The organism is Aestuariivirga sp. (assembly GCF_041738905.1).
Lineage (GTDB): Bacteria > Pseudomonadota > Alphaproteobacteria > Rhizobiales > Aestuariivirgaceae > Aestuariivirga.
The window spans coordinates 1-46,672 of record NZ_JBGSOZ010000059.1; the positions used below are offsets into that span (position 1 = coordinate 1).

A 46,672-nucleotide genomic window follows, 5' to 3' on the forward strand; every position below is an offset into this window, starting at 1 on the left:
CGTCGATGCGTTCGATGCCAAGGCCGATGCGCTGGCGGTGCTGGACGCGGCGGGCGCACCCGTCGCGAACGTGCAGGTCGTTGCCGGTGCGCCGTCGTGGTATCATCCGGGCCGTTCCGGCACGATCCAGATGGGACCGCAGAACAAGCTCGCCCACTTCGGCGAAATCCATCCGCGCGTGCTGGCGGCGATGGATGTGAAGGGCCCGCTTGTAGCCTTCGAGGTGATCCTCAACGCCGTTCCGGGCTCCAAGGCCAAGAGCGCCACGCGTGCTGCCCTCGTCACGTCCGACCTGCTGCCGCTGTCGCGCGACTTTGCCTTCGTCGTCGATGACAAGGTCGAGGCCGACAAGCTGGTGAAGGCCGCGAAAGGTGCCGACAAGGCGCTGATCAGCGATGTTACCGTGTTCGACCTCTACAAGCTCGAAGGCGGCAAGACATCGCTGGCGCTTGAAGTGACGCTTGCGCCGCGCGAAAAGACACTGACCGAGGCCGAGATCGAAGCGGTTTCCGCCAAGGTCGTGGCGGCGGTCACGAAGGCGACGGGCGGCACACTCAGAAGCTAGGGGCGGCACATGGCAAAAGCTGGCGACACACGGAAAGCCTTCGCAGATATCAAGGCGCACCTGAAGAAGGGCGCGCCCGCCGATATGCGGAAGGCCTTCGAGCGCGATGCGAAACGGTTCACGACGCTCTCCGCGAAAGCCGGCGACCTGCTGCTCGACTATTCGAAATGCGCCGTCAATGCGCGGACGATGAAGCTCCTGGCGTCTCTCGCCAAGGCAGCGGATGTCGAGTCCAAGCGCGATGCGATGTTCGCGGGCGACATTATCAACACCACGGAGGGCCGCGCGGTTCTGCACACGGCGTTGCGCAACCGCGCCAATGTGCCGGTGATGGTGGCGGGCCGCGACGTGATGCCGGACGTGAACGGCGTGCTGGCGGCGATGGTGGCCTTTGCCAACGACGTTCGCCGCTCGAAGATCACGGACGTGGTCAACATCGGCATCGGCGGCTCGGACCTTGGGCCCGCCATGACGACGCTGGCGCTTGCGCCTTATCACGATGGGCCGCGCCTTCACTATGTGTCGAACGTCGATGGCGCACACATCGCCGACACGTTGAAGCTGCTTCAGCCCGAGACGACATTGTTCCTGATCGCCTCGAAAACTTTCACGACGATCGAGACCATGACCAATGCGCGCACCGCGCGGAAGTGGATCGCCGAAAAGCTGGGCGAGAAAGCCGTGGCCGATCATTTCGCCGCGATTTCTACCGCCATCGACAAGGTGAAGGCCTTCGGTATTTCGGAAGACCGCATCTTCGGCTTCTGGGACTGGGTGGGCGGACGCTATTCGATCTGGTCGGCCATCGGACTGCCGCTGATGATCGCCATCGGGCCGGAGAACTTCACGAAATTCCTCGAAGGCGCGCATGCCATGGACCGGCATTTCCGCGAGTCTCCCGTTCTCGAAAACCTTCCCATGCTGATGGGCCTCCTCGGCGTGTGGCACAGGAACGTTGCGGGCCATCCCTCGCGCGCCATCATTCCCTATGACCAGCGCCTATCGCGGTTTCCGGCCTACTTGCAGCAGCTCGACATGGAATCGAACGGCAAACGCGTGACGACGGCAGGTGCTGCGGTAAAAGGGCCGACCGGCCCCATCGTGTGGGGCGAGCCCGGCACCAACGGGCAGCACGCCTTCTTCCAGTTGCTTCATCAGGGTACGGACGTTATCCCGGTCGAGTTCCTGATCGCCGCCGCGCCGCATGAAACCGGCATGGCCGAACATCACGCCCTGCTCGTCGCCAATTGCCTCGCGCAGAGCCAGGCCCTGATGAAGGGCCGCACCCTGAAGGAGGCCGAGGCGCAGCTTCTGGTCATGGGAAAGTCCAAGGCCGAGACAAAGGCGCTGGCGCCGCACCGGGTATTCACCGGCAACCGTCCGTCGCTGACGCTCGCCTACAAAAAGCTCGACCCCTTCACATTGGGCCGGCTGATCGCGCTCTACGAGCATCGCGTGTTCGTTGAAGCGGCGATCTGGGGCATCAATGCCTTCGACCAGTGGGGCGTTGAACTGGGCAAGGAACTCGCGACCGGCCTCCAGCCTGTAGTGGAAGGCAAGAAGGGCACCGAGGGCCTCGATGCCTCGACGGCGGGGCTTTCCGACTACCTGCGATCGCTAAGCTAGAACATCGCCTCGTCGAGCTCCATCACGGGTGACGCGCCCGCGGTGATCGCCGCGTGGAGCGAGGCTGCTTGCGGCAGGATGCGCTGCATGTAGAAGCGGGCCGTTGCGAGCTTGGCGCGATAGAAATCATCATTGCTCTTCGGCAGCGAAACTTCCGCCGCGCGCGCCCAGAGATAGGCCAGCGAGGTCAATGCAAAGAGACGCATGTAGTCGGCGGCTGCGGCACCGATTTCATCCGGATGCGATGCGGCGTTCTGGCGGATGGTCTGTGTCGCATCCTCAAGAAGATCATGGGCGGCGGAGAGCGGGTTGACGAATTCGCTCAGAGGGCCTTCGCCCGCAGCAGCAATATAGTCGGCGACGGGCTTCGAGAAGGCTTCGAGCAGATTGAGGTGCAGCACCTTGCGGCCGAGGAGATCCATCGACTGGATGCCATTGGTGCCTTCGTAGATCTGGGTGATGCGCACATCGCGGACGTGCTGCTCCTGGCCGTTGGAACGGATAAAGCCATGGCCGCCCAGAACCTGAACACCAAGATTGGCGACGTCGCTTCCTGCGTCGGTCAGGAACGCCTTCACCACCGGCGTCATCAACGCCACGACGTCATCGGCGGCTTTGCGCGCCTGCGGGTCGGCATGGTGTTCCGATACGTCGAGCGCCTGTGCGGTGAAGAGCGCCAGCATGCGGCAGCCTTCGACCAGCGCGCGCTGGGTCATCAGCATGCGGCGCACATCGGGGTGGACGATGATCGGGTCGGCGGGCTTGGCGGGATTCTTCGGGCCCGAGGGTGCTCGGCCCTGCAGGCGTTCGCGGGCATAGGTGACGGCGTTCTGGTAAGAGGCCTCGGCGATTGCAAGGCCATGAATGCCGACCGCGATGCGCTCCGTGTTCATCATCGAGAACATGGCCTTGAGGCCCTGGTGCGGTTCGCCCACGAGCCAGCCAGTTGCGCCATCGAAATTGATGACGCAGGTGGGGCAGCCATGAATGCCCATCTTGTGCTCGATGGCGCCACATGACACAGCGTTGCGCGCGCCCAGCGTGCCATCATCGTTCACCATGACCTTCGGCACCAGGAACAGGCTGATGCCCCTCGAGCCCATCGGCGCATCGGGGAGGCGCGCCAGCACGAGGTAGATGATGTTGGGCGCCAGATCGTGCTCTCCGGCGGAAATGAAGATCTTGGTGCCGGTCAGCGCGAAGCTTTGATCGGCCTGCGGGATGGCTTGCGTCTTCAGCAGTCCGAGATCGGTGCCGCAATGGGCCTCCGTCAGGCACATGGAGCCCGACCATTCGCCACTGGCAAGACGCGGCGCGTAGATTGCTTTCTGTGCATCGTTGCCGTGCTGCGCCACGGCGACATAGGCGCCGCGCGTCAATCCGGGGAAAAGACCGAAGGAGAGGCAGGCGCCATTCAGCATTTCCTCGAAGAGGATGTTGACCATGTGCGGCATGCCCTGCCCGCCATGATCCGGCGAGGCCGTCAAAGCAGGCCACCCGCCTTCGACCAGCGCAGCATAGGCCTCCTTGAATCCTTGCGGCGTGGTGACTGTGCCCTGATCGAAGCGCGCGCCTTCTTCATCGGCGCTGCGGTTCAGCGGATGAACCACTTCGGAGGCAAATCGATTTGCCTGTTCGAGAACAGCCTCGATGATATCGCGGGAGAAGCCCTCGAAACCGGGGAGCTCTGTGTGGGCCTCGAAGCCCAGCACGTCATAGAGGCAGAAGAGGTGATCGCGGAGCGGTGCTGAATATGATGGCATAAAGCGAGTTCAGCACTCCACGACGTTCACGGCAAGCCCGCCGGTCGAGGTTTCCTTATACCTTTCGTTCATGTCGAGGCCCGTCTGGCGCATGGTTTCGACGCAGGTATCGAGTGGAACGAAGTGCGTGCCGTCTCCCCGCAGCGCAAGCGACGCGGCGGTGACGGCCTTGACGGCGCCAAAGGCGTTGCGCTCGATGCAGGGCACTTGTACCAGCCCGCCGACCGGATCGCAGGTCATGCCGAGGTGATGCTCGAGCGCGATTTCGGCGGCATTCTCAACCTGCTCGTTACTGCCGCCCAGGGCCGCGCACAAACCTGCAGCGGCCATGGCGGACGCGGAGCCGACTTCGCCCTGGCAGCCGACTTCAGCACCCGAGATCGAGGCATTGTGCTTGATGAGACCGCCAATGGCTGCCGCCGCGAGCAGGAAAATGCGGATGCCGTTGATGTCGGCGCCGAGGCAATGGTCGAGATAGTAGCGGATGGTGGCGGGAATGACGCCCGCCGCACCATTGGTGGGGGCCGTCACCACGCGGCTGCCTGCCGCATTTTCCTCGTTCACCGCCATGGCATAGACCGAGAGCCAGTCCATCAGCCTGTGCGGCTGGATCGCGTTGTTGCCTTGCTCGTCCTTCAGCTTCTGGTGGATCTCCGCGGCGCGGCGCTTGATCTTGAGGCCACCGGGCAGCGTGCCGCTGATCGCGAGGCCACGGTTCATGCAGTCGCGCATGGCACCCCAGATGCGGTCGAGATTTGCATCGAGCTGTTCGGCTGATTGCGACACGGTCTCGTTGGCGCGCTTCATGTCCGCAATGGTCAGGCCGGAGATGCGGCCCATGTCGAGCATTTCGGCGGCGGTGCGGAAGGGATAGGGTACGTCGGGGGCCGGCCGTTCGGTCTTGTCGGCGGAAACGGCGGCCATGCGCTCGGCCTCCGTCTGGACGAAGCCGCCGCCGATCGAGAAATAGGTTTCTGCCAGCAGCGTGTTGTTGTCATCGTCGAGGATGCGGAAGACCATGCCGTTGGAATGGCCCTTCAGCGCCGGGCCGAAGTCGAAGATCACGTCACGCGCCGGATTGAAGCTGACCGGATGGCCATCGGGGAGTGTGATGGCTCCACGCGAGGACATCGCGCGGAGCACGTCTTCGACGCGATCGGGGTCCATCGCATCGGGCTTCTCGCCCGCAAGCCCCAGGATGACTGCGCGGTCGGTGCCGTGACCCTTGCCGGTAAACGCCAGGGAGCCGTGAAGAGTGACGGTCAGGCGGCCCGTATGGGGCAGCGACGTGGCAGCAGCCTTCTCGAGAAAGCGCGCGGCGGCGACCATGGGGCCTACCGTGTGCGAGCTCGACGGGCCGATGCCGATCTTGAAGATGTCGAAGACGGAGAGGAACATGGTCGCTTTCCAAACATGGCTTGAAACAGCAAGCATATCCCAGTCTGCCGCCTTTTCGACTGGAAACGTCAGGGCGCCCCATGGCGGCATGAGGCTTTTGCAGTTCCGGCGGTGCAGCGGCCATGCTCATATGCGGGCAACGATGGCAGATAGCCGCGACATGGGGCCAAGGACTTGGGGACAATCTGAACGATGCTTGCCGTATTCCTGGGTATCTTCGCGGCACTGTGCTGGTCGGTCCACGACCTGATGGCGAGGACCATGGCCGCGCGGATCGGGGCTTTCCGCATGGCAGCGCTGGTGATGGTCTCAGGCGGCATCCTGTTGTCGTTCCATGTTCTCTACCAGGGCCGCATCTGGCAGGCCTCGTGGCCGGCACTCTGGTCGGGTTTCCTGCTGGGATTGGCCTATGGTTTTGGCGTAGGCGGGCTGTTCAAGGCCTTCAGCCTCGGGCCTGTCTCGCTGGTAGGCCCGATCACCGCTGGCTATCCCGTGCTGGCGGTGCTGTGGGGTGTGGTCAACGGACTTGAACCCACGGCGCTGCAATGGACGGCGGTGGGAGCGACGCTCCTCGGTGCCATCATCGTGGCGCGATCCGGCACGGAGGATGGCGGCATCAATGCAGTGGAGCCCGGAAAGATGCCGACGCTGCTGCTCTTCGCCGTCATGGCTGTTCTGGGCTATTCCTCTTCCATAGTGCTCGGCCAGAAGGCCGCTGTTTCTGTGGGCGAGATCGAGGCGACATGGCTGTCGCGGGCGACCGCCCTCGTCACCATCCTGCCCTTCATGCTGAGCGAGGCGAAACCGCTGCCGCTCACTCGGCGGCACTGGACCGGCATCTTCATCATGGGCGGGCTGGACGTGCTGGGCGTCACCGCAGTCAATGCCTCCGGGCATTTGCCGGGGAAGGAATTCGCAGGCGTCGGCATTTCGGCCTATGGCGCCGTGTCCGTCGTGCTGGCGATGTTTTTTCTCAAGGAGAAGGTTTCGCCTGGGCAGTGGTTCGGCCTTGCGCTCATCGTCGGTGGCGTTGCGACCATGTCGGTGATACAGGCCTGAAAAGCTTCCACGCAGATTTTCAGGTGCGTACCTCATATTCTGCTTGAATAAATCACGAGAGTTGATTTATTATTCCTCTCACATTGCATGTAGCCCGCCGCTTCACCTATAAGCGGTGCCCTTGCAGTTGGGGACGGAAGGTAGCGACAGATGAACAAGCCAGCGCCGCGCGGGACCGATGCCGAGACGATCCGCGCCGAAATTCTCGAGAAGCTTGCCTATTCCATCGGCAAGGACCCGGCCGTGGCCAAGCGCCACGACTGGCTGAACGCGACCGTTCTGGCACTGCGCGACCGCATCATCGACCGCTGGATGGAATCGACCAGACGCGCCTATCAGACGAAGTCGAAGCGCGTTTACTACCTTTCGCTCGAATTCCTCATCGGCCGGCTGATGCGCGATGCCTTGCGGAACCTGCAACTCAACGACGCCTTCACCAAGGCCCTGCAAGCGTTGAATGTCGACATCGACCTTATCGAAGCGCTGGAGCCGGATGCAGCGCTCGGCAACGGTGGATTGGGCCGTCTCGCGGCCTGCTTCATGGAGAGCATGGCGAGCCTCGACATTCCTGCCTACGGCTATGGCATCCGCTACAACCACGGGCTGTTTCGCCAGAAGATCATCGACGGCTGGCAGATCGAACTGCCCGAGAACTGGCTCGAACACGGCAACCGGTGGGAATTCCCGCGGCGCGAGGCGGCCTACGAGATCGGCTTCGGGGGCCAGGTGGTTCCGGGACTCGAAACCGGAAACAAGCAGCAGCGGCGCTGGAAGCCGGGCGAAAAGCTTCTGGCATCCGCCTGCGACACGCCGATGGTCGGCTGGCGCGGCAAGCGCGTGAATACGCTGCGGCTGTGGACAGCGCGCGCCGTGGACCCGATCCGCCTCGATGCCTTCAACAGCGGCGACTATGGCGCGGCACTGGCCGAGAGCAACAAGGCCGAGATCATCACCCGCGTGCTCTATCCCGCCGACTCGACGCCTGCCGGACAGGAGCTGCGGCTGCGGCAGGAATATTTCTTCACGTCCGCTTCGCTGCAGGACCTTATCCGCCGCCACGTGCAGCAATATGACGAAGTGCGCTCGCTTGCCGACAAGGTGGCGATCCAGCTCAACGATACGCATCCCGCGATTGCCGTCGCCGAACTCATGCGCATTCTCGTCGACAACCACGCGCTCGACTGGGACGAAGCATGGTCCATCACCAAGGACTGCATCGGCTATACCAATCATACGCTGCTGCCGGAGGCGCTCGAGAGCTGGCCCGTCCACCTGTTCGAGCACGTGCTGCCGCGCCACATGCAGATCGTCTACCAGATCAACGCCAAGCTCATCGCCGAAGCGCAGAAGCGGCCCGGCTGCACCTCTGAGTTCCTGGCCTCGGTCTCGCTCATCGACGAGCACAACGGGCGGCGCGTACGCATGGGCCAGCTTGCCTTTGCAGGCTCGCACTCGATCAACGGCGTCTCGGCGCTCCACACGTCGCTGATGAAGCAGAGCGTGTTCCGTGATCTCAATGCGCTCTATCCCGGCCGCATCAACAACAAGACCAATGGCATCACGCCAAGGCGCTGGCTGTTGGGCGTCAACCCGCAGCTTGCGACATTGCTTACGGACTCGATCGGTCCCGCCGTGCTGGATGATGCCGCGAATCTTGTGAAGGCCACGAGTTTCGCCAAGGATGCAGGCTTCAAGGCCCGGTTCTCCACCATCAAGCGGCACAACAAGGCCGAGCTTTCGAACCTGATCGCAGCGCGCATGGGGCTGAAGGTCGATCCTTCGGCGATGTTCGATGTGCAGGTGAAGCGCATCCATGAATACAAGCGGCAGCTTCTCAACATTCTCGAGACGATCGCGCTTTATAATTCGATGCGGGCACATCCCGACCGGCCATGGGTGCCGCGCGTCAAGATCTTCGCGGGCAAGGCGGCGGCGAGCTATGCGCAGGCGAAACTCATCATCAAACTCGCCAACGATGTCGGCGCGGTCGTGAACAACGATCCCGACATCCGCGACCTGTTGAAGGTCGTGTTCATTCCCAACTACAACGTAAGCCTCGCCGAAGTCATCGTTCCGGCGGCCGACCTCTCGGAGCAGATCTCGACTGCGGGCATGGAGGCCTCTGGCACGGGCAACATGAAGTTCGCGCTGAACGGCGCCATGACCATTGGTACGCTCGACGGCGCCAACATCGAGATCATGGAGCATGTGGGCCGCGACAACATCGTGATCTTCGGCATGACCACAGAAGAAGTCGAGCAGAAGCGCCGCGAGGGGCATGACCCCCGCGCGGTGATCGAAGCTTCGGTCGATCTCAAAGGCGTGCTCGATGCGCTGGCGTCGGGCGTGTTCTCTCCGGACGATGCCAACCGCTATCGGCCCATCATCGATTCCCTTTACAACGGGGACTGGTTCATGGTCGCCGCCGACTTCGATGCCTATGCGAAAGCCCAGCGCGAAGTGGACGCCATCTGGCGCCAGACAGGAGACTGGACTGAAAAGACAATCCTCAATACGGTGAACATGGGCTGGTTCTCCTCGGACCGCACGATCCGTGAATATGCCCGCGACATCTGGAATGTCCCTGTTGCCTAGGAGTTGACGCGCTATGGCCGATCCGGAATGGAAGACGAGCGGCGCCGACATCGAGGCCATCATCAACGGCCGGCATGGCGATCCGTTCAAACTGCTCGGCCTGCACCAATCCGGAAAGTCGTGGATCGTGCGTGCCTTCGTGCCGGGTGCCCAGTCTCTCGAAGTGCTGGACGAGGCAGGGAAAAGCCTCGGCCAGATCGCCAAGGGCCATGACGCGGGTTTCTTCGAAGGACCGGTGAAGCTGAAAGCCCGCCAGCCCTTGACATATCTCGCCGCCAACAGCGGCGGGACGGGGACCGTGGCCGATGCCTATCTCCTCGGGCCGGTGCTGGGGCCGCTTGACGACTATTACATCGGTGAGGGTAACCATCTCCGCCTCTATGACAGGCTCGGCGCGCACCCGATGCGGCACGAGGGGCACGAGGGCGTGCATTTTGCCGTGTGGGCGCCGAACGCGTCGCGCGCGTCCGTGGTAGGTGACTTCAACGGCTGGGATGGCCGGCGCCATGTGATGCGGAAGCGCCTCGACACCGGTATCTGGGAAATCTTCATTCCGGGTGCGACGGAAGGTCAAGGCTACAAGTACGAGCTGCTCGACGCGCAAGGAAACCTGCTGCCGCTCAAGAGCGACCCCTTCGGCTTTGCCTCCGAGATGCGGCCGAAGACAGCCTCCAAAGTGGCGCGAACTGACCGCTTCACATGGAAAGACTCCGGCTACATGGCGGAGCGCGCAGGCCGCGATGACCGCCGTATTCCCATGTCGATCTACGAAGTCCATCTCGGCTCATGGCGGCGCAAGGATGGCGATGGCTTTCTCAGCTATGACGAGCTTGCCGGAACACTGATCCCCTATGTGGTCGACATGGGGTTCACGCATATCGAGTTGCTTCCCATCACCGAACATCCCTTCGACCCGTCGTGGGGATACCAGCCCACGGGCCTCTTTGCACCCACGGCACGCTTTGGCGACCCCGCAGGCTTTGCGCATTTCGTCGATGCCGCGCATGCGGCAGGCATCGGCATCATCCTCGACTGGGTGCCTGCGCACTTCCCCACCGACGAACACGGACTTGCCCGCTTCGATGGAACGGCCCTCTATGAGCACGAGGACCCGCGCCAGGGCTATCACCCCGATTGGAACACGGCGATCTACAATTTCGGGCGGCGCGAGGTGGCGAGCTTTCTCCTCAACAATGCGCTGTTCTGGCTGGAGCGCTATCACCTCGACGGGCTTCGCGTCGATGCAGTAGCCTCGATGCTCTACCTCGACTACTCACGAAAAGAGGGCGAGTGGATTCCCAACCAGTATGGCGGACGCGAAAATCTCGAGGCCATATCCTTCCTGCAGCGCGTGAACCACGAGGCCTATGGGCAAAATCCCGGAGCCGTCACCATCGCGGAAGAATCGACTGCGTTTCCGGGTGTGTCCAAACCCACATCCACCGGCGGCCTCGGCTTCGGCTTCAAGTGGAACATGGGCTTCATGCATGACACGCTTGAATACCTGAAGCGCGAGCCGGTCTACCGCAAGCATCATCACAACGAACTGACCTTCGGGTTGCTCTATGCCTTCTCGGAGAACTTCGTGCTGCCGCTGTCTCACGACGAAGTGGTGCATGGCAAGGGCTCGCTGCTGATGAAGATGGCGGGTGACGACTGGCAGAAGTTTGCCGGCTTGCGCGCCTACTATGGCTTCATGTGGGGCTACCCCGGCAAGAAGCTCCTGTTCATGGGCCAGGAGATGGCGCCGTGGACAGAGTGGTCGGAAGCCCGCAGCCTCGACTGGCACCTGCTCGACCATGCGCCGCACAAGGGCATGCAATTGCTGGTGAAGGATTTGAACCGCAGCTATCGCAGCATTCCAGCATTGCACGCTCGCGACTGCGAGCCCGACGGCTTTGAATGGCTGGTGGCGGATGACCACGAGAACTCGGTCTTCGCTTGGGCGCGGCATTCGGGCGAAGGCGGGCCCATTGTGGCGGTGGTCACCAACTTCACGCCGGTGCCGCGCGAGGGCTACGTTCTGCCCTTGCCAGCCGCAGGGCAATGGCGTGAAGTCATCAACACCGACGCCGGCATCTATGGCGGAAGCGGCATGGGCAACATGGGGGGCGTTACGGCGAGCCCTACGCCCTCACATGGCAAGCCTGCGCAGGCTTCCGTGACCCTGCCGCCGCTGGCGACGCTCTATTTCGTGCTTGAAACATAAGAAACTGACTGGCGTTCAAGGGGAGAAAGTGGATGGCCGAGTACCGGAAGATTGCGCCGCTGGCGCGTGACGCGATGGCCTATGTGCTGGCCGGCGGCCGTGGCAGCCGCCTGATGGAAATGACCGACCGGCGCGCCAAGCCCGCGGTTCCCTTCGGCTGCAAGTCCCGCATCATCGACTTTGCGCTCTCCAATGCGCTCAACTCCGGTATCCGCCGCATTGGCGTCGCCACCCAGTACAAGGCGCACAGCCTGATCCGCCACATGCAGCGCGGCTGGAACTTCTTCCGCCCCGAGCGTAACGAGAGCTTCGACATTCTCCCCGCTTCGCAGCGCGTGTCGGAAGACCAGTGGTATGCCGGAACCGCTGACGCCGTGTACCAGAACCTCGACATCATCCTGAGCTATGGCCCGAAGTACATGGTGATCCTCGCGGGTGATCACATCTACAAGATGGACTATGAGCTGATGCTGCAGCAGCACGTCGACTCCGGTGCCGATGTCACCATCGGCTGCCTCGAGGTGCCGCGCATGGAGGCGACGGGCTTCGGCGTGATGGCGGTTGACGGCACGGACAACATCACGGCCTTCGTGGAAAAGCCCAAGGACCCGCCCGGCATTCCCGGCCAGCCCGACATGGCTCTGGCATCAATGGGCATCTATGTCTTCGAGACGGCAGCACTCGCCGAGCACTTGCGCCGCGACGCCACAGAGAAAGATTCCACCCGCGATTTCGGCAAGGACATCATTCCCTATATCGTGAAGCACGGAAAGGCCGTGGCGCATCGCTTCACCGCGAGCTGCGTCCGCTCCGCGCACGAGACCGAAGCCTACTGGCGTGACGTCGGGACCGTCGACGCCTACTGGGAAGCCAACATCGACCTGACCGAGACGCTTCCCGCACTCGACCTCTACGACCAGAACTGGCCGATCTGGACCTACTCGGAAGTGACGCCACCCGCCAAGTTCGTCCATGACCTCGAAGGCCGCCGCGGCAGTGCGGTACAGTCCCTCGTTTCGGGCGGCTGCATCGTTTCGGGCGCCTCGATCAAGAGAACCATGCTGTCGACCAATGTGCGGGTCAATTCTTTCTCGAGCCTCGAGGAAGCCGTCGTGCTGCCCTCGGTGTGGATCAATCGAAATGTGCGGCTGAAGAAAGTCGTCATCGACACCAGCGTGGTCATCCCCGAGGGCCTCGTCGTGGGCGAAGATCCCGAGCTTGATGCCAAGCGCTTCCGCCGCACGGCGAGCGGCATCTGCCTCATCACGCAACCGATGATCGACCGCCTGAGCGCATGAAAGTCCTTTCGGCATCATCCGAACTCTATCCGCTGGTGAAGACCGGTGGATTAGCCGACGTGACGGGAGCACTCCCCGCGGCACTGTCACCGCACAAGGTGGACATGCTGTCGATCGTGCCTGGTTATCCGGCCGTGATGGCGGCGCTCGAAGGTGGAAACCAAGTCCACCGCTATGACGATCTCTTCGGCGGCGAGGCGCGGCTGCTGCGCGGCAAGGCCAAGGGCATCGACGTCATCGTGGTCGATGCGCCGCATCTCTATAACCGGCCGGGCAACCCCTATCTCGGTCCCGATGGCAAGGACTGGAACGACAACGCGCAGCGCTTCGCCGCTCTTTCGCGCGCGGCGGCTGATGCCGCCACCGGGGCCATCACGGATTACGCGCCCGACATCCTGCATTGCCATGACTGGCAGGCCGCGCTTGCGCCCGTCTACGTGAAATTCCGCGGCGGCCCGAGGACCGTGATGACGGTTCACAACATCGCCTTCCAGGGACAATTCCCGGCCTCCTTCTTCGGCACGCTGGGTCTTCCGCCGCAGGCCTTTTCCATCGACGGCGTCGAGTACTACGGCAATGTGTGCTTCCTGAAGGGCGGGCTGGCGACTGCGGACGCGATCACCACGGTGAGCCCTACCTATGCGCAGGAGATCTGCACGCCGGAATACGGCATGGGCCTCGACGGTCTGCTGCGGGCGAGGCGGGGCGTTGTCAGCGGAATCGTCAACGGTATCGACGCGGATGTGTGGAACCCCGCGAGCGACAGCCTTATCGCACAGACCTATACGCCCCAGACGCTGGACAAGCGCGTTGCCAACAAGCGTGCGGTGGAGAAGCGGTTCAGCCTCGAACAGGGTGACGGGTTGCTCCACGGCGTGGTCAGCCGGCTAACGTGGCAGAAGGGCATGGACATCTTTGCCGCCGCTCTCGATGCGATGGTCGCGACGGGCGCGCGGCTGGCCTTGATCGGCACCGGCGAAAAGGCGATCGAAGCGGCCATCATGGCGGCGGCCGAGCGCCATCCGGGGCGGATCGGCATTGTCCTTGGATACGATGAGGGGCTCTCCCACCTCATGCAGGCAGGCTGCGACACCATTCTCGTGCCATCGCGTTTCGAGCCCTGTGGCCTCACACAACTCTATGGCCTCCGCTATGGCTGCGTTCCCGTGGTGGCGCGCACCGGCGGCCTGAACGACACCGTGATCGACGCCAACGCCGCGGCGCTGAATGCGGCTGTCGCGACCGGATTCCAGTTCTCCCCCGTTGACGAGCCCTCACTGGAGAATGCCTTGAGCAGAGCCGCACATAGTTATGCCGATCCAAAAGTCTGGAGGTCGATCCAGAAGCGCGGCATGGAATCCGATGTGTCGTGGGAGCGCAGCGCGTCACTCTATGCCGAACTCTACCGCAACCTCCTGAGCCTTTAAGAGCCAGCCGATGATCCTCACAGTCCAGACCACGCCATTCGACGGGCAGAAGCCCGGAACCTCGGGCCTGCGCAAGAAGGTGCCGGTGTTCCAGCAGAAGCACTATGCCGAGAACTTCATCCAGTCGATCTTCGACTCGCTCGAAGGCTTTGCAGGGCAGACGCTCGTGATCGGCGGCGATGGCCGCTTCTACAATCCGCAGGTCGTGCAGACCGCGATCCGCATGGCGGCCGCCAACGGCTTCGGCCGCGTGATGGTGGGCCAAGGCGCGTTTCTGTCAACGCCAGCCGCATCGCACATCATCCGCAAGTACCGCGCCTTCGGCGGCATCGTGCTTTCGGCGAGCCATAATCCCGGCGGTCCCGATGGCGACTTCGGCATCAAGTACAACGCGTCGAACGGCGGGCCGGCGCCCGAGAAGATCACTGACGCGATCTTCGCAAAGACGAAGACCATCTCGTCCTACAAGATCACCGACACGCCGGACGTGGACCTGAGCCGTGTGGGGACATCGAGCGTCGGCAACATGACTGTCGACGTTATCGATCCCGTCGCGGACTATGCGGTGCTGATGCAGACGCTGTTCGACTTCGACGCGATCCGCGAGCTGATCAGAACCGGCTTCGGCATGAAGTTCGACGCGATGGGCGCCATCACTGGTCCCTATGGCCATGCAATCCTCGAAGACATCCTCGGCTTTCCGAAGGGCACCGTGATGAACGGGACACCGCTTCCCGATTTTGGCGGCCACCACCCTGACCCCAATCTCGTTCATGCGAAGGAACTCGTGGACCTCGTGATGCCAGCGGGCGGGCCCGACTTCGGCGCGGCCTCCGATGGAGACGGTGACCGCAACCTCATCATCGGGCGCGGCATGTATGTGACGCCATCCGACTCGCTTGCCATTCTCGCCGCCAATGCCACGCTGACGCCCGGTTATGCCGGCGGTCTTGCCGGCATCGCGCGGTCGATGCCGACGAGCGCGGCGGCTGACCGCGTTGCAGAGAAACTCGGCATTCCCTGTTTCGAGACACCCACCGGCTGGAAATTCTTTGGCAACCTGCTCGACGCCGGCATGGCGACGATCTGCGGCGAGGAAAGCTTCGGCACCGGCTCCAATCATGTGCGCGAGAAGGACGGTTTGTGGGCCGTGCTGATGTGGCTCAACGTGCTGGCAAAGCGGCGGCAGAGCGTGGCCGAGATCGTCACGGCGCACTGGCGCGAATATGGCCGCAATTATTATTCGCGGCATGACTATGAGGAAGTGGATTCGGATGCCGCCAACGGGCTGATGAAGGCGCTGCGTGACCAGCTGTGCACGTTGCCCGGCCAGCACGGGATCATGACGGCGGATGATTTTGCCTATGATGACCCGGTGGACAAGTCCCGCACCATGGGACAGGGAATCCGGCTGATGTTCGAGGACGGCTCGCGCATCGTCTATCGCCTTTCCGGCACCGGAACCGCAGGCGCCACGCTCCGCGTCTATATCGAGCGCTACGAGCCCGATGCGAGCCGGCACGGTATCGAGACGCAGGATGCACTTGCCGATCTCATCGCATTGTCGCGCTCCATTCCGGAGATCGAACGGCGCACCGGGCGTGATGCCCCCACGGTGATTACCTGATCGCGACTGTCTCATCGTCCGGCGCATCGCCATTGCCGCTCGGCGTCACCCTCACGCCGGAGGGCGTGAATGTTGCTGTCGTGTCGCGGCATGCCACACGGATCTTTTTCTGCGTGTTCGAGGACGACGTGGAAGTGGCACGCCTCGCGCTGCCCGAGCGGCTGGGCGATGTGCACTACGGTGCCATTCATGGCATCCGCGAAGGCACACGCTATGGGTTCCGCGCGGAGGGGCCCTGGCAGCCCGAGGCCGGTCACCGCTTCGATGTATCGAAGCTGCTGCTCGACCCCTACGCACTGGAAATCGATGGCGCGTTTCATCATCAGGCTGAACTCACCACACGCGGGGTGGACACCGCGGCACTGGTACCGAAGGCCATCGTGCGGGCGATTGCGGCTGACGCCGAGCCGCTTCCGCCGAAGCGGCCGGACTTCATCTACGAAGTGCCTGTGCGTGCGTTTACAAAGCTCCATCCGGGCGTGCCGACCGAGAAACGCGGCACGGTGGCTGCGCTAGCCGAACCTGCCGTTCTCGATCACCTGAAGCGGCTGGGCGTGGATACCGTGGAACTCATGCCGGTGGCGGCCTGGGTCGACGAGAGGCACCTGGCGCCGCTGAAGCTTTCCAATGCCTGGGGATACAATCCTGTTGGCTTCCTGGTACCCGACCCCAGGCTAGCACCGGGCGGGCTCGCGGAAATCCGGCAAACGGTGGAGGCGCTTCACGAGGCTGGTCTGCGTGTCATTCTCGATGTCGTCTTCAATCACACTGGCGAAAGCGATGAGCACGGCGCAACGCTGTCGCTCCGTGGTCTCGACAATGCGCTCTACTACCGCCACGCCGATGGCAGGCTGGTGAACGATACGGGCTGCGGCAACACGCTGGCGCTCGATGAGGCGCCCGTGGTGCAGCTCGCCATGGATGCCATGCGAAGCTGGGTGACGCGCACCGGCATCGACGGGTTCCGCTTCGACCTCGCACCCGTCATGGGGCGCCGGGCCACGGGATTCGACGCGAACGCGCCGTTGCTGGCAGCAATCGAGCAGGACCCTCTGTTGAGCCGCCTCATCATGATCGCCGAACCGTGGGACATCGGGCCGGGCGGTTACCGGCTGGGCCAGTTCCCGGCGCGCTGGCAGGAATGGAACGACCGCTATCGCGACGATGTGCGGCGCTTCTGGAACGGCGATGCGCATGCCTCGGGCGCCTTCGCGACGAGGATTGCGGGCTCGTCCGATATTTTCGCGCCGCATCGCAGGCCATCGGCCAGCATCAACTTCGTGGCGGCGCATGATGGCTTCACGCTGCGCGATTCCGTTACCTTTGCGGCGAAAGACAATTTCGCCAATGGCGAGCAAAATCGCGACGGCAATTCGCATGAGCCGACATGGCCCGGCGGCGATGCCCGCGCCCTGCTGGCAACGCTTTTCCTCTCACGCGGCACGCCGATGCTGACCGCGGGTGACGAGTTTGGCCGCACGCAGAAGGGCAACAACAACGCCTATGCACAGGAAAATGCCATCACCTGGCTCGACTGGAGCGCGGCAGACACCGGATTGCTGGATTATACGTCGGACCTGGTGAAGCTGCGGCGCTCGCTCGGGCCATTCCTGGCCGACAGATTCCTCGACGGCGCGCCACGGCAAGGGTCGCTGCCCGATGCCGAATGGATCGGGGCCGATGGACTGGCCATGGACTGGCACGATCCGCAAGCTGCAGTTCTGGGCCTTGTGCTGGGAGAGGGCCGGAAGCGGCTGGCGATCCTGTTCAACCGTGGCCCGGGCATGGAGAAGGCCCGACTGCCGCACCGTGATGGGTATCGGTGGTCCCGCATCTTCTCAACCGCCACGGGAGAAGAGGTTCCTGCCGCGTCGATCACAGTATTTCGTGAAGAAAAGATCAGTGGAGCTGGCGTTACCGACGTCCAATTGCGAGAACTTGCTGGGGCGGCTGGCATCGAACGCGAATGGTGGGAAGTCGACGGCACGTATCACAGTGTCGGCCCCGATACACTGAGGGCTCTGTTGAAAGCATTGCAGCTTCCACATGGCACCGGAGAAGACCTGCGGCACTTCTTCGAAACATTAAAGCAACCGGGGCCGATTATCGGTGATACGAGTTATCCGGTCACACTGGCTAAGCCGTCGGCGTATCGGCGGCGGTTCTTCATCACCGGTAATGGCGAAACACGGTTGCTGGAGGTATCGCCAGCGTCGCCGGCGGAACTCCATCTGCCGCCAGGCGCCTATGACGCATGGTCCGATGGACACGAAGACGAGCGGAGGAAACTCATTGTCAGCCCCGGGCAATGCTACCTGCCGGAGGAATTGCGGAACGGAGGCCGGGTCTTTGGGCTTGCGTCGCATCTTTATGCACTGCGCCACCATGGCGGCAGCGGCATCGGCGACTTCGAGACACTGAAGCGGTTCGCCTCGCTCACCGCCGGAACTGGCGGGCGATATGCCGGAATCAACCCGCTGCATCATCTGTTTCCCACCGACCGCAGCAGGGCGAGCCCCTATCAACCGTCCGACCGGAATTTTGTCGATCCGATCTATATCGACATCGGCCAATTGTTCGCACGGTTTCCGATGCCGAAGACAGCGCGGCTCGCAGAACAACTGCGCGCGGCCTTCGAGTCACTCGAGGCGTTGGCACATGTCGACTATGCAGCCGTGTGGACGGCAAAACAGAAGCTGCTCGAATCTGCCTTCACGGAGTTCGGCGGCGATGCAGCATTCGACAGCTTTGTGAAGAGCGGCGGCGGCAGGCTGATTGATCATGGAGTATTCGAAGCGCGGCGGGCAAGAGAGAGTGTGACACCATCGCGCTTAGCCTACCGGGCCTTCCTGCAATGGATCGCCGACATGCAATTGGGCGAGGCTGCGCGCCACGGAAACCTCTATTGCGATCTGGCACTTGGCTGCGCCTTCGATGGCGGGGAGATTTCGTCCGAGCCCGATCTCTTTGCAGGCGGCGTTTCGATCGGCGCGCCGCCCGATCCGTTCTCGCGCGCAGGCCAGGTGTGGAACCTGCCGCCGTTTTCGCCCCTCGCGCTGGCCCGCGACAATCTCGAACCGATGCGGCGTATTCTTTCAGCCAACATGCGGCATGCGGCGGCGCTCCGCATCGACCATGTGCTGGGTTTTGCCCGGCAGTTCTGGGTGCCAAAGGGTGCTGAAGGCCGCAATGGCGCCTATGTCCGCTTTCCGCTCGACGGTCTCATTGCGGTCACGGCCCTCGAAAGCCGGCGCAATCGCTGCCTCGTCGTCGGAGAAGACCTCGGCACAGTGCCGGATGGACTCCGCGATGCGCTCTCGGCTGCCGACATATTGTCCTATCGCGTGTTGTGGTTCGAGCGCGAGGGAGCGGGCTTCAGGAAGCCTCAGGACTATCCGGCGAAAGCCCTTACCTGCCTCGCCTCTCATGACCTGCCCACGTTCTTCGGCTGGCGGGCGGGCCGCGACATCGACATTTCCCTGATGCTGAAGCAGATCGACCCGGCGCAGGCAGCGGCTCTCAAGGCTGGACGGCAGGACGAGGTTCAACTTCTGGAAGCTGCCGCGCATGTGACGGACGAGGACGGGAACAAGGCGAGTGCGGCTGTCCATGGCATGGTCGCCTCAACGCCCTCGAAGATCATGCTGATACAGGCTGACGACCTTGCGGGCGAGAGAGACCCGTTGAATGTGCCGGGCACCGACCGCGAATGGCCGAACTGGCGGCGCCGCGTGTCGGTGAACGTGGACCAATTGGCGGACTCACGGCTGGCGCAGTCGATCATCGCGCGTGTGAAAGAGGAACGGCCCGCATGAGTGCCCGCGTGAAGATCGAGAAGGTAGAGCCGCTATCGCACCGGTGGGCAAGGCTCGATCGCTACACCATCAACTATACGCGGCAGGACGGCCAGACCGAGACGCTGCTGCGCGAGGTGCATGACCATGGCCACGGCGCCACTGTGTTGCCCTACGACGCAAGGCGCGGCACTGTGCTGCTGGTGAGGCAGTTCAGGCTTCCGGCATTCCTTCATGGCGAGGACGGTTTTTTGATCGAGGCCTGTGCCGGCCTGCTCGACGGTGACGACCCGGCAGTCTGCGCCAAGCGGGAAGCGGAAGAAGAACTGGGCTTCCGCCTGTCGAACCTCCGGCAGATGGCGAGCACCTTCATGACGCCCGGTGCCGTGACCGAGCGGCTCACCCTTTTTCTCGCCGACTACGACCACGAGGCGCGGGTGAGCGCGGGCGGCGGCCATGCACATGAGGGCGAGGACATCGAAGTGCTGGAGATGGCCTTCGACAGCCTTCGCCAGATGTTGAAGGACGGAAGCCTCATCGATGCCAAGACGGTGATGCTCGTCATGTTTCTGGAACGTGAACTTGGCCTTCCGCCGTTGTGACACCATCGCCGCGGATGATCTTCACTGTTGAGGATGTATGGTCCTCGCAGGCCACGCCGAATGTGCCCCCGCCAAACAGCGGGGCGAGGCAGCGATAGTCGAAGCGGCGCGGCACGGCGCCGCGCTTCAGGGACACAAGATTCAACATGAGAGCCGCCTGCAGGGGCCCGTGAACCAGCAGGCCCGGATAGCCCTCTTTCGCCGCATAGGCCGTATCGTAATGGATGCGGTGTCCGTTGAAGGTGAAGGCAGAGAAGCGGAACAGCAAGAGAGGCGATGCCTCGACAGTCCAGTCCACGCCTGAGGCAGACTGTGGAACATCCGATGCCGGAGGGAGGCTTGCAGATGCCTCGCGGAAGACGAGATCCTGCCGCTCTCGCAGCAGCAGGCCCTCCGTGCCGGAAAATTCATGCGAGATCGAAACGATGAACAGATTGCCGGTGCTACCGTGGCGTTCCTTCACGCTGGCAACCTGCGATGTCTTCCGGATCGTTTGGCCGACGCGAATTGGCCCGAAGGTCTCGATCGATCCGCCTGCCCACATGCGGCGCGGCAGAGGTATGGGTGGCAGAAACAGGCCCTTGCGTTCCGCGCCATCCGGGCCTGTGTCATGTGTCTCCGGCGTTGCGGGCGCGATGCCCCAGTGAAATCCGGGCGGACATGCACCGGCCTCGTGCGATTCAAACAGATGAGGCGACATGGTCGCGCGATACTCGGCCAGAAGGCGCGGCGTTGCGATGTCTTCACGCGTCACGCTGCGGCCAATGAAACTGTTGAAGTCCGCTTCCATGTCAGTGTTGACCAAGGAGGCCACGGGCATGTCCCGCAACCGTGGAGAGGGTACCAGAGCCGTGCCGGATGCTGCCACTTTCGAACCCGCAGGGCGCCGGATCGGTTTCGGACTGCGTTCTTGCGAAATGGCGGTTCATGAACTCCCCCTTGCGTTTAGGTTCCGCTTTACCGAGGATTATGCCCGGAGGTTTTGCGGGCCAAGATCTTTGTTATAGTGACGGCGAACAAGGGAGGAAGCGGAAGACCATGTCCGGGAACAGCTATGTCAATCTATTGCCTGGTGATACCGCTCCGTGGTTCGCGCAACGCTCCACCAGCAATCCCCGTTTCGTCTTCGACACCGCGGCAGGACGCTATCTTGTATTGTGTTTCCTGGCCAGCGGAAGCGACGCCCATGCCAAGGCGGCGGTCGCCGCTGCCAGGAGCAGGCCAAGGTTCTTCGACGATGTGAACGCGTCGTTCTTCATGGTGTCGTCAGACCCGGCCGACGAGGCGCAACACAGGCTGAGTGAGTTTCTGCCAGGGCACCGCGTGTTCTGGGATTTCGACGGCACGATCGGTTCGCGCTACGGCGCGCTGCCGCGCGATATCCAGCCTGGAAAGGCCAATGTCGCGGCACGCCGGCTCTGGGTGGTGCTCGACCCGACGCTGCGGGTGATGAATGTCATTCCCTTCACGCAGGACCAGAGCGACATCCCCGCGGTACTCTCTTACATCGACAACCTTCCTCCTCCCCGGAGCTTCGCGGGTTTCGAGTTGCAGGCGCCGATCCTTGTGCTGCCACAGGTTTTCGAGCCGGAACTTTGCCAGCGGCTGATCGGACTTTACGAGGCTCATGGCGGAACCGAATCGGGCTTCATGCGCGAGATCAACGGCAAGACTGTCGCTGTCCATGACCACGCCCATAAGCGGCGCAAGGATTTCGACATCGAAGACGAGACACTCATCAAGGAACTTCAGGGACGTTTCACGCGCCGTGTGGTGCCGCAGATCCTGAAGACGCACCAGTTCAAGGTGACGCGCATGGAGCGCTATATCGTGTCGTGCTACGCGGCAGAGGACGAAGCGCATTTCCGCGCCCACCGCGACAACACCACCAAGGGCACCGCCCACCGGCGCTTTGCCGTATCGGTGAACCTCAACGATGAATTCGATGGCGGTGAAGTGAGCTTCCCGGAATATGGGCCCAGGAGCTTCAAGGCGCCTCCGGGCGGTGCGGTCGTGTTTTCATGCTCATTGCTTCATGCGGTATCGAAAGTGACACGCGGACGGCGCTATGCCTTCCTTCCTTTCCTCTATGACGATGAAGCCGCGAAGATTCGCGAGCAGAACAATGCCTACCTCGGCGAGGGCGTGGGCGCCTACAAGTCCGCCGAGGCGGAAGCACGGGACATGAAATGAAAAAGCCGAAGAAGATCCTGAACGATCCCCGCCGCGCCACGGCGGAGATGATGGAGGGGCTCATCCTCGCCTATGACGGGCGCGTGGCGCAGGTCGAAGGTCATGGCGCGCTTTACAGGACCGATATGCCGCAAACCAAGGTAGCACTACTTGTTGGCGGCGGCAGCGGACATGAACCGATCTTCGGCGGCTTCATCGGCAAGAACCTCGCGGATGGCGCAGCCTGCGGCGAGGTGTTCACATCGCCTTCACCCCAGACGATCTGCGAGGCGGCGCGCGCCATCCATCGCGGGAAGGGCGTGGTGTTCGTCTATGGCAACTATTCCGGCGACACCATGAACTTCGACATGGCGGCCGAGATGCTGGCCGAGGAGGGAATCGATACCCGCACCATTCGCGTTCGCGATGACGTGGCCGTGGCCTCGCGCGCGCAAGTCGATGACCGTCGCGGAATCGCGGGCGACGTGTTTGTCATCAAGATTGCGGGCGGTGCCGCAGCGGAGCTCGACGACCTGAACGAGGTGGAACGCGTGACGCGGAAGGCCGAAGCCAACACCTGCTCCATGGGCGTTGCGGTGGCACCCGGGTCGCTTCCTGAATCAGGCCAGCTCACCTTCGAACTCGGTGACGACGAGATCGAGATCGGCATGGGCGCGCATGGCGAGAAAGGCGTGAAGCGCCAGAAGATGGCCCCTGCCGACGAGATCACCGACCAGATGATGGCGCCAATCCTCGCGGACCTGCCATTTTCACAAGGCGATGAAGTGGCACTGCTGATCAACAATCTCGGCGCCACCACAATGTTCGAATTGCTGATCGTGAACCGCAGGGTGCGGCAGGTTCTCGCCAGCGAGGGTATCAAGGTTCACCGCAGCTTCGTCGGCTCGTGGCTCACGTCCCAGGAGATGGCGGGCTTCTCGATTTCGCTGATGAAGCTCGATTCAGAACTCAAGCATTATCTCGACCTGCCAAGCGCCTCCTTCGGCTTCACAAGCCTTTAGCAGGTTCCGTCCAGCTTGTTGATCGCCTCGACATTCGAGGCTGACGCGCCCTTGGGATCGAACGCGGAGGCAAGCCATGAATCGACGATGGCCTTGGCGAGTTCGGGGCCGATGACGCGGGCACCCATCGTGATGATCTGGGCATTGTTGGAGGTTGCGGCCTTGCCCGCCGAATAGGTGTCATGTGTCAGGGCCGCGCGGATGCCCGGCACCTTGTTGGCCGAGATACAGACACCGATGCCGGTGCCACAGCAGAGGATGGCACGGTCGTAGGTGCCGGACTTGACCGCCTTGGCAACGCCCGCCGAGAGATCGGCATAGAAACCGCCTTCGCTCATGTTGGTGACGGCGTGCTCGCCCTTGGTCTTGAGGTGGGCCTCGATCGCGTCAACGAGGGGCTTTCCGGCGCTGTCGCCGGCGATTGCGATTTTCATGATTGTTCTCCCAGATGGGCGGTGACCGCCTCGATGATTCCGATATAACCGGAGGGATCCCAGGCGGACCTTCCGATGAAGAGGCCGTCAATATCCGGTTTGGCCGCCAACTCGCAACAGTTCCGCGGATTGACGCTGCCGCCATAGAGGATGGGCAGCGGTGCGCCTGTGAGTTCGGCGGTGAGTGCCTTCAGCTTCCGGTGCTGGTCATTGGCGAAATCCGGATCGGCGGGAACGCCGCCTTCGCCGATCGACCAGACGGGTTCATAGGCGATGATGACCTGGCCTTTCGCGGCCTTGCCCACATCGCGAAGGGCATAGCGCGTCTGCCTTGCCAGCACGTCCGCCGTGGCGCCTGCATCATACTCGCTCCGCGTATCGCCGATGCAGACCAGGGCAATCAAGCCGTGCTTCACGGCGGCAGCGGTCTTCTTCGCAACCGTCTCGTCGGTTTCGCCGAAATGCGTGCGGCGCTCGCTGTGGCCGAGTTCGACGAGGGTTGCGCCGCAGTCCCTGATCATCACGGGCGAGACTTCTCCCGTCCACGCGCCGTGGTCGGCCCAATGCATGTTCTGCGCGCCGACCTTCACCTTCGTGCCGCTGAGAATTTCGGCGACTTCCGTGATGTAGGGGAACGGCGGAATGACGAACGGTTGAGCATTGGGTGTGCTGGCGAAGGGGGATGCCTCAAGGATGGTAGCAAAGGCGCGAGCTTCGGCCCGTGTCTTGTTCATCTTCCAGCTTGTGCCGATCCACGGAATCTTGCGGGCCATCAATTGAATCCTGTTTTCGTATAGGGCGACCAATAGGCGACCGACTCCCTGATCGCCGCCACCACGCTGCGGTCCGTTGGCTCGCGCTCACGGAAGGCGAGCTCGAGGCAGAGCTCGTTATCGGTGCCACCACCCGCCTCTACGGCGGCGATCAGCTTCTCCGGCGTGATGCGGCCGTTCTCGTTGTATTGCGCGGTGAAGGGCCAGTGGCCCCCCTTGTTCATGGTCGATTGCTTGATGTGGATGATCGGCGACTGGGTTGCGAAGTCCTTCGCCCATGCAAAGGGATCGACGTCTGCGGGGTTGAGCGAGGTCACATCGCCATGGTCGATATCGACCATCGGCTTCAGCGGAATGGGGAGGCCCGACACGTCGATCCAGTCCTGCAGCGCCTGCGTGTCCTTCAATGTGTGGCCGAGTTCACGGCCGACCGACATCGGCTCCCAGAACAGCCAGGTGAGGCCGCGCGACTTGGCGTGTTCGGCAACGTCGCGCCAGCAGTCGAGCGCGACGTTCATCAGCGCCTCCCGGCGAGCGGCATCATCGTAGTCGCGATAGGTGAAGATGCCGAACTGCGTGCCGATCGAGGGCGCTCCGAGATCGGATGCGATGTCGGCCATGCCCTTGAACCAGGAGACATAGTATCGCCGCACGTCCTGGTCAGGATGGGCGAAATGATTGAGGCGACCGTAGGGACCCGTCATGATGGACGTGATCTTCGCGCGTTCTCTATCGCAGGCCTTGGCCATGCGGCCGGTCAACCGCTTCACCGTCGTCGCCTGCCACGATGGATTGATGAACTCGTGCACCAGCTGGATGTGTCCGATACCGCACTCTCCCGCGAGGGTGGCGATCAGGTCCTCCGGTTCCGCGAAGCGGTTCACGAAAGGATTGGTGTTGACGGAAAGCGTAAATCCCATGAGCGGAGCCTGCGGTTGTTGCAGTGCAATGACGAATTCTGTTGACCTCGAAGCTTATCTGAAAAATATTGCACCTCAAGAAAAAATTTTCAAACATGAAATGGGATCCGGGCGTTGACGCTGCACCAGCCATCACCGCAAGTGGACGAGGAGGCCGCGCTCGCCGCGCGCGCCGCCTGGCTGCATTTCGCTGGCGGAAAGACGCAGGGCGAAGTCGCCGAACTTCTGGGAGTCCAGAGCACCAAGGCGCACCGGCTGATCGCACGCGCCCGCAGCGAGGGGCTGATCCGCGTCTTTGTCGAGGGCCCCATCTCGGGCTGCATCGCGCTCGAAGAGCGGCTGAAGGCTCTCTACGGAATTCATCTTTGTGAAGTCGTGCCCAACATCGACGAGGGCGCGCTGCCGCTGAGGACGCTCGGCATGGCTGGCGCGCGCTATATCCGCAACCTGATCGAGGGCGGACGTCACCGGATGATTGGGATCGGCCATGGCCGCACGCTGGCTGCGGCCGTCGACCTGATGCCCAGCGTTCCGGCGCATGACACGAAGTTCGTTTCGCTTCTGGGCGGCCTCACGCGGCGATTCGCGGCAAGCCCCTTCGACGTGATCCACCGCCTGGCCGAGCGTACCAGTGCCGAAGCCTATGTGATGCCGGTGCCGTTCTTTGCCAACACCGCTAAGGACCGTCAGGTTCTGGAAGCGCAGTATGGCGTGTCCGACGTTCTCGCCATGGCAAAGCAGGCCGAGCTTTACATCGCCGGGATCGGCGAAGTCGACGCCAAGAGCTTCATCGCTACGGCGGGCATGGTCGACCAGGAAGATGTCGACGAAGTGATGAAGACCGGAGCCTGCGCTGAAATCCTCGGGCATTTCTTCAGCGAAGGCGGCGTGCATCTGCCGAACTCGGTTTCCGACCGGGCGCTGGCACCTCGCTTCCCGGATCTGAAGACTCACAAGATCGTCGCCCTTGCTGGCGGCACATCGAAAACTCGGGCCATCCGCGCCATTCTCGAGCACGGACTTCTTTTTGGCCTGATTACCGACGAGGCGACCGCCAAACGCCTCGTCTCCGCCAAACCGGGACGTGAGCCCGGCAAGAAGAACGGAAAAACCGCACCGGGCTAAGTCTAACGTGCCTACTCAACAATAACGGAGGAATGGGAACATGTACGACAAGGAAAAGGGCCTCTTCGATGCCTTCGTGGCGAAGAAGATGAGCCGCCGCGAACTTCTGCAGGCGACCGGAAAGGCGGGCCTCGGCGCCTCTGCTGCCGGCTTCCTGATGACCCAGGCGCAGACCCGCGCCATGGCTGCCGACTTCGACTGGATGAAGTACAAGGGTTCGAAGTTGAAGCTTCTGCTCAACAAGCATCCCTATGCCGATGCCATGATCGCCAACATCGAGACCTTCAAGACGATGACCGGCATGGACATCTCGTGGGACATCTTCCCCGAGGACGTCTACTTCGACAAGGTGACGGCGGCGCTGTCTTCAGGCTCCACCGAATATGATGCCTTCATGACCGGCGCCTACATGACATGGACCTATGGTCCGGCCGGCTGGATCACCGATCTCAACGAGTACATCAAGGACCCGGCCAAGACGAACCCCAACTACAATTGGGAAGACATGCTGCCGGGCCTGCGCGCATCCACCTCGTGGAACGGCGTTCCGGGCGGCGAGCTCGGCTCTGCAGATGCCAAGCAGTGGTGCCTGCCGTGGGGCTACGAGATGAACAACATCTCGTACAACAAGAAGATGTTCGACAAGGTCGGCGTGCAGCCCCCGAAGAACATGGGCGAGATGGTCGAGATCTCGGCCAAGCTCACCAAGGACTTGGGTGGACCCTATGGCATCGGCGTGCGCGGTTCGCGTTCGTGGGCCTCGATCCATCCGGGCTTCCTGTCGGGCTATGCCAACTTCGGCGAGAAGGACTTCAACGTCACGGATGGCAAGCTGAAGGCCGCCATGAACACGGCGGGCTCCAAGGCCTTCCACAGCGACTGGGTGAAGATGATCCAGGATTCGGGCCCGAAGAACTGGTCGACCTACACCTGGTATCAGGTCGGCACGGACCTGGGCGCTGGCGCTTCCGCCATGATCTACGACGCCGACATCCTCGGCTACTTCATGAACGGCGGCGACAACAAGGAAGCCGGCAACCTTGGCTATGCGCCGTTTGCCGCCAACCCCGCAGCCTCGGCTCCGACGCCGAACGTGTGGATCTGGTCGCTGGCCATGAACAATGCCGGCGTTCAGAAAGACGCCACCTGGTACTTCCTGCAGTGGGCAACCTCCGTCGAGCACGCGCTCTTCGGCGCCCGCAAGATGGACTTCGTCAACCCGGTTCGCGCCTCGGTCTGGAAGGACGAGGAATTCCGCGGCCGTATCGATGCGAAGTATCCGGGCTACCTCAACCAGCATGACGTCTCGGCTCCGGGTGCGAAGATCTACTTCACCGCCCAGCCTCTGTTCTTCGACCTCACCACGCTGTGGTCCGAGAACCTGCAGAAGATGGTCGCCAAGGAAATCCCGATCGATGAAGGTCTGGACAAGATGGCTGTCGAAATCGACGCCAAGCTGGCTGAAGCCGGTCTGGGCTAAAGCCTGAAAGACTGCGCGCAGGTGCTCCGACTCCCTGCGGATGCCCTGCGCGCTTTCTTTTCCCAACGCATCAATTGAGATAGGTTCCAGGGCTCATGACAGCCGCTTCGATCAACAAGCGACCACCGGTGAAGCAGAGCCGCTTCATGCGCCGGGCCCTGCCCTATCTGTTGAGCCTGCCTGCGCTGCTGATGTGCATCGGCATCCTGATCCCGTTCTTCACGGCGGTTTACTATTCGCTGCTGCGCTACCGCATGAACCTGCCGCAGATGAAGGGCTTCATCTGGTTCGACAACTACATCAACTTCTTCGGCGATCCGAAGTTCTGGAACACCGTCTACATCTCCCTCACCTATGCGGCTCTCACGGTTGGCCTCGAGCTTCTCCTGGGGCTGGGCATCGCGCTTCTGCTGCAGCGGCCGGGACGCTTCAACAACATGGCCTCCATCCTGCTCCTGCTTCCGCTGATGACGGCGCCCGCCTTGGCTGCCCTGATGTGGAAACTGATGACGCATCCCGACTTCGGTGTCCTCAGCTACATGCTGACGCTGATCGGCATCACCGATTTCAAGTGGGCGTCCGATCCCTCGACCGCGCTCTTTACCGTTCTGCTGGTGGACATCTGGGTCTACACGCCATTCATCATGATCCTGCTGCTGGCAGGCCTGCGCTCATTGCCCAAGGCGCCGTTTGAAGCGGCCGCACTCGACGGGGTGCCGCGCAGCTTCGTTTTCTTCCGCATCACGCTGCCAATGCTGATGCCCTACATCATCACGGCGACGCTGTTCCGCCTGCTCGACTCGATCCAGCAATTCGACATCATCTACGCGATGACGCAAGGCGGCCCCGGCGACAAGCTGCTGGTGTTCCAGGTGCAGGCCTATCTCGACTTCTTCCAGGCCACCAACGTCGGGCGCTCGGCGGCGCTGATGATCATCCTGTGGGCGATCACCTATGCTCTCTCCAACGTCTTCATCAAGCAATGGCTCAAACTGCGCGAACGCGCGCATGGTGGTGCGTGATGCGAGTGAAGAGCCTTCATCCGGCCTTCTGCCACCTTCTCCCATCCTTCAGACGGGAGAAGGCATGCATGGTTTCCGCCTTCGCCCGTGGCGCAGCCATGGGAGAAGGTCCCGACAGGGGGATGAGGGCTTCTTTCCTCGCAACGGAAGGACAGAACTGAGATGGACCATACATCCAAATTCGAAAAGCTCCTGCGCGGCGCGCTCATCACGCTGGTGCTGGTGTTCTTCCTGTTCCCGATCTTCTGGATTTTCCTCATGTCGTTCCAGACAAACGAGACGATCCTGCGCATTCCCCCGGCGCTCACCTTCACGCCGATCCTCGAGAACTATACCGCGCTGATCACGGGTGAGTTGCGGACGGCGGCGGGCAGCCTGCAACTGAACTTCATGCAGAACATGTGGAACTCGGTGCTGCTGTCAACCTGCTCGGTCGCACTCTCGCTGGTGCTCGGCGTGCCCGCGGCCTATGCCTTCGCGCGCTTCAAGTTCCGGCTGGGCGAGGACATCGCCTTCACGCTGCTGTCGTTCCGCTTCGCTCCGGCTCTTCTCGTGCTGCTGCCGTTGAGCCTCTATTTCAAGACGCTGGGCCTCACCAACACCTACATCGGCCTTATCTGGGTTTATCAGCTCATCTGCCTGCCGCTCATCCTGTGGATCGTGCGCGGCTATTTCGAGGACATCAGCCCGGACATCGAATACGCCTACCGCATCGCCGGCAACAGCTGGATCAAGACGTTCCGCAACATCGCCATTCCACTGGCCAAGCCGGGCATCGCGGCGGCGGGCCTGCTCGCCTTCATCTTCGCATGGAACAACTTCGTCTTCGCGCTGATCCTCGCGTCCGCCGACAAGCAGCCCGTCACGGTGGGCGCGCTTGCCTTCGTCACCGCGTCCGGCATCCAATACGGCCAGATCGCGGCGGCCATCATCATTTCGATCACGCCGACCCTGGCTCTTGCGCTTTATGCCCAACGCTATCTCGTCGAAGGTCTCTCCATGGGTGCGGTAAAGGGATGACGCAGCTTTCCATCAAGTCCCTGTCGAAGGCTTACGGCTCATTCAAGGTCTTCGACGGGCTCAACCTCGATGCCGATGCCGGTGAGATCGTCGTGATCTTTGGCGGGTCCGGCACGGGCAAGACTATTTTGCTGCGCCTCATCGCGGGCGTGGAAGAACCGACCGCAGGAACAATCGAAATCGAAGGACATGACGTCTCGGACATTGCGCCCGAACATCGCGGCATCGGCATGGCGTTCCAGAACTTCGCGCTGTTCCCGCACATGTCGGCCTCCGAGAATATCGCAACGCCGCTCCGTGCGGCGGGTGCGGGCGAAGACGTGGTGAAGTCGGGCGTGGCGAAGGTTGCGAAGCTTCTCAAGATCGACCATGTGCTGGGCCACGCCCCGCGCGAATTGTCCAACGGGCAAAAGCAGCGCACGGCACTCGCCCGCGCTCTGGCCGCCGAGCCCAACATTCTTCTTCTCGATGATCCCTTGCGCAACGTCGACGCCAAGCTGCGCTTCGAGATGCGCCTCGAACTGCCGCGCCTGCTGCGCCAGAGCGGTGCAGCCGTGCTCTACGTCACGCAGGACTACAAGGAAGCGATGGCGCTGGCCGACCGGATCGCGGTGCTGGCGGGAGGGCGCTTCGTGCAGACGGCAACGCCCGAGGATATCTATCTTCGTCCCGCGACACTGGGCGTGGCGCGGCTCTTCGGCGATCCGTCGATCAACACGGCAGAGACAACCGTCGAGAGCGATGGCGCCCATGTGCATGTGACGCTGGGCGGCGTGAAGCTTGCCGTCGCTCCCACTTACAAGAGCTTCGCTGGCCGTGCGGTGACATTCGGCGTGAGGCCGGAGGCCGTCGATATTTCCGCAACTTCGGGACTTGCAGCGACGGTTGTAGCGGTGACGCCCCTCAACGAGCGTACCGTACTGCTGCTGCAATCGGACAATGGCTGGGAGTTCCTCGCGTCGCTGCCCTCGTCAGCATCCGGCATACCGGAGCCTGGCACCAGGCTGCATGCGCGCTTCGGTGAGGCCGGAACCCATCTCTTCGACCGCCAGACGGGAGTGCTGCTCCATGGGTGAACTCGTTCTCAGCAAGGTCGACAAGATCTACCGGTCACGCAAGGGTGGCGTTCATGCGGTGAGGTCACTCGATCTCACGGTGATGCCTGGCGAGATCGTGGCGCTGCTGGGTTCCTCGGGCTGCGGCAAGACCTCGACGCTCCGCATGATCGCAGGCTTCGAGGATGTGTCGAACGGCACGATTTCGCTCGATGGGAAAATGATCCACACGTTGGCCCCCGCAGCGCGCGGCGTGGCCATGGCCTTCGAGGCCTATTCGCTCTATCCGCCACTGACGATCGGCGAGAACATGTCCTTCGCGCTGAAGTCATCGAAGCTGTCGCCTGCCGAGCAGCAGCAGCGCGTGAAGGCAATGGCGGAGATGCTGGAGATCAGCGATATCCTGGCCAAGTATCCCTCCTCCGTTTCGGGCGGTCAGCAGCAGCGCGCCAGCTTGGGCCGCGCGCTCGTCCGCAATGCGGGGCTCTATCTGCTCGACGAACCGATGGGACAACTCGAACCGCAGCTCCGCGCCGTGCTGCGCGGCCGCATCAAGCATTATCTCCGCGAACACAAGTGCACGACGATTCTCGTCACCCACGACCAGACGGAAGCCAACGCGTTGGCCGACAGGATCGCGGTGATGGAGGGCGGCAGCCTTCAGCAATATGCAACGCCCGCCGAGTTGAAGGCCCGTCCGGCCAACCTGTTCACCGGAACCTTCATCGGCGAGCCGCCGATGAATGTGTTCAACGCGGCGGTCTCAACGGGCGATCAAGCGGTCAGCTTCGTGATCGATGGCGGCACGACATTGTCCTATCCCGCTACGATGCTGTCACCGGGGCTGCGCGAGGTGCTGGCGAGAAAGCCGCGCATCTCGATTGGCGTCAGGCCGCACGCGCTTCATGTCGGCGAAGGACCGGTGAAGGGCAAGGTGATGGCGGTGCAATGGCTGGGCGACCAGACGCATGTGGCCGTCGACGTCGCGGGACGGATCGTGGTGTCGGTGTCGCACGAGCGTGTATCGCGGAAACCGGGCAGCGACATTTCGCTCGACGTTGCGGCGGCGGACCTGCATCTGTTCGACCCCGACACAGGACAGGCCATGGCGCATGGCGGGAGCCTCGCATGAAGGATGGCGTGCTGATCGGCATTGATGCCGGAACGTCCGTCATCAAGTCGGTGGCCTTCACGACGGCTGGTGAGCAGATCGCATCGGCTGCGATCCCCAACCGCTATCAGACATTTCCCGACGGCGGAGCCGAGCAGGACATGGCCCGCACCTGGGCCGATGCCGCAGCGACCCTGAAGCAGCTTTCGGAAAAGATCCCCGATCTTGCCAATCGCCTGATCGCCATCTCCGTCACCGGACAGGGCGATGGCATGTGGCTTATCGACAAGACGGGAGAACCGGTGGCGCCCGCCTGGCTGTGGCTCGATGCGCGTGCCTCTGCAATTGCCGAGGACTTCACCCGCCACGTCGAATATCCGGCCCACTATGCCCGCACGGGCACTGGCGTCAATGCTTGCCAGATGAGCATTCAACTGGCGTGGATGACGCGGCACCGCCCCGATGTTCTGGCGCGGGCAACGACCGGCTTCCATTGCAAGGACTGGCTTTACTTCAAGTTGACAGGTGACCGGCGCACCGACCCCTCGGAAGCAAATTTCACCTTCGGCCAATACACGACGCGAACCTATGCGCCGGCGATCCTCGACATTCTGGGAGCGGCTGACGCAAAGCGCCTGTTGCCGGAGATGGTGGAAGGCACGCAAGTGGCGGGCCGCCTGACGCCAGAGGCCGCAGCACTCACGGGACTGAAGGCCGGAACGCCGATCACGCTCGGCTATGTCGACGTTCTCTGCACCGGCCTTGGCGGCGGGCTCTACGACCCTGAAGGCAAGACCGGCTGCACCATCGTCGGCTCCACCGGGATGCACATGAAGATCGCGCCGACGGCCAAGCATGTGAAACTCAATTCCGAACTGTCGGGCTACACGATGGCCTTTCCGGTGCCCGGCATGTACGCGCAAATCCAGTCCAACATGGCCTCGACCCTCAATATCGACTGGCTGCTGGATCTGGGCCGCGATGTCCTGACATCGCAAGGCGTCGAGCGCAGCCGTGGCGATCTGCTCAAGGGCCTTGACGAGCGGGTGATGGCAGCACCGGCCGCCCGCGCGATCTATCATCCCTATATCTCGAAGGCAGGCGAGCGCGGGCCGGTGATGGAGCCAGCCGCGCGTGCCATGTTCTCGGGCCTCGAACTCGGCATGGGCTTTGCCGACCTCATGCGCGGCGTGTTCGAGGGCCTGTGCTATGCCTCGCGCGATTGCTACTCCGCGATGGGCGATGTTCCGACCGAAGTGCGAATCACTGGCGGGGCCGCGCGATCGCAGGCTTTGCGCGTGATGCTCGCCAGCGTCCTGAAGGCCCGCGTGCGCGTGGTTCAGCGCGAGGAGGCGGGCGCCGCAGGTGCCGCCATGATCGCGGCCGTGCAGCAGAAGATCTATCCCGACATGGATGCCTGTGCCGCGCAATGGGTGAACCCGCTGCTCGGGCCGGTGACCACTCCCGACGAAACGCTCACCGGCCTCTATGACGGAGGCTTTGCCATTTACAAGGAAACCCGAGAAAAAATGCGACCCCTCTGGCGCGCCATGGTGGCCAACCATGCCTCGTAAGATCTCCGTCATCGGCGATCTCTTCATGCTCTCCTCGATGTTCGAGGAGGCCTTACTTGATCGCTGCCGCCTGTTCGAACTCGATATCCGCAAGCACGACCTGCCGTGGCCCGACGAGCCGATGGAACACGGCTATGCGGTCGAAGGCATGGACGGCCTCAAGGAATACATGGGAACGGCCGACCAGGTGGTGGACCTCACGGGGGATGCCGAAATCCTGGTGACGCAACTGGCCCCGCTCTCAGCCTCGATCATGGACCGGCTGCCGGGCCTGAAGTTCGTGGCCGTGTCGCGCGGCGGGCCGGTAAACATCGACATGAAGGCAGCGCGCGCGCGCGGCATCACGGTCGTCAACACGCCGGGACGCAATGCAAGTGCCGTCGCCGAGTTCACCATCGGTGCGATCCTCGCGGAAACGCGCAACATCACGCGCGGGCACGACGCATTGCGGAGTGGGGTTTATCGTGGCGACCTCTACCGCGCCGACATTGCCGGCCAGGAACTCTCCGAGATGACGGTCGGCCTTATAGGCTATGGCGAGGTGGGCTGCCGCGTCGTGAAGTTCCTCAAGGTTTTCGGTTGCCGCATCCTCGTCAGCGATCCCTATGTGCAGCTCACCGCCGAGGATCACAACGATGGCGTCATCCAGTGTTCGCTGGATCGCGTGCTCAGTGAATCCGACGTCGTGTCCATGCATCCGCGCGTGACGCCGGAGACGACGAAGATGATCAACAAGGATACGCTGGCGCTGATGAAGAAGGGCGCCTATCTCGTGAACACCGCGCGCGGGCCGCTTGTCAACTATGACGATCTTTATGAATCGCTTGTCTCGAACCATCTGCGCGGCGCCATGCTCGAGACCTTCGACGTTGAGCCGGTGCCAGCCGATTCGCGTTTTCTCAAGCTTCCGAACGTGACGCTGACGCCGCATATCGCGGGCGCATCGGTGAAGACGGTGAGTTATGCGGCGGGCCTCGCCGCCGAGGAAGTGCGCCGCTACCTTGCGGGAGAGCCCGCGCTCAACAGGTGCTGACGGACGCTTGACATGCAGGAGTTGAAGCCGGTCGATCTGGTCGTCATCGGGGGCGGCATCAACGGCGCAGGGATCGCCCGCGATGCAGTGGGCCGCGGCCTCTCGGTGATCCTCTGCGAGAAGGACGATCTGGCGCAGGGAACATCGTCGCGCTCTGGAAAGCTCATTCACGGCGGGCTGCGCTATCTTGAGTATTACGAATTCCGCCTGGTCCGCGAGGCGCTGATCGAGCGTGAGGTGCTGCTGAGGGCGGCACCCCATATCGTGTGGCCGATGCGCTTCGTGCTGCCGCACTCGCCCGAGCAGCGGCCGGCCTGGCTCGTGAGGCTGGGTCTGTTTCTCTACGATCATCTCGGTGGCCGCAAGAAATTGCCGGGTTGCCGCAACATCGACCTGACGCGCGATCCCGAAGGAAAGCCCATTCGGCCCGAGTTCCGCCGCGCCTTCGAATATTCCGATTGCTGGGTGGACGATGCCCGCCTCGTGTCGCTGAACGCGCTAGATGCCAAGGAGCGTGGCGCCATCGTGATGACGCGGACGGCGGCCACGTCCGCGCGCCGCGTGAATGGTGGCTGGGATGTCGAATTCACCGCCGCTGATGGTACGCAGAGCAAGGTGCGCGCGCGTGCCATCGCCAACGCGGCCGGGCCCTGGGTCGAGAATGTCATCAACGGCGTTGCCGGTTCAAACTCCCCGCGGCGGGTGCGGCTCGTCAAGGGCAGCCACATCATCGTGCCGAAATTCTGGGAGGGGCCACAGGCCTACCTGTTCCAGAACCACGACAAGCGCGTGATTTTCGTCAACCCTTACGAAGGCGACATGGCACTGATCGGCACGACTGACATTCCTTATGATGGCCGTGCCGAGGACGTGACGATCGACAGCCGCGAGATCGACTATCTGCTGTCTGCCGTGAACCGCTATCTCAAGGTGGCAATCACGAAGGACCAGATCATTCACAGCTTCTCGGGCGTGCGGCCGCTCTATGACGACAATGCGGAAAACCCATCCGCCGTCACGCGCGACTATGTGTTCGATGTGACGGGAGAGCCACCGATGCTCTCGGTGTTCGGTGGAAAGATCACCACCTACCGGAAGCTCGCCGAACACGCGCTCGACAAGTTGAAGCCATTCTTTCCGGACATGAAGGCGCCGTGGACGGCGCTCGCCTCGCTTCCCGGCGGCGATATGCCGGAAGCTGATTTCGATGGCTTCCTCGTTGAGCTCCGCCGCGCGAAACCCTTCCTTCCCGATGACCTGGCCCGGCATTATGCACGGCTCTACGGTACGCGCGTTGCGGAAGTTATCGGTGCGGCGGAGGACATCGCAGGCCTCGGGCAGCATTTCGGCGGGCTGCTGTACAGTTGCGAAGTTGACTATCTCCGCAAGGCGGAATGGGCACTGACGGCAGAGGACATTCTCGACCGCCGCACCAAGCATGGCCTTCACGTTACACCCGCTCAACGCGACAGCCTCGTCCGGTACATAGGCGCTTGAGGGGCATCAGATTCCTGTCGCGGGTGGCGGGCGTTTGTGAAACTATGCTGACGACAATTGCCGGACGGCGGGATCATGAGCGACGAGGACGACGAACAAGCAGACGGCGCGACGATAACCTGGCCGTTGGAACGGCTCGCCCGCCTGATGCGCTCGCGTGAACATGATGACGGACTGAACCCTGCGCAATGGGAGGCCTTGCGCTATCTCGATCGCGCCAATCGTTTCTCCAATTCGCCGGGTGCGCTCACGCATTATCTTGGAGCCACCAAGGGAACGATCTCGCAAACGCTGATCTCGCTGGAGCGCAAGGGTTTCATTGCCAAATCGGCGCGGTTGGGGGAACGGCGCTCGGTCAGCCTCTCGCTCACGCCGAAGGGCCACGAGGTGCTGGCGCGTGACCCATGGAACGATCTTGCATCCTCAGTCGACGGGCTTGGCGGAAAGACGCGGAGGCGGCTGAACAAGGGCCTGCGCGAACTTCTGGCGGAGGAAGTGAAGCGCGGCGGCCTGTCGAGCTTCGGGTCTTGTTCATCATGCCGGTATTTTCGCGAGAAGGGCCGCGACCACGATCCGCAAGGCCCGCATCTCTGCATGCTGTTCGAGCAACCGCTCAGCCCGGAAGAGACCCGGCGCATCTGCGTCGCGCATGAGGAAGGGGGCTAGGCCCGTTCCTTCGCTATCTCCAGAGCGGCAGGCTGGTGACGACGGAGATCGCGATGAGAAGAAAGCAGAGACGCCGGAACAGTTCGGGGCTTGCAAGCCTGAACAGGCGTGCGCCCGCATAGAGGCCAAGGCCATAGAGGGGTGCCACCAGCATCGCGAGCCACACCGTCTGGAGCGTGATGATGCCAGTGAGGAGATAGGACACCGTGGTGAACAGCGTGGTGGCGCCAAAGAAAAGGATGATGTTGGCGCGAATGGCAATCGGCTCTTGCTTGCCCGACAGCCAATAGGCAACGACGGGCGGGCCGCTCAGTTGTGCAAGGCCGCCGAAGAGCCCTGACACTGCCCCCACGAGGGCCGTGACCGGCTTGCGCGGTGTGCCGTGATAGCGCCAGCCCGACATGAGCAGCATCAGCATGGCCGTTGCCAGTGCCGCGATGACCCAGCGCAGAAGCAGCGGATCGGCTTGCTGGAGAATCAGGGTTCCCAGCGGGACGCCGACAACGGCGCCGGCGGCCATCACCGCGACATCGCTTCGCCGTGCGAGGGTCCATGCCTTCGGGAGGAAACCCAGCGACAGTAGGCCATCAGCTATCAGAAGCACAGGCGCCGCGATGGCAGGCGTTACCAGCGCGCTCGCGGCGGGCATGAAGATCAAGGCGGCGCCGAAGCCAGAAAACCCATGCGCAAGGCCCGCCACGCCGGCTGCCAGCACGACGAGAACAAGCGTTGAGTTTTGAAATGCCGAGAGCGAGGCGAACACGGCAGCAGCCATGCGCCAGCGGGACGCGCTGTTCAAGCACGAACATGACCGGACAGACGAGGCCGCCCGGCCATGTTGGTATTCGGATCGCGGAGCTTACTCGGCAGCGATCTGGAGCGAGGGACTTGCGGCCTTCACGTCAGCACTGGTCTTGGCTTCGAACTTCGCAAAGTTCCTGACGAACATGCCGACGACCTTCCGCGCCATCGCGTCATAGGAGCGCTGGTCGGACCAGGTCTCGCGCGGATTGAGGATCTTCGAATCGACTCCTTCGACGGCCAATGGCACGGCGAAACCGAAGTTCTGGTCGGTTCGCATGGGAACGCCATCGAGGCGGCCTTCCAGGGCTGCCTCAAGAAGGGCACGCGTGACCTTGATCGGCATGCGGTGGCCTTCGCCATAGGCGCCGCCGGTCCACCCCGTGTTGACGAGGTAACAGGCGACATCGTGCTTCGCCATGAGGTCGCGGAGCAGGTTGCCATAGACCTGCGGATCGCGCGGGATGAAGGGCGCGCCGAAGCAGGTGGAGAACGTGGCCTGCGGTTCCGTCACGCCGCGCTCGGTGCCGGCGACCTTTGCCGTGTAACCCGAGAGAAAGTGATACATGGCCTGCGCGGGCGTGAGCTTCGCGATGGGCGGCAGCACACCGAAGGCATCGGCTGTCAGCATTACGATGGTTTTTGGAATCGGCGCGGTTCCGGTGCGGCTCGCATTTGGAATGGCCGACAGGGGATAGGCCGAGCGGGTGTTCTCGGTGAGCGAGCCGTCATGGAGGTCGAGCTTGCGGGTCTCGGGATCGATCTTCACGTTTTCCAGAACCGTGCCCCACATTTCTGTGGTGGCGTGGATCTGGGGCTCGGCTTCCTTTGAAAGCTTGATGACCTTGGCGTAGCAGCCACCCTCGAAATTGAAGATGCCGTTGCCGGACCAGCCATGCTCGTCATCTCCGACCAGCGTGCGCGAGGGATCGGCGGAGAGCGTGGTCTTTCCCGTGCCGGAGAGGCCGAAGAAGACGGCACTGTCGCCCTTGGGTCCGACGTTGGCCGAGCAATGCATCGGCATCACGCCCTGCTCGGGGAGGAGATAGTTGAGGACGGTGAAGACGGATTTCTTCATCTCGCCCGCGTATTGCGTGCCGCCGATGAGGACGAGCCCGTTGGCAAGGTCGAGCGCGATGACGGTTTCGCTGCGGGTGCCGTGACGGGCGGGATCGGCCTTGAAGCTCGGCAGGTCGACGATGGTCAGCTTCGGCGCAAAGCCCGTGCAGTCCTCCGGCACGATCAAAAGGTGCTGGATGAACAGCGAATGCCAGGCGAATTCGGTGATGACCCGGGTGGGGAGCTCATAGGCCGCGTCGGCGCCGCCGAGCAGGTCCTGCACATAGAGGCCCTTGAGGCGGGCATGGGCCATGAAGTCCTTGCGGAGCGTTTCGAAGTGCTCGCGGCTCATGGGCTTGTTGTTGTCCCACCAGATGGTGTGTTCGGTGGTCTCATCACGCACGACGAACTTGTCGTTCGGGCTGCGGCCCGTGTGCTGGCCTGTGGTGACGACCAGTCCGCCGCCGTCTGCAACCATGCCTTCACCGCGCGCGATCGCCTCTTGGTAGAGCACCGGCGCCGGGGCATTCCATGAAATGCGGTCGACCCATGTGAGTCCCAGGGCGGCGAGTTCGGAACGGATCAGGGTATCGGTCGCAGTGTCCATGCGCAGGGCTCCTCAGGCTGAAGCACCGAACACTAAGACCCGGCCAAACGTTCCTGCAAGGAAAAAGATGAGTTAAAGCTGTTTTTCCATCAATATTCTGCGGTATCGTACATCATTTTGTGACGTGTTAAACTAGATTTTGGACTGCTCCCCAAGACTCGCAAGAAGCCTGCGCAACGCTGCCCCCGAATAAATGGGCGCGTCGAAGGGCAATCGCAGGATCTCTTCACCACGCAGCAGATCGGCACCATCCGGGTCAATTCCTGCGATTTTCCATCCTCCGGGAGCAGCTCCCAGCAGCTTGTTCGCGAATCGCTGGATGGCGTCGTCATGGTCTTCATTCATGTGGGCGATGGCGCTGTCTTCCATTGACGACATCTCATCGGCTGAGGGAAACATCTCATCGGCCCCGATGGTTTCGATGCGGCCAAACCCGGCGACCGCATGGGCGCGCTCGGGTTCAAGGCGCCAGAAGGCGAAGTCGCCGAAGCCGGCGTAAAAGCCAGCGGCGGGGTGGCGGGCCAGATAGCGGCGCTTGGCTTGCTCAGACTCGATCTTGACGATACGCCCCATGACTGTGACGCGGGCACCGGTGAGAGCGTCTCCCGTCTCCGGCGTTTCAGCCACCATGATGCTGGCGCGCGGGTCCGCGAGCAGGTTCTTGGTATGCCAGGCGAGGGTCGAGACCAGGATCAGCGGGCAGCCCCGCACGTCAGTCGCTACGTTAACAAGCGACGCATAGGGGATGCCGTCTTCCCGGTTCAGGGTGCCGAGCGTTGCCGTCCGCGCCCTCCGGAGGAGGTTCCTGGCCTCGTTTCCGCTGAAACTTCTTTGCCCGCTCATGTTCTTACCTCGCAATCTGCCCCAAGAGCACCTATCATGTTCGCCACATTTTGTTCCAGTTCCGCCCCTAGTGCCAGAAGAAGGAATTCGCGAAGGATGAACAAGAAGATGCCGACGATCGCCCTGGTCGATGACGACCGCAACATTCTGACATCGGTCGGCATGGCCCTCGAGAACGAGGGATATGCCGTGCAGAAGTACAATGACGGCGCGGCGGCCCTTCAGGGCCTGCAGGACAATCCGCCCGACATGGCCATTTTCGACATCAAGATGCCGCGCATGGATGGTATGGAACTGCTGCGCCGCATCCGCCAGAAGTCCGACCTGCCCGTCATCTTCCTCACTTCCAAGGACGATGAGATCGACGAGCTGTTCGGCTTGAAGATGGGTGCCGACGACTTCATCAAGAAGCCGTTCTCGCAGCGCCTTCTGGTCGAGCGCGTGAAGGCGGTGATGCGCCGCGCGGTGAACCGCGACACCACGCAGACGCCGCAGGAGGCCGCTAAGGTCATCGAGCGCGGCAAGCTGGCGATGGACCCCGACCGTCACTCCTGCACATGGGACGGAAAGCCCGTGACTCTAACCGTCACCGAATTCCTGATCCTCCAGTCGCTGGCCCAGCGCCCCGGCATCGTGAAGAGCCGCGACGCGCTGATGGATGCGGCCTATGACGACCAGGTTTATGTCGACGACCGCACCATCGACAGCCACATCAAGCGGCTTCGCAAGAAGTTCAATGCGGTGGACGAGGCCTTCGACGGCATCGAAACGCTCTACGGGGTGGGATACCGCTTCAAGGAGCAATAGGACGGCCCGAACATCGGGCCCGATCTGACATGCTGGACCGCGTGAAGACGCCAGAACCTGCCGACCGCATGGAAGCCGAGGAACAGGCCGAGCATGCGGAAGGCGATACCGCGCCCGCGCGGGAAAGCTGGATCAGGCGATTCGCCCCGCAGCGGCTCACCAGCCGCATCGTGCTGCTGAACCTGCTGGGCCTTATCGTGCTGGTCACCGGCATTCTCTATTCGAACCAGTTCCGCCAGGGCCTCATCGATGCGCGCGTGATGAGCCTCACCACGCAGGCGCAGATCATCGCGGCAGCCATCGCAGGTTCAGCCACCGTCGACACCGGCTCGATCGTCATTGATCCTGACTCACTCGCCGATTCGAGTGACGATGCGCTGGCCGATGCCGACCAGCTCTCGAACCTCGATTTCCCCATCGACCCCGAGACGGCCGGTCCCATCCTCAAGCGGCTGCTCGCCAACACGACGGTCCGCGCACGGATCATCGACAAGGACGGCAACCTCGTCGTCGATAGCCGATTTCTCTACAGCCGCGGCGACATCGTGCAGTCCGACCTGCCGCCGCTCAACGCTGCCGATGAAGGCTGGTTCCAGTCATTGTGGAACCGGCTGATCGCCTGGAGCTTCAGCTACGATTATCCAAGGCAGGCCGAATACGACCTCGGCAACGGCAAGGAATTTCCCGAAGTCGCAGCGGCGCTGAACGGCGCCAAGGTGAGCGTCGTCCGCCTCAATGACCGGCGGCAGATCATCGTTCTCGTCGCCGTGCCAGTGCAGCGCTTCCGCGCGGTGCTGGGAGCGCTTGTGCTGTCGACCACGGGCGGCGAGATCGACGACGTGATCCGGGCCGAGCGGCAGGTGGTGTTCATGACCTTCGGCTTCGTGGCGCTTGTAACTCTGGTGCTGTCGGTGCTGCTCGCCTCCACAATCGCATTGCCGCTTCGCAAGCTGGCGGCGGCGGCAGAGCGGGTGCGGCGGGGCGTCAACAAGCGCGTCGAAATCCCCGACTTCTCCTCGCGCCGTGATGAAATCGGCGATCTCTCAGGCGCGGTTCGCGACATGACGAATGCGCTCTACCAGCGCATCGAGGCAATCGAAGCCTTCGCGGCGGATGTCAGCCACGAATTGAAGAACCCGCTGACGTCACTGCGCAGCGCCGTCGAAACACTGGCCTATGCCAAGACGCCCGAGCAGCGTGAACGTCTGGTCGATATCGTGAAGCATGACGTGAAGCGGCTGGACCGGCTCATCACCGATATCTCCGATGCCTCGCGGCTCGATGCGGAACTGGCGCGATCCGAGGCGCGTGCTCTCGACATCGCCCAACTGCTTGAAACCATCGTGAGCTATGCCAACGACACGCGGAAGAACGAACAGCCCGAAATCGTGCTGGAGATCGCGAAGCCGCCACCGGGCATGGACCGCACCAGCGCCTACACCGTGATGGGGCATGATTCACGCCTGGGCCAGGTGACCCGCAACCTTGTCGACAATGCACGATCTTTCACTCGGCCTGGCACCCAACTGATCGTCCGCATGCGGAGGGTTGGATCGGAAGTCGAGTTCCGGGTCGAGGATTCCGGCCCTGGCATCAGACCCGACAATCTGGAGCGCATCTTCGAGCGGTTCTATACCGACAGGCCGGACGGCAGCTTCGGGTCGAATTCGGGTCTCGGACTCTCGATCTCGAAGCAGATCGTGGAAGCCCACCGCGGCCGCATCTGGGCCGAGAACCGCTATGGCAAGGCGGACGAAAGTGGCGAGAAGCCCGTGCTGGGCGCCCGCTTCACCGTCCGCATTCCGGGAGCCGAACATGCATGAGGAAGCACTGATTCACGGTAGCTGCATCGCCATCGACGGCAAAGGTGTCCTCCTTCTGGGAGCACCCGGCGCAGGCAAGTCCGATCTGGTACTTCGGCTTCTCGATCATTCGGGAAGCGGCATTTCAGGACAGCTCCGCCATGCAAGGATGGTGGCGGACGACCAGGTGGCGGTGCGGCGCATTGGCGACAGTCTTTCGGCTTCCGCACCTGCTGCGCTGGCGGGCAAGCTTGAAATTCGGGGATTGGGAACCGTGAATGTGGCTGCGCTTGCCGAAGCTCCGATGGCACTCGCCGTGCGGCTGACGCCCGCCATCGAAATCGAGCGGATGCCGGAACTCGACCGGGCCCGGATGGACATCCTCGGAATATCCATCCCGCTCATCCTCATCGATCCGGAAAAAGCCTCTGCACCCGCCCGGATAAGGGCGGCTCTGGATCATTTTCAGCCGAGTTGAATGGTATATTGCATCGCAACCGCGTTAGAGGCATTGTGCGCCACCCTTGAACGGCGGGAGCGCGGAGTTTCAGTGTCACCATGATCGGACTCGTCCTGGTCACCCACGGCCGTCTGGCCGAGGAATTCCTGTTTGCGCTCGAACACATCGTGGGCCCGCAATCGGGGATCGAGACCATCGCCATCGGGCCCGATGACCGCATGGAGAACCGGCGCGCCGACATTGCGGCCTCGATCAAACGCGTGAACGGTGGCGCGGGCGTCATCATCCTGACCGACATGTTCGGCGGCACACCTTCGAACCTCGCCATCTCGCTGCTCGAAATCGGCAAGGTGGAGGTCGTCGCCGGCCTCAATCTTCCCATGCTCGTGAAACTCGCCCGCATCCGCAAGGACTATGCGCTCGACAAGGCGGCAACGGCAGCGCAGGACGCCGGGCGGAAGTATATCAATGTCGCGAGTCAGATTCTGGGGGACTGACGGGCGTGGCGGCGGTGAACAAGGAACTGGCGATCATCAACCAGCGCGGGCTCCATGCCCGTGCCTCGGCCAAGTTCGTCAAATGCGCGGAAGGCTTCGACGCCGACATCAAGGTGAGCCGCGACGGCATGACGGTGCCCGCGACTTCGATCATGGGACTGATGATGCTCGGTGCCGCCATCGGCACGTCAATCGAGGTCGAAGCCTCCGGCCCGCAGGCGGAAGCAGCCATTACGGCTCTCGAACACCTGGTAGCGAGCAAGTTCGACGAAGAATAAAACGCCCCTCATTCACCAGGCCATAAAGGAGTTTCTCGATCATGACTTGGCTTCGGTGCAGGATTGCTGAGTGAGCCTAAAGGTAAGCGATGAAGAGTATAATGCGCTCTGCCAGCTGGTAGGAAATATTGCTATTCAGGCGTCATTCCTAGAGCAAGCTTTAGATGTTACTATCTCGTTCATTTTTCATGAGCTTGGCGGACGTGATCACTCTGATGGTCAAGCGCTACCTCGTGGGTTGAAACGGAAAATTCGATACCTACGACTTTGCTTTTTGAAGGTTTCGAGTCTTCATAGGCATTCAGAACATGCCCTGTCACTTCTGCATGGGATAAGCAATGCTTCGAGAGATCGAAACAACATCATTCATGGCGTTTTTCAGAAGTTTGATTCCGCTAGAAGACTGTGCACTTTTGCCAAATTAGATGCTGTTGGAGTTTTTCACCACGAAAGCTTGAACTCCTATACCTTTGACCAACTGCTCAAGCTTTCAGACACACTCTTGAAATATGGAAGATCTGTCATAGAACTCAACCAAAGGATCTTCGAATTAGACCCGAATATAAGCCAAACAAATCCAGAATAGTGAATTGCATCTACAGCGGTCTGTTCGAGAACAATTGATTCTGGATGACGGCTTCGGCGGGCTGCAGCATCGGCTTTTCGGTCTCCGAACATTTCTGCACCGCGTGGTTCATGTAGCGGTCATTTGACTGCTGGCCGATCCAGTCGAGGATCAGCGGGGGGAAACAATAGAGCGGGCGCGCCGCAATGGTCTTCACGAGAGCTGCCGGGTCTTTCGCATTGCTGGCGATGAGTACCGGAACCTGATGCAGGCGGGGGTCCGTCTCCGACTTCATGCCGTTCTTCCATTGGTGAAGCCTCAGGCCCGGAAGGTGATCACCAAACAGCACGATGGCGTAGGGCCGCCCCTTCGCATCCAGACGCTGCTTGAACGCGGTGAGGGACTTCGCGGCTGCATCAAGACGGGTGCGATAGTCGTGAACGCCATTGTGGCCTTCGATATCGGTCTCATGCTTCACGAAGGGACCGTGGGTCTGCACCGTCACGATGAAGTGAAACTGCGGCGCATCTCCGCCCACCGTATCGAGCACGGACTTGTAGAGGCCTTCGTCGGTCGGCCAGTCGTTCGGCTGTATGACGAGCGTCATGTCTTCCATGCTCACGAAGCGGTCGAAGCCGAGTTTTGGATACATCTGGTCACGGAGCCAGAAGCGGCGGGTGAAGTTGTGGTACGCGGTGGCCGCATAGCCCTTTTCCGAGAGAAGGCGCGGCAGGGCGCGGGCCATATCCGTCACATATTGCACGTAGTGCTGATAGGGGATGATGCCGGCCTGGAAGCTCCTCACCGGGATGCCGGTCAAGACTTCGAATTCGGCATTGGGCGTGGTTCCGCCATAGACCGGGGAGACGGCCGACGTTTCACTGAAGCCCGCCTGCTTCAACTGGTCGAGCGGCGAGGCTTTGTCATCGGGATCGCGCCACCAGGCTTCGCCGAGGATGAGATAGAGATCGGGCGCCGGACCCGACGAGGCCGCAGCGGGAGGTAAGGGTGCGTTCAGCGCTTCCAGTGCCCGCTTGACCTCGGCTTCGGCGTAGGTCTTCAGTCGAAGGCCCGCGGTCGAGAAATAGAGATGGGTCGAGAGGCCATTCATGCGCTCGCTTTCGGCCTGGCTGAAGGTGAGGTTCTCGACCCCGATCCACCAGGCATTGGTGTGGATCCATTTCGAGACCGCCTCGAAGCGGTAGGTCGAGAGAAGCGCCACGAAGACGAGGGCCAGTGGAATGCTCCACCAGCGGAAGCGGAGCCTTGTCAGGTAAAGGGCCGTGGCGGGCAGGATCGCCGCGCCCATGAGCCAATGATACCACTGCACATAGTGAAAGAGATGGACGCTTTGGCCCGCGAGGAAGAGATCGCTGACCTGGAAGGGCTCGCCCGTCGACTCGCGCTTGATCGCCGAAATGGTGCCGACGAAAAGCAGCGCCGCCGCCAGCATAATGCCGGAGGGAAGAATACGGGCCACGGACGCCAGCACACCCAGCATGACCATGGGAACGAGCATGCGGGTGAACCAGAAGTGCCAGAGGTCGCGGCCCTGCAGATATTCAGGGGTCCATTGGCCGAGTAAGGCGTGAACGGCAAGAATCAGGAGATAGGCCACGGCAAGATGCAACAGTACGCGGATTGCGGTGCGGAGCCATGGGGCGGAAGAACGGCCAGCGGTCGCCGGTGCAATCGCATCGCCTTCTGCCGTGGTCATGGTCATCGCGCACCCTCTGGTCCATCCGGCGGCTCCCGCTGCCGGTTTTCAAGCGGGTTCCTATGCGCCGGGTGGCATGGCGCAAACAAGGCGAAATGGGGGAAAGTTCATCAATCCGAGATGAAATCGTCATGAAAACCTGCGCTGCGCCTCTGTGCAGATGCAAAATGGCCGCCCAAAGGGCGGCCATTGCATTCAAATACTTAAGGTAGATACTTAGGCGATTGGCTAGGGTCAGGACTCATTGATTGAGATAGAAGATGACGCTGGCCGCAATGCAGATTGCCGAGAAGAAGGTGTGAGAGCAACGGTCATAGCGGGTTGAGATGCGCCGCCAGTCCTTGAGCCTTCCGAACATGTTCTCGATCT

General features: G+C 62.2%; 37 protein-coding genes and 2 pseudogenes. 28 read left to right on the top strand and 11 right to left on the bottom strand.

What is annotated here, in order from left to right; translation table 11 throughout:
• A pseudogene (locus tag ACEW8Q_RS04505) lies at positions 1-565 on the top strand (phenylalanine--tRNA ligase subunit beta); the annotation flags it as partial.
• 9 nt (positions 566-574) lie between these two features.
• On the top strand, positions 575-2,191 hold the full coding sequence (pgi, locus tag ACEW8Q_RS04510; protein ID WP_373502861.1) for a glucose-6-phosphate isomerase: 1,617 nt from the start codon (positions 575-577) through the stop codon (positions 2,189-2,191).
• Here the strand turns inward: pgi and ACEW8Q_RS04515 are convergent.
• A complete protein-coding gene (locus ACEW8Q_RS04515) occupies positions 2,188-3,954 on the bottom strand; it encodes an acyl-CoA dehydrogenase C-terminal domain-containing protein (RefSeq protein ID WP_373502862.1) in 1,767 nt (588 codons plus the stop codon). The genes pgi and ACEW8Q_RS04515 overlap by 4 nt on opposite strands.
• A 9-nt stretch (positions 3,955-3,963) precedes the next feature.
• The gene (locus tag ACEW8Q_RS04520; RefSeq protein ID WP_373502863.1) at positions 3,964-5,352 is read right to left on the bottom strand and encodes an L-serine ammonia-lyase; all 1,389 of its coding nucleotides are present in this window, start codon (positions 5,350-5,352) and stop codon (positions 3,964-3,966) included.
• A 192-nt stretch (positions 5,353-5,544) separates the two neighbouring features.
• Between ACEW8Q_RS04520 and ACEW8Q_RS04525 the strand changes: the two genes are divergently transcribed.
• The 8 genes from ACEW8Q_RS04525 to ACEW8Q_RS04560 all read left to right on the top strand — a co-directional run bounded on the left by ACEW8Q_RS04525 (position 5,545) and on the right by ACEW8Q_RS04560 (position 19,963).
• Positions 5,545-6,411, top strand: a complete 867-nt coding sequence (locus tag ACEW8Q_RS04525) for a DMT family transporter (RefSeq protein WP_373502864.1) — start codon at positions 5,545-5,547, stop codon at positions 6,409-6,411.
• 150 nt (positions 6,412-6,561) lie between these two features.
• Entirely contained in the window at positions 6,562-9,006 is a 2,445-nt protein-coding gene (locus ACEW8Q_RS04530) for a glycogen/starch/alpha-glucan phosphorylase (protein ID WP_373502865.1), read from the top strand.
• Between the two features lie 13 nt (positions 9,007-9,019).
• The gene (gene glgB / locus ACEW8Q_RS04535) at positions 9,020-11,215 is read left to right on the top strand and encodes a 1,4-alpha-glucan branching protein GlgB (protein ID WP_373502866.1); all 2,196 of its coding nucleotides are present in this window, start codon (positions 9,020-9,022) and stop codon (positions 11,213-11,215) included.
• Between the two features lie 32 nt (positions 11,216-11,247).
• Complete coding sequence (glgC, locus tag ACEW8Q_RS04540; RefSeq protein WP_373502867.1) at positions 11,248-12,513, top strand: glucose-1-phosphate adenylyltransferase; 1,266 nt, start codon at positions 11,248-11,250, stop codon at positions 12,511-12,513.
• The gene (gene glgA, locus ACEW8Q_RS04545; protein WP_373502868.1) at positions 12,510-13,940 is read left to right on the top strand and encodes a glycogen synthase GlgA; all 1,431 of its coding nucleotides are present in this window, start codon (positions 12,510-12,512) and stop codon (positions 13,938-13,940) included. Before glgC ends, glgA begins: the two co-directional genes overlap by 4 nt.
• Before the next feature lie 10 nt (positions 13,941-13,950).
• Positions 13,951-15,567 carry an alpha-D-glucose phosphate-specific phosphoglucomutase gene (locus ACEW8Q_RS04550; RefSeq protein WP_373502869.1) on the top strand — a complete coding sequence of 539 codons (1,617 nt, stop codon included), beginning with the start codon at positions 13,951-13,953 and terminating at the stop codon, positions 15,565-15,567.
• A gap of 32 nt (positions 15,568-15,599) precedes the next feature.
• A complete protein-coding gene (gene glgX / locus ACEW8Q_RS04555) occupies positions 15,600-19,382 on the top strand; it encodes a glycogen debranching protein GlgX (protein ID WP_373502870.1) in 3,783 nt (1,260 codons plus the stop codon).
• A complete protein-coding gene (locus ACEW8Q_RS04560; protein WP_373502871.1) occupies positions 19,379-19,963 on the top strand; it encodes an NUDIX domain-containing protein in 585 nt (194 codons plus the stop codon). Before glgX ends, ACEW8Q_RS04560 begins: the two co-directional genes overlap by 4 nt.
• On the opposite strand, the gene ACEW8Q_RS04565 is transcribed toward ACEW8Q_RS04560, so the two are convergent.
• The gene (locus ACEW8Q_RS04565) at positions 19,923-20,777 is read right to left on the bottom strand and encodes a MaoC family dehydratase N-terminal domain-containing protein (protein ID WP_373502872.1); all 855 of its coding nucleotides are present in this window, start codon (positions 20,775-20,777) and stop codon (positions 19,923-19,925) included. The two genes, ACEW8Q_RS04560 and ACEW8Q_RS04565, sit on opposite strands and share 41 nt — an antisense overlap.
• Positions 20,778-21,001: 224 nt before the next feature.
• On the opposite strand from ACEW8Q_RS04565, the gene ACEW8Q_RS04570 reads away from it, so the two are divergent.
• Both ACEW8Q_RS04570 and ACEW8Q_RS04575 read left to right on the top strand, forming a co-directional pair.
• Positions 21,002-22,156 (top strand): 2OG-Fe(II) oxygenase family protein, encoded by a 1,155-nt coding sequence (locus tag ACEW8Q_RS04570; RefSeq protein WP_373502873.1) that lies wholly within the window; start codon positions 21,002-21,004, stop codon positions 22,154-22,156.
• A complete protein-coding gene (locus ACEW8Q_RS04575; RefSeq protein WP_373502874.1) occupies positions 22,153-23,157 on the top strand; it encodes a dihydroxyacetone kinase subunit DhaK in 1,005 nt (334 codons plus the stop codon). The genes ACEW8Q_RS04570 and ACEW8Q_RS04575 overlap by 4 nt, the downstream gene beginning before the upstream one ends.
• Here the strand turns inward: ACEW8Q_RS04575 and ACEW8Q_RS04580 are convergent.
• From ACEW8Q_RS04580 to ACEW8Q_RS04590, 3 genes are read right to left on the bottom strand one after another with little or no spacing between them, the layout of a single operon-like run.
• The gene (locus ACEW8Q_RS04580) at positions 23,154-23,591 is read right to left on the bottom strand and encodes an RpiB/LacA/LacB family sugar-phosphate isomerase (protein WP_373502875.1); all 438 of its coding nucleotides are present in this window, start codon (positions 23,589-23,591) and stop codon (positions 23,154-23,156) included. The two genes, ACEW8Q_RS04575 and ACEW8Q_RS04580, sit on opposite strands and share 4 nt — an antisense overlap.
• Positions 23,588-24,364, bottom strand: coding sequence for a triose-phosphate isomerase (locus ACEW8Q_RS04585; protein WP_373502876.1), 777 nt, complete (start codon positions 24,362-24,364; stop codon positions 23,588-23,590). The genes ACEW8Q_RS04580 and ACEW8Q_RS04585 overlap by 4 nt, the downstream gene beginning before the upstream one ends.
• Entirely contained in the window at positions 24,364-25,284 is a 921-nt protein-coding gene (locus ACEW8Q_RS04590) for a sugar phosphate isomerase/epimerase family protein (protein ID WP_373502877.1), read from the bottom strand. The genes ACEW8Q_RS04585 and ACEW8Q_RS04590 overlap by 1 nt, the downstream gene beginning before the upstream one ends.
• 114 nt (positions 25,285-25,398) lie before the next feature.
• Here ACEW8Q_RS04590 and ACEW8Q_RS04595 point away from each other — a divergent pair, with 114 nt between their 5' ends.
• The 10 genes from ACEW8Q_RS04595 (at position 25,399) to ACEW8Q_RS04640 (ending at position 36,867) form a co-directional block, all read left to right on the top strand.
• On the top strand, positions 25,399-26,409 hold the full coding sequence (locus ACEW8Q_RS04595; protein WP_373502878.1) for a sugar-binding transcriptional regulator: 1,011 nt from the start codon (positions 25,399-25,401) through the stop codon (positions 26,407-26,409).
• 40 nt (positions 26,410-26,449) lie between these two features.
• A complete protein-coding gene (locus ACEW8Q_RS04600; protein WP_373502879.1) occupies positions 26,450-27,889 on the top strand; it encodes an extracellular solute-binding protein in 1,440 nt (479 codons plus the stop codon).
• Between the two features lie 95 nt (positions 27,890-27,984).
• Positions 27,985-28,911, top strand: coding sequence for a carbohydrate ABC transporter permease (locus ACEW8Q_RS04605; protein WP_373502880.1), 927 nt, complete (start codon positions 27,985-27,987; stop codon positions 28,909-28,911).
• Between the two features lie 162 nt (positions 28,912-29,073).
• Positions 29,074-29,931, top strand: a complete 858-nt coding sequence (locus tag ACEW8Q_RS04610) for a carbohydrate ABC transporter permease (RefSeq protein ID WP_373502881.1) — start codon at positions 29,074-29,076, stop codon at positions 29,929-29,931.
• On the top strand, positions 29,928-31,007 hold the full coding sequence (locus ACEW8Q_RS04615) for an ABC transporter ATP-binding protein (protein ID WP_373502882.1): 1,080 nt from the start codon (positions 29,928-29,930) through the stop codon (positions 31,005-31,007). Before ACEW8Q_RS04610 ends, ACEW8Q_RS04615 begins: the two co-directional genes overlap by 4 nt.
• Entirely contained in the window at positions 31,000-32,118 is a 1,119-nt protein-coding gene (locus tag ACEW8Q_RS04620) for an ABC transporter ATP-binding protein (RefSeq protein ID WP_373502883.1), read from the top strand. Before ACEW8Q_RS04615 ends, ACEW8Q_RS04620 begins: the two co-directional genes overlap by 8 nt.
• Positions 32,115-33,671 (top strand): FGGY family carbohydrate kinase, encoded by a 1,557-nt coding sequence (locus ACEW8Q_RS04625; protein WP_373502884.1) that lies wholly within the window; start codon positions 32,115-32,117, stop codon positions 33,669-33,671. The genes ACEW8Q_RS04620 and ACEW8Q_RS04625 overlap by 4 nt, the downstream gene beginning before the upstream one ends.
• Complete coding sequence (locus tag ACEW8Q_RS04630; RefSeq protein ID WP_373502885.1) at positions 33,661-34,704, top strand: 2-hydroxyacid dehydrogenase; 1,044 nt, start codon at positions 33,661-33,663, stop codon at positions 34,702-34,704. Before ACEW8Q_RS04625 ends, ACEW8Q_RS04630 begins: the two co-directional genes overlap by 11 nt.
• Positions 34,705-34,716: 12 nt before the next feature.
• The gene (locus ACEW8Q_RS04635) at positions 34,717-36,201 is read left to right on the top strand and encodes a glycerol-3-phosphate dehydrogenase (RefSeq protein ID WP_373502886.1); all 1,485 of its coding nucleotides are present in this window, start codon (positions 34,717-34,719) and stop codon (positions 36,199-36,201) included.
• Between the two features lie 75 nt (positions 36,202-36,276).
• Positions 36,277-36,867, top strand: a complete 591-nt coding sequence (locus ACEW8Q_RS04640; protein ID WP_373502887.1) for a MarR family winged helix-turn-helix transcriptional regulator — start codon at positions 36,277-36,279, stop codon at positions 36,865-36,867.
• Positions 36,868-36,880: 13 nt separating this feature from the next.
• Here the strand turns inward: ACEW8Q_RS04640 and ACEW8Q_RS04645 are convergent, their stop codons facing one another.
• The 3 genes from ACEW8Q_RS04645 to ACEW8Q_RS04655 form a co-directional block, all read right to left on the bottom strand.
• On the bottom strand, positions 36,881-37,666 hold the full coding sequence (locus tag ACEW8Q_RS04645; RefSeq protein WP_373502888.1) for a sulfite exporter TauE/SafE family protein: 786 nt from the start codon (positions 37,664-37,666) through the stop codon (positions 36,881-36,883).
• A gap of 60 nt (positions 37,667-37,726) precedes the next feature.
• Entirely contained in the window at positions 37,727-39,334 is a 1,608-nt protein-coding gene (locus tag ACEW8Q_RS04650) for a phosphoenolpyruvate carboxykinase (protein WP_373502889.1), read from the bottom strand.
• 132 nt (positions 39,335-39,466) lie between these two features.
• Positions 39,467-40,177 carry a HugZ family protein gene (locus ACEW8Q_RS04655; protein WP_373502890.1) on the bottom strand — a complete coding sequence of 237 codons (711 nt, stop codon included), beginning with the start codon at positions 40,175-40,177 and terminating at the stop codon, positions 39,467-39,469.
• 108 nt (positions 40,178-40,285) lie between these two features.
• On the opposite strand from ACEW8Q_RS04655, the gene ACEW8Q_RS04660 reads away from it, so the two are divergent.
• From ACEW8Q_RS04660 to ACEW8Q_RS04685, 6 genes are all read left to right on the top strand, one after another.
• Positions 40,286-40,984 carry a response regulator transcription factor gene (locus ACEW8Q_RS04660; RefSeq protein ID WP_373502897.1) on the top strand — a complete coding sequence of 233 codons (699 nt, stop codon included), beginning with the start codon at positions 40,286-40,288 and terminating at the stop codon, positions 40,982-40,984.
• A gap of 29 nt (positions 40,985-41,013) precedes the next feature.
• Entirely contained in the window at positions 41,014-42,807 is a 1,794-nt protein-coding gene (locus ACEW8Q_RS04665) for a stimulus-sensing domain-containing protein (RefSeq protein ID WP_373502891.1), read from the top strand.
• Positions 42,800-43,264: an HPr kinase/phosphorylase gene (locus tag ACEW8Q_RS04670; RefSeq protein WP_373502892.1), complete on the top strand. Its 465-nt coding sequence runs from the start codon at positions 42,800-42,802 to the stop codon at positions 43,262-43,264. Before ACEW8Q_RS04665 ends, ACEW8Q_RS04670 begins: the two co-directional genes overlap by 8 nt.
• 80 nt (positions 43,265-43,344) lie before the next feature.
• Entirely contained in the window at positions 43,345-43,743 is a 399-nt protein-coding gene (locus ACEW8Q_RS04675) for a PTS sugar transporter subunit IIA (RefSeq protein WP_373502893.1), read from the top strand.
• 5 nt (positions 43,744-43,748) lie between these two features.
• A complete protein-coding gene (locus ACEW8Q_RS04680) occupies positions 43,749-44,021 on the top strand; it encodes an HPr family phosphocarrier protein (RefSeq protein ID WP_373502894.1) in 273 nt (90 codons plus the stop codon).
• A 70-nt stretch (positions 44,022-44,091) separates the two neighbouring features.
• Positions 44,092-44,607: a hypothetical protein gene (locus ACEW8Q_RS04685; RefSeq protein ID WP_373502895.1), complete on the top strand. Its 516-nt coding sequence runs from the start codon at positions 44,092-44,094 to the stop codon at positions 44,605-44,607.
• A 10-nt stretch (positions 44,608-44,617) separates the two neighbouring features.
• Here the strand turns inward: ACEW8Q_RS04685 and ACEW8Q_RS04690 are convergent, their stop codons facing one another.
• Together ACEW8Q_RS04690 and ACEW8Q_RS04695 are read right to left on the bottom strand one after the other, a co-directional pair.
• Positions 44,618-46,309, bottom strand: coding sequence for an LTA synthase family protein (locus tag ACEW8Q_RS04690; RefSeq protein WP_373502896.1), 1,692 nt, complete (start codon positions 46,307-46,309; stop codon positions 44,618-44,620).
• A gap of 235 nt (positions 46,310-46,544) precedes the next feature.
• A pseudogene (locus tag ACEW8Q_RS04695) lies at positions 46,545-46,672 on the bottom strand (IS5/IS1182 family transposase); the annotation flags it as partial.

Bases quoted from the DNA above. Each gene is read 5' to 3' on its own strand.
- pgi (WP_373502861.1), top strand. From the start codon at position 575: ATGGCAAAAGCTGGCGACACACGGAAAGCCTTCGCAGATATCAAGGCG.
- ACEW8Q_RS04515 (WP_373502862.1), bottom strand. From the start codon at position 3,954: ATGCCATCATATTCAGCACCGCTCCGCGATCACCTCTTCTGCCTCTAT.
- ACEW8Q_RS04520 (WP_373502863.1), bottom strand. From the start codon at position 5,352: ATGTTCCTCTCCGTCTTCGACATCTTCAAGATCGGCATCGGCCCGTCG.
- ACEW8Q_RS04525 (WP_373502864.1), top strand. From the start codon at position 5,545: ATGCTTGCCGTATTCCTGGGTATCTTCGCGGCACTGTGCTGGTCGGTC.
- ACEW8Q_RS04530 (WP_373502865.1), top strand. From the start codon at position 6,562: ATGAACAAGCCAGCGCCGCGCGGGACCGATGCCGAGACGATCCGCGCC.
- glgB (WP_373502866.1), top strand. From the start codon at position 9,020: ATGGCCGATCCGGAATGGAAGACGAGCGGCGCCGACATCGAGGCCATC.
- glgC (WP_373502867.1), top strand. From the start codon at position 11,248: ATGGCCGAGTACCGGAAGATTGCGCCGCTGGCGCGTGACGCGATGGCC.
- glgA (WP_373502868.1), top strand. From the start codon at position 12,510: ATGAAAGTCCTTTCGGCATCATCCGAACTCTATCCGCTGGTGAAGACC.
- ACEW8Q_RS04550 (WP_373502869.1), top strand. From the start codon at position 13,951: ATGATCCTCACAGTCCAGACCACGCCATTCGACGGGCAGAAGCCCGGA.
- ACEW8Q_RS04560 (WP_373502871.1), top strand. From the start codon at position 19,379: ATGAGTGCCCGCGTGAAGATCGAGAAGGTAGAGCCGCTATCGCACCGG.
- ACEW8Q_RS04570 (WP_373502873.1), top strand. From the start codon at position 21,002: ATGTCCGGGAACAGCTATGTCAATCTATTGCCTGGTGATACCGCTCCG.
- ACEW8Q_RS04575 (WP_373502874.1), top strand. From the start codon at position 22,153: ATGAAAAAGCCGAAGAAGATCCTGAACGATCCCCGCCGCGCCACGGCG.
- ACEW8Q_RS04580 (WP_373502875.1), bottom strand. From the start codon at position 23,591: ATGAAAATCGCAATCGCCGGCGACAGCGCCGGAAAGCCCCTCGTTGAC.
- ACEW8Q_RS04585 (WP_373502876.1), bottom strand. From the start codon at position 24,364: ATGGCCCGCAAGATTCCGTGGATCGGCACAAGCTGGAAGATGAACAAG.
- ACEW8Q_RS04590 (WP_373502877.1), bottom strand. From the start codon at position 25,284: ATGGGATTTACGCTTTCCGTCAACACCAATCCTTTCGTGAACCGCTTC.
- ACEW8Q_RS04600 (WP_373502879.1), top strand. From the start codon at position 26,450: ATGTACGACAAGGAAAAGGGCCTCTTCGATGCCTTCGTGGCGAAGAAG.
- ACEW8Q_RS04605 (WP_373502880.1), top strand. From the start codon at position 27,985: ATGACAGCCGCTTCGATCAACAAGCGACCACCGGTGAAGCAGAGCCGC.
- ACEW8Q_RS04610 (WP_373502881.1), top strand. From the start codon at position 29,074: ATGGACCATACATCCAAATTCGAAAAGCTCCTGCGCGGCGCGCTCATC.
- ACEW8Q_RS04615 (WP_373502882.1), top strand. From the start codon at position 29,928: ATGACGCAGCTTTCCATCAAGTCCCTGTCGAAGGCTTACGGCTCATTC.
- ACEW8Q_RS04620 (WP_373502883.1), top strand. From the start codon at position 31,000: ATGGGTGAACTCGTTCTCAGCAAGGTCGACAAGATCTACCGGTCACGC.
- ACEW8Q_RS04625 (WP_373502884.1), top strand. From the start codon at position 32,115: ATGAAGGATGGCGTGCTGATCGGCATTGATGCCGGAACGTCCGTCATC.
- ACEW8Q_RS04630 (WP_373502885.1), top strand. From the start codon at position 33,661: ATGCCTCGTAAGATCTCCGTCATCGGCGATCTCTTCATGCTCTCCTCG.
- ACEW8Q_RS04635 (WP_373502886.1), top strand. From the start codon at position 34,717: ATGCAGGAGTTGAAGCCGGTCGATCTGGTCGTCATCGGGGGCGGCATC.
- ACEW8Q_RS04640 (WP_373502887.1), top strand. From the start codon at position 36,277: ATGAGCGACGAGGACGACGAACAAGCAGACGGCGCGACGATAACCTGG.
- ACEW8Q_RS04650 (WP_373502889.1), bottom strand. From the start codon at position 39,334: ATGGACACTGCGACCGATACCCTGATCCGTTCCGAACTCGCCGCCCTG.
- ACEW8Q_RS04655 (WP_373502890.1), bottom strand. From the start codon at position 40,177: ATGAGCGGGCAAAGAAGTTTCAGCGGAAACGAGGCCAGGAACCTCCTC.
- ACEW8Q_RS04660 (WP_373502897.1), top strand. From the start codon at position 40,286: ATGCCGACGATCGCCCTGGTCGATGACGACCGCAACATTCTGACATCG.
- ACEW8Q_RS04665 (WP_373502891.1), top strand. From the start codon at position 41,014: ATGCTGGACCGCGTGAAGACGCCAGAACCTGCCGACCGCATGGAAGCC.
- ACEW8Q_RS04670 (WP_373502892.1), top strand. From the start codon at position 42,800: ATGCATGAGGAAGCACTGATTCACGGTAGCTGCATCGCCATCGACGGC.
- ACEW8Q_RS04675 (WP_373502893.1), top strand. From the start codon at position 43,345: ATGATCGGACTCGTCCTGGTCACCCACGGCCGTCTGGCCGAGGAATTC.
- ACEW8Q_RS04690 (WP_373502896.1), bottom strand. From the start codon at position 46,309: ATGACCATGACCACGGCAGAAGGCGATGCGATTGCACCGGCGACCGCT.